Below are 57,671 nucleotides of genomic sequence, written 5' to 3' on the forward strand. Positions count from 1 at the left end.
CCCTGGGTTGTGGCGGGACCAAGATTACAAAGCCCCAACGGGGGCGGTCCTAGCGGGTTTTGGGGAGTCTTTCTTAGGGCCGCCCCGTTGGGGCTGGTGTCGGAATCTCCGTAACGAAACCCCAGGCGATGCCTGGGGCTATCTTAGAGCTGCCCCGTTGGGGCGTAGGACAGAACAAAAATCAACGTCGCATTTTCCGTGTCAATACCAACCTTTTGACAGCCCAGCGCTAGCCCACGGTTACCGCAGCGAACGGAGTTCCCCGCGTGCTTCCGTTGTGGTTCATCGCACACGAATTCGGAATTTGCTCCTATAACCGTCGCGTCTTCCAATTCTGGGCTTGTTTCATGGCAGATGGTTTTGATACCCCGTCAAGCCTGGAACCAGACTTTCGCCAGGATGAAGCGAAAGACACGCAAAGGAATGCGAACGATGGAAATTTTCGGCAAACGAATTGGCTACCGCCTCTCCGGCGGAGTCGCAACGATTCTTCTTGGGGCTTTTGCTGCCGCACAAGCGCAACAAAGTGAACTCCCTCGCGACACCGACCTGGCCGATCAAAACGTGCCAGCCTTGGATGCGCCTCGCTGGCAATCCGAGATGCCATCTCCGATTTCGATGCCCACCACCGACGACGGCGGGCCCATGAACTTCCTGGGCGCCTACGACGATTCGTCGGATCCAGGAACCATTCAGCAAACGGGTTACTCGGACGAAACGTTCGTCTCACAACCCGTTGAAATGGCCAGCCACAACGAACCGGCCGCTGGCCCCACACCGCTCTCGATGCCTGAACCCGCGACGCAATCCAGCGAACCGCAAGACGCCGGTCCCAGCATGACCATGTCTGCGATGGAGATGCCCGCTTCGATCGGAATGGGCATGCCACCGATGGATCAACCCGAAGACGCTTCAGCCGGCTCAATGCCGGAAGCCAATCTGGCGATGCCAGAGGCCGACCTGTCGATGCCGGGCGGATTTGGAATGCCCGACATGAGCGTGTCGATGACGACGCCTGAACAACCACAAGACGCTGGCCCCGCGATGAACATGCAAGGCATGTCGTTCGGCGACATGCCCGCCGATCCCCAAGCCGGTGGCAATGCCCCCAATCAGCCAATTGGCCCCCCTGCCGCTGGCGGCTTTGCAAACGAAGCTCCTTCCGACATCCCCGCCAATGACATGCGGATGCCTGAGCCCATGCAGATGCCCGATGACTCCCTGCCAAACTTGCCAGCCCCTCAATCCCAAGCGGCGGCCAACATGGAACCACCCGCTGACGCCACGTTTGGCGGGATGAACCACAACGGCCCAAGCGACATGGGATACGACCAACCCAATCAGTTCGGCCAACCTGAACCAATGAGCTCCAACGGCCTGCGTTCAGCTCCGGCTCCCACTGCCTACGGTGCCCCCGACCAATTCGCAGGTGCCGACCAACCGTACGCTGGTAGCAACCAACCTGGCACTTCCGATCAATTCGGCTCAGCCGATCAATTTGGTTCCTCCAACGCATCGGCTTATGGAGCCAACACCAACAACACAGCCCCTGGCTACAACAACCCGTCACCGGCGGCATCGACCCGCTTTGCCAGCCAACGCGAACTGCCTGGTGCTGGTTACGCGGCTCCCGGAGCCAACAATGGATATGGCGGCAACCAGTCAATCGCGGCTCAGCCCACGGCGTTTTCCATGCCTGGCGAACGACGCCTGGAAGGCATGCAAACGCCCAGCATTGTGATTCACAAAGAAGCACCACCGGAAGTCAAAGTCGGACAACCCGCCACGTTCAAACTCAACGTTCAAAATGTCGGCACGGCAGAAGCCCTCGGCGTCCGCGTCCATGACACCATACCAGCAGGCATGCGATTCAATGACGCATCGGGCAACCCAGTGATGCAAGGCGACGCCTTGACGTGGGAACTCGGTTCGTTGCCCGCGGGCGAACAACGCATCATCACGATGAACCTGACCCCCGTCGAAGAAGGCGAGTTGGGCAGCATCGCTCGTGTGACTTTCGAAGCCGCCGCCTCCGTGCGAACGCGAAGCACGCGTCCTGAACTCAAGGTGACTCAGCACGCACCCGCCAAGGTCTTGATCGGCCAACAACTCGAAATCGAACTGGAAGTTTCCAACGTCGGCTCGGGTGCGGCCACCAACGTGGTCCTTCGCGAAGATGTTCCCGAAGGCATGGACCACCCCGGCGGCCGGGAACTGGATTCTTTCCTGAGCACCCTGCGTCCCGGCGAAGTCCGACGTGAAGTCTTGCGAATGCGTGCCGTCGAGCCAGGACTCATCCGCAACACCGTGCACTTGGTGTCCGACGACGCGGAACCCACCAGCCACACTGTGGAAGTCGAAGTGGTCGCCCCTGAAATCGACATCCGCTTGACCGGTCCTGGACTACGTTTCCTGGAACGCCAAGCGACCTACGAAGTGGAGCTGATCAACCGTGGCACCGCCCCCGCTACCAACGTCGAGATCATCGCTCGCTTGGATCGCGGCTTCACGTTCGTCAGCACGGAAAACGCAGGGTACTACGATCCCAACCGCCACGCCGTCCTATGGTCAGTCGCCTCATTGCCACCTGGGAAACCAGCCAAGGTGCCGTTGACCTTGCTGCCGGTTGAAGAGGGCGAACAAGCCATTCAGCTGGAAGCCACGGCGGACCTCAACTCAAGAGCCACCAGCGAAAGCACCGTCCGAGTCGAATCACAATCGGAACTCAGCTTCAGCATTTCGGACTTGGCTGACCCCATCGAACAAGGGGCCGAAACCACCTACGAAATCCGATTGCAAAACTCGGGTTCGCGAAACGACTCGAACGTCCAAGTCCGCTTGATGGTCCCACCTGGCATGGAAGTGCTGGGCTCCGACGCGGAAGTCCGCCCTGACGGACAAGGCGGAATGGTCTTCGCACCTGAGCAAGAAATGCCGGCCGGGTCCGAACGGACCTACCGCATTCGTGTTCGCGGGGTGACTGCCGACACGCACTTGGTGAAAGCCATTGTGACCAGCGATCAGTCGCCCAAACCCGTCACCAAAGAAGAGTCCACGATGGTCTACGCGGACCACTGAGAACCAAGCGATCACAACCTGCGTCCTATCTCGGGTGGTTTCATCACCCGAGACGCCGACCTACAGTATCTGTCGGCGGGTGAGTGGCACCCGTCCCAGTGACTGTTCGTCTGCCGCGGAGGACCGCCCGTGAGTGATCGCGTTCTGATTGTCGAATCCGAGGCTGTTGCGCGCAATGAATTGGTGCGCATCCTGAACGACGATTCTCGTGAAGTGATTGCAGTTGCGTCCTGCGACCAGTCCCTCCAAGAGCTGGAAGTCGCCTCGTTCGATTTGATCATCACGGAACTTCCGCAGTGTAAATCATCCAGTTTTAACTCGCCGGAATCGAGCTCTCCGTCCAGTGACGCTGGCACCGCTGCGATTCGCTGGGTTGAAAAACTGCGTGAGGTCGCTCCCCGTGTTCCGATCATCCTGATCACGCGAGAGGGTGCTGAACCGGTCGCCGGCGAAGCACTGATGCGAGGCGCCGCCACCTACATCCCCTTGCACCTGGCAGCGGAAGGCCTGGTCGACACGGTCGAACAAGTCCTCAAGGTCAGCCGCTCGGCATCGCAAGCGACCGACATCGATCAATGCGTCTCCAGAATCAAGTTGGAACTGGTGCTTCCCAGCCACGAGCAGTTGGTTCCCGCCGTGATCGCGAGACTGGAACAGGAACTTGCACAACTGCACCTGTTCGACGAAATGACCTGGACCCAAATCGCGATGGCTCTCGATGAAGCCATCCTCAACGCGATGATCCATGGCAACTTGGAAGTCGAATCCGCGCTTCGCGAAGTTGACAATGGCGAGGCCTACCAAGAAAAGATTCGGCGACACCGCGAACTACCTCCGTTCGACGAACGTCGAACCTATGTGACGCTGACCGCCACACGCAGCCAAGCCGTGTTCGTCATCCGCGACCAAGGCCCCGGTTATGATGTCTCGGCGCTGCCTGATCCCACCGATCCCGCCAACCTGGAATCGATTGGTGGACGTGGGCTGTTACTGATCAGTGCCTTCATGGACGAAATCCATCACAATGAAGTTGGCAATGAACTGACGATGATCAAACGCAAGCGATCTGACAGTTCCGCGTCGTGATTGCCCCTCGGTTCGCTCCACAGTTCTTCTCGTACTTGCCATGACTCCGGTGCACCCCGGCGATCACTCCTCTGCAGCGTTGCTGCGCGATCAAGAAGCGATCGAGCAATCCATGTGCTTCGGTCGCTCCATCCGTTGGTCAGCCCTGCGAATCGCTGGCGTGGAAATCTCCGTCGCGATGTCGTTGCCACTGGGCCTGTTCGCCGCGATCGCCTTTGGTGTTTCCGCGCACCTGTCTGACAACGCGTCCGCTTCCAGCTGGGCGCCGGCTGCCCAGTGGATGGGCTGGCTGATCGGGTCTTGGGCTCTCGGCCTGATGGTGCAAACTGGAATCGCGGTCGGGCACCAACGAATCGCGAAAGTCCACCGCGGTGGTTGCATCGTCACGGCGGGAGGCGTCTGGACCGCTCCCACGCAACGCCCACATGGGATCTCAGTGTCCGGCGTGTTGATGATTTGGTCACTCTGCATGCTGGCACTTGGACTCGGGTCATTGTCACTGATCGGTGTTTCCTTCCTCACGATGGACGCACCGCGAAGTGGCGGTCCGATCGTCTGGCTGGACGACCCTTGGGCTGCGGCAGCCTGGCTGTGGTGCTTGCAAGGCATTTGGAATCTGCTTCCCTTGCCTCAGTCGCTCGGACGAGTCGGCTGGGCATTGGTTTTCGCATTGTTCGGTGGTGGCCCCCAACAAGACCCACGAGCATGCCTTCGTGCGATGCGTGCCTGGGTGATCGCAATGGCGTTGCTGACACTCATCGGCGGCAACGTGCTGCTGCATTCCAGCGGTGTGATCTCGCAGGCGGGTGGACTGGCCTGGCCAGCCGTGGCCGGTGTCGTTGCCCTGTCCCTTTGGCTGTTCACCTCCGCTGGATCGTCAGACTTAACCGCCATCTACGAATCGATCGTCCGGAGAGCCGAGTACACCGAGGTCGGCGAGCAAAACCCCATCGGTCGATTTCGAGGCCAGTTTGGGCCAATGGCAAGCTGGCGGCGATACCAAGTCCGCCGCCAAGACGCCGCACAGCAACAACGCCTGCGGGAAGCCATGGCAAGAGAGCACCGCGAAGCGGATGATGCGTCTCGCGTCGATGAGATTCTCCAGCGACTGCACCGGGACGGAGTCGATTCACTGGCCGACGACGAACGTGAACTCCTGCAACGAGTCAGTTTAGCGCTTAAGAATGAGCGTCGCAGTATCGAGCGAGACGTCGACGACAAAGACTAATTGCTACAGTCGGAATAAACGAACGGGGGGGACTGTCGACCACCACAAGCAAAACCGATTGATTGCCTGCCAAGTGTCATCGAAGTGGTACGGTTTTGCATGACCGCTTCCTTCACCACATCGAACACCGACATCGACCCGCTGCACGCCAGCGTGTTGGCTGGGATCTGTGTTGCCGAACGAGCTGCTGAAGAAGCGAACAACGTCAGTGCCAATCCTCACGATGCGATGGAGCGGGTCAACCAAACACTCGTCAACGACATCGAACAACTCTCGATCTCTCTTTCGGACAAGTTCGAAGAGATTCGGTTGATCCATGATCTGACCGCGAAACTGGAATTGGAAAGCGATGCAAACGCGATTTGCATCGACATGCTGAAACAACTTTCCGTCTGCGTTCCCTGGCAAACCGCAGTGGTGGAACTTTGCCCGGCGGATCCGGAATGCGTCGACGATGAACCGGAACGATTGGCCATCGGAGAACCGGTCGACACCAAGAACCTAGAAGCGATCATCGCTGCCGCGTGGCGACACACCGCCAAGACTCATGGCATTGTCCGTGACATCACGATCGTCAACCAAAGCGCCGAACCACAACTCAGCAACTGCCGGTTGATGATCTTGCCGATCCACCGCGGCAGCACTCACCTGGGACGCATGGTCGCGATCCGGACACTCGATCAACCTGAATTCAACACCGTTGACATCGACCTGGTGCGTTCTGTCCTGATGATGTTGTCGATGCACTTGGTCAACCAACGCCAGTACATCGAAATGCAATCGATGCTGGAAGGCATGGTGCGTTCTCTCGCATCCGCACTGGATGCCAAGGACGCCTACACTTGCGGGCACAGCTCCCGAGTGGCCGACCTTGCCGTTGCCCTGTCTCGTCGCCTGGGCATGTCTCAGTACGATTCGGACTCCTTGCAACTGGCCGGCATCTTGCATGACATCGGCAAGATTGGCATCGACGATTCAGTGCTGAAAAAACCGGGCGCCTTGACCGCCGAAGAATTCGACCAAATCAAACAACACCCCGTTCTGGGCTACGAGATCCTCAAGGGAATTCGCCCCTTCCGGCACATTCTCCCAGCCGTGCGCCACCACCATGAATCCTGGGACGGTCGCGGATACCCAGACGGACTGGCCGGTGACAACATTCCCCGTGCGGCACAAATCCTGGCCGTTGCGGATTCGTTTGATGCCATGGTCAGCGACCGCCCCTATCGTCGCGGCATGCCACTTAAGAAAGTCCGCAAGATCTTCGAGGAAGGTCGTGGGAAACAATGGGCATCCGATGTTGTTGACGCCCTGCTCAGCAACGAAGAACTGATGATCCGTTTTGCGGAGAACTATCAATCACCACCGGAAACTGAATCCCAAGCATGTACCTGATCGCGGTTGACGAAGCCGGCTATGGACCGAAACTCGGACCGCTGGTTGTCGCCGCGACACTCTGGGAAGGCCCCGCCGAATCGTCGACTTGGGACGACACACTCGCGGCGACATGGGAGGTCATGAAGACGCCGGTGCTGATCAACGGGCAGCGGATCCGGGTCGACGACTCCAAACGCATTTTCCAAAGTCGCACTCAGCGACGCGGCGACACTTCGCCCTTGGGCAATCTGCACCGGGTGCTCTCCTTTGCCCATCGCTCGATGAGCCGCCCTGAATCCACTTGGCAAGAACGCTTGCAGACGTTGATCCCCGATGACCTCAACGACGTGGCTGCCGTCCCGTGGCTCGCAGAAATGCTGGCACCAGGGAACTGGCTGGAAGAATTGCCCAACACCTGGCTGACGGAAGACGCCGTCTCACCAGCAGTCGCTGCCTGGTCGCTGCCCGACTGGAAGCTCACCGACGCGCAAACGAGACTGGTCACCGCAAAAGCCTTCAACGCGTTCTGCGAACCTTCGCCCATCACCGGTGCGTCCGCCAACAAGAGCGACCTCTTGGGTGAGACCAGCCTGGGCTTGGTCGCCTCTCTGATCGAGTCGCGAAAACTGGACTCCCACCGGCACGGGCAGATCTTCTTTGACCGACACGGCGGGCGACGCTATTACGCCGGCGTCATTGCGGCCACCTTTCCCGACGCCATCGTTCGCGTGGTGGATGAAACCAGTCGCTGCAGCGTCTACGATGTGGAGACCGAGAAGCATCAACTGAGAATGCACTTCACCGTCAAAGGCGATTCGTTTGTGCCCGTTGCAATGTCGTCCTTGCACGCGAAATGCCTTCGCGAAATCGCGATGGCCTTTCTGAATCACTTCTTTGAAGACCGCTGGCTCGGCCCCAATCCGTTCCAACCCACCGCGGGTTACCCTGTCGATGCCGATCGCTTCCTGAAGGACGCTGCATCGACTCTCAACACGCACTGCATTTCAAAGTCTGATTTGATTCGATGCCGCTGAGCCGCCTCGCTGCCGTGACCCTGCTCACCATTCTGAGCGGCCTCCCCTCTGCATCGTCGCAAGCACCTCCGGCCAACCCGCAACCGAGCCAGACGGAACCCAGCGACCAACGAGCAGAACTGGTTCGGCCGGACAGGATCCTGCAAGCACTGGAGTCCGCGGATTCCTCTGTTCGCTGCGACGCGGTGCTGGACCTTGGTCGCTGCCACGCCAAGCATCCGAATTTAATTCCCGGTGCAATCGAATCGCTCCGTCGATCCGCGAACGATCCGAGCTTCGATGTCGCCTTGGCTTCAGTGCAATCCGCTGGACTCGTCGGCAGCTTCCAGGCCTTCGGCGCGATCACCGATGCCTTGCGACGCCCACTCTCTGCCACGCAAGCCGGACTGATCCTTGACGCGATCGACGCTCCCACCCTTCGCCCATTCTGGAAGACCTCCGATCCATTCCGAGTTTCCGCGCCACTGGCGGAACTGCGATCGATCGCAACCCGAGAACACACGCTGGAAGCTTTGGCCGCGATCTCAATCCCGCCCGCTTCACCGGCCGTGATCAACTCGGGCCGCGAAGCATTCGTGACCGCGCGTTGCGACGCTTGCCATCGTGTCGCCGGATACGGCCGAGCCGCCGGCCCCGACCTGCGAGGGATCGGAATGTGCTATTCCAACACGGAACTGATCCGCCATATCTTGCAACCATCGATCGACCTTCACGATGTCGGCCGCTTTGATCGATTCCTGACCGTGGACGGCCGCGTGATCACGGGACACGTCGTCTCGAGCGAATCGGATCAACTCCACATTCAAACCGACCTTTCCAACCCGGATTCCGTCGTGATCCTGGACCCAAAAGAAGTGGAACAGAGAAGCCCGTCGACCGTTTCCCCCATGCCGCTCGGCCTGCTGAATTCACTGACCCCCACGCAAGTCGCAGAACTGGTCACATTCCTCCGCAGCGACGGCGGACAACTCGCGCCGCCAGACGCCTCGCACGAACACTGACTTCAGCCAGAGCCGAACAGGTTCAAGACTGCGAGCGCAAAAAAAACGGCAACCCTCCAACGAGGATTGCCGCTGAGTGCTCGACGCCTTCGTAACCACGGAAGCGGTGGCAAAAAAACGGTCGGCTCAGCCAGACTTCCGGACAGGCTCGCCGCTCATCGCTGAGTGCGAAGCGGGCGTGTCACGCAGCAGTTTCGTGTACTCGTCGACGCCTTCTTGCTCTTCCTTCAAGATGTCCTCGAGGAAGACGACCAAACTGCGCTGTGGTTCCGCCAGCTCGATTGCCTGCGTGTACATCTCCACAGCCTTGGCTTCGAAGTCCCGACTGAACTCGAGCACTTCGACCAGGTTCTTGCTCTGCTTGATCTCGTTGCGAGTGGCAACGGGAACTCCGCCGAGAGCCGAAATCTTCTCGCCGACCAACTGAGCGTGCCCGAAGGATTCCTTCGCATCGCCCAAGAACTTGCCGGCGTAAACTTCTCGCCAAACGCCTTCCAGGATGAATGAGGCTTGGGAGTACTGAGCGACCCCGGTCCATTCGTGCTTGAGAATCTCGTTGAGCTGATTGATCAGTGCTTCGCTGGCCATGGGCATTTCCTTGTGATGTTCGGTGTGGGATCCGTTGAGCCGAAGTTCATCCCGGCTTTTCAACTTCAGAGCTTCCCAAAATTCTCTCACACCGCCCACCCCGAAACGAGCATCCCCATGGCAATCCCGAACCCAACGACCAAGACACCGCCAATCCATTTCCACCAAATTGTTTCGAAAATTCCATTGCCCCATTTGAAGTGGACACTTTCATTTCAACCACTTTTCCCGTGCTCAAAAAAGAGGCAGCCTCGCGAACCCCCGCCAGGACAGGGCGTGCACAAAAAACGCGCAGCACCCAAGCAGCGACGTAAGTCCAATTGCTAGCAAAGGTTCCGCGAGCACGTTTGATCACCTCGGAGGATGGCACCACGTCCCAAACGACCCGTGCACCTCCAGCCCCTCTCGCTCACGACATGACGTCATCGCCTTACCGCCGCACTGATTCCACCGACACCCGACAAGCCTCCACTTCGCGAGCGAACGAAAAATCGGTGGTCACGTCGGTGGATCCGGCTGTCGAGAGCGACGCCCAGCCGGCCGTTTACGCCAGCGACTTGGCTCGGTCCACCGGCACGGCGACCTCCGCCACCAAGGCCCAAGCCAAATCGGTCACGCCAACGACCGGCCCCGTCAAGTTGTCGCCGTTCGATCCCGAGATGCCTTACGAGGATCGCCCGCAGATGGTCCTGAAACTGGCTGGTGAAGTCTTTGCTCAAACCGGAAGCTGGGTCGTCTTCTATCGCGAGATGATGGGCTGCGATGGAGTCGTCTGGAAGCTGTTCCCCGATCCAGCTCAACGTCGCCACTTTGAGTCCAGCCCTGAGTTCGCGGAACTGCTGGAGATCATGACCTCGATCCGCAGCCAAGACAGCTCCAAGACCAAGGAGCACGAACCCGAACGAATGATCACCGTTCGTCTGCCCCGGTCGATGCACTCCACTGCCGTCCAAGAAGCGTCCGAACTCGGCCTGAGCATCAACAGCTACTGCCTGACCAAACTGCTGCAACCGATCAACAAACGGTTCACGCCCCTGGAAGCCGGCCCCCGCCGCGGACGCCGCCCCGGCCCCCAAATCCAAGTCGAGAAAACGGCCGACGGGGAAATCTCGATGCAGCGAATTCGTGTTTCGTCCAAGTCATCAAAACCCTCCAATTCGTCACCCAAAACGAACCGCAAGTCTCGGTAGTCACCGCGATCGCACCTCGGCACCCCGGTGATCTTGACTTTCCAGTGATCTCGACTTTCCAGCGATCTTGACTCCCTGACAAACCGGCCCCCTGCCGAACCTGCTCACGCCATCTGCATCTTGCTCTAGACCATCTGCCCCAGGCACCTTCGACGTGGCACGCAACGAACAACTGATCCGCCAACACAAGCTTCTGCAACTCCTCGAAGATTCACGCTTTGGCCGAACCCTGGACGAACTGCGCGGCGACCTGATCCTGGATCTCGGGCTATCGACGCTTCACACCCGCACCGTCCGCCGTGACCTCGAGGCACTTCAGGGCGCGGGCTACGACATTCAAAACGAGGTCCTGGAACGCGGGCGAATCTATCGCCTCGGCCGCAATCACACCGCCGTCCACGAGATCGCCTTCTCGGCGACCGAACTGATCGCCCTGTCGATCGGCCGCGAACTGCTCTACCCGCTGATGGGGACCCAGTACTGGCACGGCATCGAAACGTTCTGGAACAAAGTCCAAGAAGCGATCCCGGAAGGCGTCTACGAACACTACCAGCGATACCGAAAAGTCCTCTATGTCTCCGGCACGCCCAGCAAAACCTACGAAGCCCAATCGGGAATGCTGAAGACGATCAACCGCGCGATCCTGGAACACCGGGTGGTTGAAATCAAATACAAACCCATTGGCCGCGAAGCCTCCGTGCGACAGATCGAACCCTACGGGTTGGCGGTCCACCAAAACAGCATCTACGTCGTTGCCGCAGCCCCCGAAGTCACTGATGAATCGGAACGACTCCGCAACTGGAAACTCGACCGGTTCACGCAAGCCACGGTCCTGGACGACTACTTCAAACCGGACCCCAAGATCAACCTGAACGAGTTCCTCAGCAAGAGCATCGGAATCTTCTCAGGCGACAGCAGCACGCCCGTCAAAATCCGGTTGGGCAACCGTTCCGCGTCCTACCTTCGCGAAGACCCCTGGCACCCCGAGCAGAAACTGGAACTCGTCGACCCTGACGACCCCGCGTCGGACACGATCCTCACCGTGCCCGCGTCACACCCACGCGAACTCCTGCCCAAGGTCTTGGCTCTCGGCAGTGATGCGGAGGTTTTAGAACCAGCCGAGTACCGACAAACCGTCGCCGACGTTGTTCAAAAACTCGCCCAAGCCTACAGCGACTGATTCACGCCACTCGCTCAAGACAAATGCATCCGCCCGCTGGCATCATCGCCGCAGGCAGTTTCCCGCAACGCCTGAACGAACGAAGCGAACTCAGGCCGCATTCAGTCCCAAACGATTTTGCAAGCGTCGAAGATCGGACCTTCCACGCAGGTGCGTTTGTAATCCCACTCGCCATCGTCTTGCTTGACCTTGGCCACGCATGAGAAACAAATTCCGATCCCGCACGCCATCGGCGTTTCCATCGAAACCTGGCAATCGACACCGAAACGCTCGCAGACCTCGGCGGATTTCTCCATCATGATCTCGGGTCCGCAGGTGATCACCCGCACTCGAATGTCCGGGCTCTCTTGCTGGATCGCTTCCAACCGATCCGCCAACACATCGGGAACTCGCGCGGTGCGACCTTCCGATCCATCGTCGGTGCAAGTCGTCACCTCCAATCCAGCCGCTCGGAAATCATCGACGCCGGCCAACAACGACGCTCGCCGAGCCCCGTAGATCAGCTCGACGTTCTTGGCCCACCCTCGCTCAGTCGCGTCGCGGCCCGCGGCCAACATCGGGGTCTGGCCGATTCCACCAACCGCCATGATCAATCGATCGCAGGGCCGATCGTCGAATCCATTTCCGAGTGGCCCCCAGACCGTCACCATCGTTCCGACGGGTGCCTCCGACAACGGAACCGTCAGCGATCCCTTTCGAAGGTAAATCAGATCGATCGATTCTGGCTGGCCATCCGCACCGGGGTGAACATCGTAAATCGCAAATGCGCGACCGATCAGCGGTGCATTCACCCCTGTCATGCGAATCATGACAAACTGGCCCGGCCGAAACGAGCGAGCAATTCCCGGCGCCGCCACTCGAAGCAGATACGTGTTCTCCGCGATGGCTTCATTGCGGATCAGAGGTGCATCGACACGCACCATCGCGTCGGCGTAATGGGCAGCGTGCAAGTTGGACATGTGCTCACGGGGTCAAGACTTGAAACAATTCACTCGGCCCGAGAAGTGTACCGCCACTTCGATCGTTGCTCCAGGACGCCGCCCTCAAACGGGCTTGCGGACAAACTCGACTCGCGGGGCCTTGGATCCCTGACGATCGCACCGAAAGAATTCGGCGACATAGCGGACGGGCGTCCGCTGCTCCGGAACCCGGAACCGATCGCCCTTTTGCAGCACCGGACGCGATTCCAACATTCCACCAAACTGCTCCGTCCCAGCCGCCTGACACGGGTACCAGGTTCCCGCCAACTCACCGCGCTCGGCCTTGACGTCCTTCGGTTCCAAGTAGAACTCGGGGTAGCAATGCCCTGGGATCCAAACCATCCGCGCGGGAATGCCAGCGTTCCGACACAAGGCAACAAACAGACTCGTCATGTCTTCACAATCACCGACGCCCGTCTTCAGTGCATCAGACGCTTCCCGAATCGGCCCTTCCTCGTAACGCACCTTGTCACGAACCACATCGTAAATCTGCCGCACCTGCTCCCAAGACGACTCCGGCGCGTCGGCAGACAATTCGCGGGACAACGCCCGAATCGCCGGATGGCCTGCGTCAATCATAGGACTGTTTCCCATGAACGCTCGCAGCTCACGTGGCATCCGCAATGGAACGACCAAGTCATCGGTCTCCGTTGGCGCCACGATCGGCTGTCGAACAACCTCCATTTCCAACTCAACCTGAATGCTCCCACTGGAAGTCAGCCTGGGAATCGCGACGACGACTTGCCGAGCCCCATCGAGTTCGCGAACCGCGACATTGCCGACACGACCCTCGACCGTTCGGCTGACGATGGAAACAGTCTGCTCCGGCCAATCCATGAACACGGGAAATGTCGCGAGACCCGAAGTGATTGTCACCGGCGTGTCGATGTTCACGCCCAGACGCCAGCGGGTCGTCTGAGGTTTTGTCAGATCGATTGGTGCCGCAGCAACGGACGCCTGTGACACGGCACCAGGCTGTTCTTCCGACACACCGTCCTGCCCCATGGCACGACCGATCGACAGCACCGATCCCGCCGCGGCGAACACTCCAATGCCCGAACACCCCAGTGACGACAAACAAGCACGTCGATTGATCAAATTCTTTGGTTGAGTCATGCCTCCATTCTAGCTCGCGTCAGCCCCAAACCCAACGATTTTTCTAGCTTGCTCGATCGCGAACCCGCTTGAAAACGCACGCCTGTCGCTCGAATGCGGGACAGGCAATCAAGCCATGAGTGATCGCTGGTGCGAAACAATGGAGATTCGGGTTCTTCAAGGAATCCGTCGCGGTCCCCACTGGGCTGGTCGCAACCAATCTTCAAGATGGACAAGCCGATCAGGTCCATCACAGGGGGTATGACAGCAACCATTCGCAAACGCCCCGCCAACGACGTACAATTCGGGGCAACTTTGGGCAACGGGAGGATGGATTCTAGCCAGCACCGCGGCCATCCAGCTCGGAGGTGTTGACGGCCGATTCCAGCTCCTGCAGGACTTCTGCGGGACTGACCCCTGCGTGAATGCAGACATACCGCAGGGACTTGCCAGCGCAGCTCGTGTCCAACCCCCATGCCTGGAACACTTTCGTGGTTTCAGGATGTTCGACAATCCATTCCGGGAGGCTGCTGTCTAGATCGCATTTCATGCCTTCATTCTAACCCAACTTCCCGCCATCCCCTCCCACGCCAGCGCGTGTTCATCCCAAGAGATTCAACATGATTCAGCCTCCAGGCAATTCGACGCGTCTACCGAAAACGCTCGTTCGTTCCCGAGCATTCGCGGGTCCTGTGAGCCTCCGCGCAACGTCACTCGCGATTTGCGTTTGCGCCGCACTGGTTGGTCAATTCCTATCCCCAGCCTCCCTCCGAGCAGATCCCGACGAACGGCCCAACATTGTTCTGGTCATGACCGATGACCAGGGCTACGGCGACTTCTCCTTCAACGGCAACCCTTACATCCAAACGCCTGCGATTGATCAACTGGCATCGCAAAGTGTTCAGTTGACGGACTTCCACGTCGCTCCCATGTGCACGCCTACCCGGGGACAATTGCTATCCGGCTTGGACGCCTTCCGCAATGCCGCGATCAACGTCAGCAGCGGTCGAACCCTGCTGCGACATGATTTGAAAACGATGGCCGATGTCTTCCAAGACGCTGGCTACCAAACCGGAATCTTTGGCAAGTGGCACCTCGGCGACAACCACCCATTCCGGCCCGAAGACCGAGGTTTTGACGAAGCGTTGTGGTTCCCTTCCTCGCACATCAACAGCGTCCCCGATCACTGGGACAATGACTACTTCGATGACAACTACATCCACAACGGCCAACGCGTCGCCTACTCTGGGTATTGCACCGATGTGTTCTTTGACGAAGCGATCGAGTGGGCCAAGCAATCCAACTCACAAGGCTCACCCTTCTTTGCCTTCATCCCACTGAACTCCGCCCATTGGCCTTGGTTTGTTCCCGATCAGTATCGCGATCGAGTCCGCCAGATGATCGGCAGGGACCAAGCACTCCAGCAAGAACTTCAGCAAAAGCTCGACGCCACGCCCAGCAATCTTGAAGACCTGATCAGCTTCCTCGCGATGGGACTGAACATCGATGACAACATGCGAAAGCTGAATCAGTTCCTGGATGAATCAGGACTCGCAGACAACACAATCCTGGTGTTCCTCACCGACAACGGCAGCACGTTTGGGCACCACTACTTCAACGCCGGGATGCGTGGCAAGAAGACGCAACTCTGGGAAGGCGGTCACCGTGTGCCTTGCCTGATCCGTTGGCCCAACCAACTCGCCGCTCAAAAGGTCGACGACCTGACGCACGTGCAAGACCTTCTGCCAACCCTGGCGGACTTGGCTGATTGCGACGAACACCTGCCCGGACCGCTGGATGGCATCAGTCTTGCCGATCGTCTTCGCGGCGAAACCGATTCGTTGGCCGATCGCATGCTGGTCATCAACTACAGTCGCATGCCGCAGTTCAAGGTCACCTACACCAAAGGCAATCCCGCGATCCCGCGCCGCAACGGTGCTGCCGTGATGTGGAAGAAGTGGCGACTGCTGGAAAACAAACGCTTGTACAACGTGGAAGACGACCTTTACCAAGACCACAACGTCGCGCAAGCTCACCCCGAAATTGTCGCCAAGATGCGTGCTCACTTGACGACATGGTGGGACGGTGTCAAAGACGATGTGATGAGGCCGGAACGCGTCGTGATCGGCAGCGAACAAGAAAACCCCAGCTTGCTGACCGCTTGCGAATGGCTGGACATTTTCGTTGATCAACAAGTCCAAATCCGCCGCGGCGTGCTCAAGAACGGCGTCTGGCACCTGATCGTCGACCAACCTGGAACGTATGAGTTCGCACTGCGGCGCTGGCCCAAAGAATCAGGCCTGAAACTCGACCAAGCCATTCCGATGAAGCAAGTCACTGACGGAACATTTCCCGCTGGTGTCTCGCTTCCAATCAAGTCTGGCCGGCTCAAGATCGGCGACTTCGATCAAACCAGCCCGGCGGATTCATCTGACGAATCAATCACATTCCGAACGCAACTCACCGCGGGTCCTATTGAAATGCAAACCTGGATGCTCAACAGCAAGCAACAACCGATCTGCGGTGCCTACTACGTCGACGTTCAACGCGTCGACGAGTGACGTCATCGCCGCGTCCCAGGCAATTTCCCCAGCAACCCGAGCACGAGACCGAGAACCCCAATCACTTGGGGCGCGAGCATCCACACGATGCTGATCCACGCACTCGGCTCTGCCGGCGTGTTGCTTCCGGCGTAGCGAACGGAGATGTAAATGCCGGTCAGAAAGCCGAGCACGACCGCCGCCGCAAAGAAAAACACGATCATCCAAATGATTGACAGCAACGCCACTCGAATGAACACCAGGAGGCCGCCCAGGAACGTTCGTGGTTCCTCAGCAACGACGTGGTTGTCTGCGTTTCCAGCAACAGAATAGGGATTGGGCTCGGACGGCATCAAAGGTCTTTGCAAGAAAGTGCCAAACGGTTTTTCAAAAAGTCATCCCCACTCGAACACCACGCTGAGTCCTGAGTCCTGAGTCCTGAGTCCTGAGTCCTGAGTCCTGAGTCCTGAGTCCTGAGTCCTGAGTCCTGAGTCCTGAGTCCTGAGTCCTGTGGCCTGTGGCCTGTGGCCTGTGGCCCTGAGCCACTCTTCACTCCCCCACCACCACATCCACCACACAGATCTCTCGATCTCGATCCGCACCTTGGGAAAGAACCGTGCCATCGGGTGTCACGGCGTAGCTTTGCCCGCCGTAAATCATCCCCTGCCAGGGGCCGCCGCTGATACTGCCAACCAAGTTGGTGCCCACAATGGGACACCCGATGGTCTTGGCCGCCTTGGCGATCGTGTGGCGAAGCGATGGACCATGCCCAGGCCATGCGTCAGCCTGGGCTGCCCAACCGTAGGGAACCAGCAGCAAATCAGGCTGCTGGGCAGCCATCCGCTCGACCACTTCCTCATCAAACGTGTCGGCACAAATCAGCATGCCAACCCGGCCAAACTTCGTTTCGACGACTTCAACCGTCTCGCCGCGTGTGTACGGAGGGCTCATCAGATGCGTGAGCACATTCATCTTTCGATGTTTCAGAATCAAACTGCCATCGTCGTCCAACAGCACCACGGAATCAAACAACCGTTCGCCGTCTTTCTCCGACACTCCGACGGACAGATACACACCGTGTTGCTGAGCAATCTTGGACAAAGCCTCCGTGTCTTTTCCCGGGATGGGTCCTGCCAACTCATGAGCTTTCGGGTTCACCCACCCGTACAAAGAAGTCTCTGGAAAACAGACGATCACGGCTCCCTCGCTGGACGCCTCCGCGACGGCATTCTCAATGCGTCTGAGATTTCCTTCTCGGTCACCATCGATGCAATAGATCTGGGCCATCGCAACCCGGCAAATCTTCTCGTTCGTCGCGGCATCGGTCGCATTCGCGATCGTTGGCACCACCGCAACGATCAGAAGCAGAAAAATGGCAAGCACTCGACACCAAACCGACTTCATAACAGACATCTCCCGGGATTGACTCAGGCGGGCTCCATTGCCCACCTTCAGTCTAACGGGTCAGATCGCGGAAGCGACGCATGTTGCCGCTATGGCAAAACCGGAACCCTCAATCGCCTACACCGGCGTCCTGCAATCGAGACATCACACGCTTCCATCCCAAGCTCTTCGCGAGCGTGGAAGGCGTCATCCCGTTTGGAGCAGCCTTGCTCGGATCGGCCCCATGTTTCAAGCACACATCGACGCCGTCCAACGACCCCGCCAACGCCAATTGATGCAGGAATGTGTATCCGTTGTCGTCCGCTTCGTGAACCAACTCCGGATTCTCGGTTAGCGTCTCGTCGAATGAGTCTCGCATGTTGACCGACATCGGATGCTCCGTCTCGGCCACCTTCTCGTAGTCCTGCGGCTTGACCTCCGGGTGACTGAAACGAGAAAACAAGCCCTTCTTCTTCGTTGCGGATTCACCGATGTAATCGGGGGGAACCAAATTGACCATGCCCACAGCTCCAAAATCGAAGCCCCATGCCTGGTCATGCTGCTTGCGTTCCGAATCACTCATCCGTGCACGCATCAAATCAACCGTGAACCCTCCGTACACGTCGCCTGACATCACGTACATCCAATCACACAACTGACGCCCTGGAATTCTGACTCGATCTCCTTCGCTGACGCTCTTCAAGGAAGTTGGCGCGTTGATCAAAGTCCCTTCGACCTTGCGCCCATCAAAGCTGACATCCATCAACCACATGTGTTCGCATTCCAACGCATCGGGATCCTGGGCTCGAACTTCAGGCGGATCAGTGAAGGTTGCCTTCACTGCGGCCATCTCCAGACCTGGGATGATCCGGCGACGTTCCCATGCCATCTCACGCCAAAAATAGCGAAACGTCTTGCGGGCTTTGGCCGCCGCTTCGTTCATCTCGGAATCATTTCCGGGTGATTTGAAAACAGGAGATGCTTGTGCTGACATGATCGAACCCCGACTTTGCTGATCGAAAGAAATTGGCACGTGACGACTCACAAAGGCGATTGCGCGGACCGCCCAATCGCCAACGTGAAAACTCGTCCAAGCCTCGAAGCTCTCTCACCATCCCACCACGCGGTTTGCAAATTGGCATCGATCAGTGCCAGGGCGAAGTTGCTTGGAACGCATTAGCATACCCCAGATGGAGCAGGCAGTGGCCCCTTTCGGGCACCCTACCATCCTCCATTGGCCCGAAAAGAGAATCAAACCCCCATTAAGGATGCCAGCGAAGTCGCGGCGTCCGGGCGTGACTGACCCGTTTTCTGTTCGCAAAGGGCCGCCAGATCAGTTCGCAACATTGAATCTTCGGTAGCATCCGAGCAGAAACATATGCACCGCGTAGGCCATCAAGCCGAATCCAACGACCCCCAACAAAATTCGACCGTACGTCTGGCTCGCAATGGCCGAAAGTGCATCTCCCATTCCCGCGATCTCTCCATTCCCAGTTCCCTGCCAAGCGGACTGAGCCAAGAAGTATCCGATGATTACAAAAGCGATCCCGCGTGTGATCAAACCAATGCGACCGGCGTGCAGCGCCGTTGTCCGAAATGCGTCGCCCATCTCAGCCAACTGATACTTCGTCATGAACTTGGCATGGTAACCCTTCACCGCAAAGTAGATTCCCACACCAATTGTGATGGCCCCTGCAGCCCCAAGGACGATCCGCCCTGGCATGCTATCCAGCAGGAAGGACGCTTTTGACGATTGCCCACTCGATGGGCCACCCACCCAACCCAGCGACAGCGATCCCGCATAGGAACCGAGCACCGCGTACGCAACACCACTGATCGCGTATCCGGTTCGCTTCACCAACCCTTTCGCTTCCGTGCCAGCCCCTTCGGTGTCTTGGATTGCTTGCACCCAACGCCAAGCGGTGTAACCGAGCAAACCAATCGCGACCAAACCCAACATCAATTTGCCATAGGGTTGCTCGCCAATCTCTCGAATCGCATTGCGAGCCCCGCCCACTTCACCACCGGCACCAATCGTGACACGAAAGGCGAGGAAACCAACGATGAAATACACGACGCCCTTGGCAATGTGCCCCGCACGGCCAAGGGTTTCGACCCAAGAAGGAACTTGCGGCAAACGAGCTTCTTGAAAACCACGCCAGGAGAAACGAGAGGTCGTGTTGGCAGACATGAATGAGGCCTCGATGGAACACAGTGGAAGGTGACGATGGCGTTGCAAACGCGGATTTCGGACCGGAACATGCCATGACATCCACGGTCAAATAAACTGCGTCTCATCATTCGCAAAGCTCATGCCGGTTCTCATTCAAAACGTGGCGAATGCGCGTCCCCGCTTCACGACGTCGCCATCTCAGCGATGGGTTGATCCTCTTTGATGGGTTCACAATCCTCCGTGCTTTCGTCACACGATTCTTCCCCCAGAACAACAGCCAGCGGGAACGTCGAATCGAACGCGGCGAAGATCTGGCGCATCATGATCAGCATCGGGACAGCCAACAAAACACCGGGCAATCCCCACATCACTCCCCAAAACGCAACCGCGACCAAAACCACAATCGGGCCGACTTTCAACGTTCGACCGACCACGGCGGGTGTGATGAATTGCCCTTCGATCGCGGTCACCAACCAGAACGCAAACGCGGTCATCAGCGCTCGCGTGGAGGAGTCAAACGCACTGCCTGCAGCCAACAACACCAACCCCGTCGCCCCCAAAGGTCCGACATAGGGAATGAAATTAAACAATCCCGCCAAGACGCCCCAAAGAATCGGCGTCGGCATTCCCACCGCCCACATGACCAGCGTCGCCGCGACAGCCAGCCCCAAATTGATCGCACTGATTTGTGCGAGATAGCGGCCGACATTGTCCTGTATGTCTCCAATGGTTCTCAAGACGCTCTCGCGCCGCTCCTCATCGGGCAACACGTTCAAGATTCGATTGAGAAGATCGTCCCCCGTCGAAAGCATGAAGAACGTCAACACGGCAATGGCCATGATGAACGCCAACACGCTTCCGGTCGTGTTGATCAGATACGAAGAATCAATCAACCCAGGCTGATCCACTTGAATCTTCAGTGTCTGCTCGACACCGATTTCTTCCCCGGTCTTTCGCACTGACTCTTCCGCTTCATTCACCTCATCGATCCGCTCGGTCAGAGAATCGAAGTTACCTCGAAATCGATGCAAGCTCTCGGGCGCACGGTCCATCCACGTTTGCATCGGTGAATAGAGAAGCGTTGCGATCAAGGCGATCGAAAGGAACGCAACCAGAATGACCAAACCACTGGCCAACGACTTGGGAATCCCTCGTTTGCAAAGACGCGAAACCGCGGGTCGCAACGTCAGGTACGCCAGCACAGCGATTGACAGCGGCACAAACAAAGCCGCCCCCAGATACAGCAAACCGCAGAGCAAACAAATAGCGATCACAATCAGCCACGGATCGCTTCCCCCGGAAGGCGAATGAGAGTCGACGATCGATCTCGTTCTGCCCGAATCAACCGGACGATCGATTCGTATTCGCTGCTGAAACGAGTCGCCCATGGAAGCTCAAAGGTTGTGGGGATCGAAAGGATGTGAAAGCATTGTTGCGTTTCGAAGATCACGAATCACACATCAGTCCCCAACCAGTCGCAAATCTCATTCCGATCGCGATTGCCTGCAGGAACCGACCCAACGAAAAACAGGCCCGCAGCCAAAAGAGCCGCGAGCCTCTGGGGTCAGTCGTCCGTCGTTCGCCAGTTCAGACTGGCATTCAACCGATCAGCGTTTGAAGATCCGTGTGGGTTCTTCCGCGGTGATTTTCGACGACAACGATTGGCTGGCCAATTGAGTTGTCAATCGGACCGAACCTTCTCCATCGCCTTCGGCTTTCACGGTGTAGGTCACTTCATCACCAGGCTGCATCTTCTTGATGGGAGCAAACTGGATCGACTGGCCATCTTCCTTCAACTCCGTTGGCCCATCAGCGGACACGAACTTCAACCCATCTGCCAGCTCAGCGGTCAGACGAACATTGTTGTCGATCGCATCGCCTTCGTTCCAAACCTTGATGGTGTAAATCACTTCGCTTCCGTCTTTGACAGGGTCTTCGTCGTCAACGACCGTCAGTTGAAGTGCCGGCAGACGAACGACCTTGGCACGGGCCATCGCAGTGGCGGTGGCACGCGTCGTCGCATTTTCTTCCGATTTGGCCGGGTCGACCGTGCAAACACTGGTCGCCTTCACCTTCGTGGGAATTTCGTCCAATTCTCCAGTGCGAATGGCATAGTCAATCGTGGCACTTTGGCCGGGATTCAGTTTCTCAATCGTCAGCATTTCCTCGGCCATCTTGGGCGAATTGTCTTGCTGTGATTGCTCACTGTTCTTGCCGTTCTCCGAGTTTGAACCCGACTGACTGTCCGATTTTGCAACGGTTGGCTGACCTTCGGACTGCTTCTTCGAATTGCTCTGTTGCGATTGATCGCCGGACTTCAACTGCGGCTCACTCAGATCAGCCAGGTTGGCTGCTGCAGGCCACATCAGGTTGATGCGAACGTCTTCGGCAGGAGCATTGCCTTGGTTCGTGATCGTCGCAGTGAAGTGCGCCAAGTCATTCCCATACAGACGGTTGGGACCATTGACATTTGCCACCAAGTCAGCCGAAACCACTTTGGTCTGCGTCTTTTGACTGCGTGAACTCAGCTCGCTTTCGTCTGCTTTCGCCACAGCACGGCTGCCAAATTCACCGCTCTTGGACGCATAGACGCGAGCCAAAAACTTGCGAGTGTCACCGGCTTTCAGCCCGTCGACATTGAACTTCAACTCTTTCTCACCATCGATCGTGGCCAAACCATCGCCCAACGAATCCGTGATGGTGATTGGACCGACATCGCCGCTGCCGCCGTTCTTCAGCGTGTATTCCACCTCGATGACGTTGCATCGATTGGCCTCTTTGGGCGCAAACTTGGTCAGTTCCAACTTGGGCTTGACGGCCTCGCTGGTCAAACAAATCGCAGGTTTGTAGCTGACCACTTCCAAGCAACTACGGATCTCACCTTCTTTGTCCGCAACCGCTTCGACGTCGAATTTCCTCGACTCTCCCGGCTTCAGCATTTGAATCACCATTTGATTCTTGCTGTTGTTGTTCTTCTTCTGTTTGTCTTCGGACTGCGACTTCTTCTCGTTCTGTTGCTTGCCGGATTGAGAGACGGATTCGATGGTCAGTCCTTCTGCGCTCTTCTGCGCCAACTTCACTTGATGAAGCGTGACCGCGTCAGAAATGTTCGTGACCTCGACGGTGTAGTTGAAACTCTCGCCGAGACGAACCTCCTCCGGCATCTGACTGGACACCTTCAAAAACCCATCGCCGGTCGAAAGGGACGTTTGAGCTTGGGCGGATGGAAGCAGGGAAGCGGAGCAGATGGCCGCTGCTGCGAAGAAGAGACTTCTTCGGAATGAAGTCATGACATACCTCTTGCTAATTGTGAAATCGATCGTGAATTGAAAGGCGTCGCCACCTGACGACAGCACCGACTTCACGCAACGACTATGCCAGCCACCAACTTTCTTCGATGAAGAACCGAAGAATCTGTCTGGTTCGGAGCATCGATTGGTTGATGCCTCGACTTCCACGCGAACGGAGCCATCGATTGATCGCTGAACGCGCACGTTGGACACGAATCAAACGCCCGTTTCGCCGCCGCGTTCTTCGGAGCCGAACCGATCGATCGACAATGACCCACCAGACCGATCGCGAAGCGACCAACCGTTCACAATCCCGGTGATCGGCACGCCTGCAACCGTCCGGTCTATACTGAGGTTGCCCGTGGCAGGTCTGTTCGATCCGGAACAGGTTGCCAGAAAGAGGTGGCCGGAACAGGTGGCGTTGTTCTCATGTGCCTCCGGGTCTTTTCTCACACGAAGGTGATATGCGATGTCCAGCAACCTGAGCACCCCGGCCGACCCCCTGCCTGATTCTCCCTCGAAAGCGGCGGGTGAAGACCGTGGGATTCCGGTTCGTTTGGCAACCCGCGAGATCACCGCGGCACTTGTTTGGACATTCGCTGCGGACGTGCTGATCTTCCGGCTGGCGACTTACTTGTCGATCGCAATCTTCTTGGTGCTGACGCCGATCCTCTTTCGATATGCAACCCAAAACCTGCCTCACCGACGCTCGCTGGCCATTTGCGGGGCGCTGTCCGGCTTGGTTGCTCTGAGATTGCTCTGGCAAGGTTCCCCGTTGGCAATCTTCTCGGCAACGGTCTTGGTGGTTGCCATGTCGATGGCCGCCAGCGGTGTGGTTCCTTTTGTGTTGGAGGGCTTCCTTTGGTTCGGCCGCAGTTTCGTCACGGGCATCGACCGTATCTCTCGCTACCGATTGACCAGCCAAGCGATTGATCAGGTTCGCAGCCATCATCGACTTGCTTCAGTCCTGCTTCCCGTCGCCGCCGTGTTGGCGTTCGGAGGGATTTTCGTGATGGCCAACCCTGATTTGGTTTCCTGGGTCAGCGGGCACGTTCAGTCCGCCTGGAACATCACCTTGGATTGGTTCAGCAATTTTTCCGTTTGGGAAATCCCGTTCTGCGTCTTGGCGCTGACGATCGGCGTGGGATTGATTCGCCCGCTCCGTCCGCATCTGCGATTCGGCGACCAATCGGAAAACCAGCCAGCGATCGCTTCGGCGGAATCGAGTCTCTACTTCGCCTATCGCAACACGTTGATTGCCGTCGCGACACTCTTCGCCGCTTACTTGTGCTTTGAATTCTGGACGCTTTGGCGACGGGATTTCCCAGAGGGTTTTTACTACGCCGGTTACGCTCATCAAGGCGCCGCGTGGCTGACCATCGCTTTGGGACTGGCAACGGTTTCTCTCTCGGTCATCTTCGGACGCAGCCTGCTCGCCGACCCTCGCATGCCCAAGGTTCGTTGGTGGGCGTGGATCTGGTCCGCGGAAAACCTGCTGCTCGCCTTGGCGGTGTACAACCGTTTGCTGATCTACATTGGCTACAACGGCATGACGCAACTTCGCATGGTCGGCCTGTTCGGGATCACCGCCGTCGCGATTGGATTCGCATTGGTCGTTTACAAGATCGCGACCACCAAGAATTTCTGGTGGTTGCTTCGCTCACAGATGTTGGCCTTGACCATCGTCGTGATCGCCTACAGTGTCACGCCGGTCGACTACCTCGCACACCGCTACAATGTTTCCAAAGTCAACACGGGATACCCAGCTCCCTCGGTGATGCTGGCAGTCAAACCCATCAGCGATGAAGGTTTGCTCTCCACCTTTCATTTGTTCGAACACCCCGATCCGATCATTCGAGAAGGCGTGCAAGCACGGCTGGCCATCCGCGAAGCAGAACTCGCTGCGTCGGGTTCGACTCATTGGAGTGAACTGCAAGGTGCCACGCGATTGCTCGCGTCACGGCTGGCCGATCACCCGGAACTCGCCACTCGATTCGCAAATCCCGCCCATCGCCAATCCACCCTGCAACGTTTCAAAGACTACGCGATGCAGTGGTATTGAGATTTTCAATCCTGACGGCTCAGGACAACAAGGCTCCGAGTGGATGCAACAACAAAGCGAGGCGTGTTCGCAGTCGGGCATGTCCTTGACGTGGCAACTCAACCGGCCAGCAACCATCGCCAGGTAGAACCTGGCCGACACTCGATCCGCTCGTAGGCCAGGTTCCACCTGGTTTCCACGCCGACGCTCGGGAACAAAGCGAGGCGTGTTCACGGTCGGGCATGTCATCGACATGGTAAATCGCCCCGCCAACCCCCATCGCCAGGTAGAACCTGGCCGACGCTCGATCCGCTCGTAGGCCAGGTTCCACCTGGTTTCCACGCCAATGCTTTGGCACAAAGCGAGGCGTGTTCGCAGTCGGGCATGTCCTTGACGTGGCAAATCAACCGGCCAGTCACCATCGCCAGGTGGAACCTGGCCTACACTCGATCCGCTCGTAGGCCAGGTTCCACCTGGCATCCACGCCGATGCTTTGGAACAAAGCGAGGCGTGTCCGCAGTCGGACATGTCATTGACGTGGCAACTCAACCGGCCAGCCACCATCGCCAGGTGGAACCTGGCCGACGTGATTCTTCTTGGCAATGTCACGGTTCACCCCAGTTGCTTTTGCTGGCTTGCCCGAACTCCGGATCGCTTCCGCCCCAATCCAACTCGTACAGTCCTTCTTCTACGAATCGATGAAAGCTCGAAAAAGGGTAGTCGCGCACCCGACTCACCAAATCGTGCTTGCGTGGATTCCAATGCACGTAATCCACACATCGTTCCAAATCTTGTTCATCCCGAACGGTGTGCTCCCAGAATCGAGGTTGCCAAATCCCCTTCCTTCCTTCGCGTCGTTCCGCACTCGTCACCGGCAACTCTTTCCCTCCCCGGTCGAGGTAACGCTGCGTGAAGCCGCGCTTGATCCCCTGCCATCGAGCCGAGTAGTCCGAATCCCCGCGTGGCAAAATCCAAACGCAATGCAAATGATTGGGCAACAGACAGATCGCGAACAAGTTGAATGGGTGCGACTGCCATTGCTCTTTCAACGCTTCCCGCAAACAAGTCCGCGCAAGCCTCGATTGAAACAATGGCCGACGTTGATAGGTCACCACAGTGAAGTAGAACGTCCCGCCCGGCAAATGCATCCGACGAAAAACTGACATCCCCCGAGCATACCGGACGCCTCCAAGCGAATCCAACCACCACGCCCAGTGGCCGTCAATCCAATTCCGCGCGACATCGACGTGGCAACTCAACCGGCCAATCACCATCGCCAGGTAGAACCTGGCCTACACTCGATCCGCACGTAGGCCAGGTTCCACCTGGCATCCACGCCGATGCTTTGGAACAAAGCGAGGCGTGTTCGCGGTGGAACATGCCAGTGGTGTGGTGAACAGTCCGGCCAGTCACCATCGCCAGGTGGAACCTGGCCTACACTCGATCCGCACGTAGGCCAGGTTCCACCTGGCATCCACGCCAATGCTTTGGAACAAAGCGAGGCGTGTTCGCGGTGGAACATGCCAGTGGTGTGGTGAACGATCCGGCCAGCCACCATCGCCAGGCGGGGCCTGGCCGACGGGAGAAGCAACCGTTAGAAGCCGCCGGGGCTGGTGAATTCTCGGTAGTCGTCGAATTCGCTGTGATGTTCCGCGGCGCGGTTGCTGAATCGTGTGAAGTCGCCTTCCCAGGTCAGCTCGACATCACCAACTGGACCGTTCCGTTGCTTGGCGATGATGATTTCGGCTTGTCCAGCGAACTGAGCTTTGTCCTCACCGCGGTGGTAATACTCTTCGCGGTGAACAAACATCACCACGTCGGCATCCTGCTCGATCGCACCCGACTCGCGAAGGTGAGACAACTTCGGGCGGTGATCCTTGCCGTCTTCGGCTTGCCGGTTGAGCTGTGACAAACACAGCAGCGGGACTTCCAGTTCACGAGCCATCCCTTTCAAACGACGCGCGATCTTGGCAACCTGTTCCTGCCGTGGGTCACGTGAATTATCAGGCTCGATCAGCTGCAAGTAGTCAATCACGACCAAGCCCAGACCGTCCTCTTTGCGTTTGATCCGACGGGCCGCGGCGGCGATCTCGCTGACCGTTCGACTGGGCGAATCGTCCACGAACAGAGGGGCTTGGCTGATGTCGTTGGCTTTGGAAACCAAGCGGTCACGGTCTTCGGAACTGATCGTCCCGTTTCGCAACCGGTGCCCGTTCACACGAGACAGACTGCACAGCATCCGGTCAGCCAATTCGATCGCTGACATTTCCAAGCTGACGAACAAAACCGGTTCGCGCTGCACGATTGCAACGTGCTCGGCGATGTTCATCGCGAGTGCCGTTTTCCCCATCGAAGGACGAGCGGCCAAAATGATCAGCTCACCGTGGTGCAACCCACCCGTCATTTGGTCAAAGTCGGTCAAGCCGGTTTCGGCACCGCCTTCGACGTAGTCGTCACGCATCCGGGCTTCCATGCGATCCATCGCTTGGTGCAGCACGTCGCTGATCGCCCACACGGAGTTGCCAGAACGCCCCTCCATGATCGCGAAAACCTTTTGTTCCGCTTGAGCGCACAACTCCTTGGCGGTGCCAGTCTGTTCGTAGGCATCTCGTAGGATCTCGGTGCCCGATTCGATCAAGCGACGGAACATCGCTTTCTCACGCACAATCTCACCGTAGAACGCCGCGTGCGCCGCATTGGCGACACTGCCACCAAGCTGTGCCAGATACGCCGCACCGCCGACCTTTTCAAAGTCACCGGCAGTTCGCATACGTGACACCAACAACGTGATGTCAATCTTTTCCCCCGAGTCAAACATGTCTCGAAGGTGGCGATAGATGATCTGGTTGGCTTCGTCGTAAAAGTCATCTGCCTTCAGCGACGCGATCTCGTCGCAGATGTCGGGCATCAACAGGACGGAACCGATCACGCCCATCTCGGCTTCGCGATCAAACGGCTGTTGCCGCGCAAGAATCTCGCTGGTCGTGGCTTTCTTTTCCTTCTTGCCGCGATGGGGTCCGTCAAACTTGTTGTCTGCGATCATCCGTGAAGCTGCCGTTGGGGTCGGATGGATGGTTCAAAGAAACGAATCCATTGGAAGTGATCGAAACACCGCGAATGGATGGCAATGAGTGGACTGCCAATCAGCCCACCCGCAAGCGTGATTCCACGCGAGCGATGGCGTCTTGTGCTGACATGGCACCGTCGCCAGCACCAATCGGTTTGCCACTGGACAACCAAGTCTCCACTTTCGTGATGGCGGAGATCGCGTTGGAGTGGCTGCGTCGATTGAAGTGCTTGGCAATTTCAGTGAACGCACTGCCGGTGTGTTGACGCGCCAAGTACATCGCCAGGGTGCGAGGTTCACTGACCCGTCTTGTTTGAGCTTTGCTGCGCAGCCCGTCTCCTTCAAGCCCGAAAGTCTCACAAACCGCTTTTTCGATGCTTCTCAAAGTCGGGGCCACCTGGGTGCTTCGCAACAAATCTCCACCATAACGACGAATTTCGTCGATCGTGGGTTCGCGACGGAACATTCGCTGCAACATGCCAATCAGGTTCGCGATGCCACCCGCAGCACGGGCGTCGCCGCCAATCAGTTCGCTGACTTCTTCCAACAAGGCGTTGTCACATCCCAGCACACAGCGGGTGGCGACCATCCGCTGCAACAGCTGAAATCGAGTTTGTTGATCGATCGCCGCCAGCGGACAGACCAACCCCGATGCCATCCGCCCGGCCACTTCGCCGGTCAACCCGCGGATGTCACTGGGAGGTAGGTTGGCCGAGAAGACCAGCGGTTTCCCCGCCGACGCCAAGGTTTCCACGGTGTACAAAGCTTCTCGCAACGTCGCCGTTTTGGCAGCCAAGAAGTGGACGTCGTCGATCAGCAACGCGTCCACGTCCCGGTATCGTCGGCGGAAGGCTGGCAAACCGGTCGAGCCCACCGACACGACAAAGTCATTGGTGAATTGTTCCGCGGTCAGCAACACCACGCGTCGCATGCGCCGGCGAGTTCGAAACTCATTTGCCAAAGCCGCCAACAAGTGGGACTTGCCCGTCCCCGTGGGGCCGTGCAAGAAAAGCGGCGTGGCAACAGATGGTGTCGCAACCGCCATCATCGCCGCGGAGAATGCGAATTCGTTGCAGGGACCGGTGATGAAACTTTCCAGCGTTCGGCCGCCAGTCGGTTGCGATTCGGGAAGCGGTGGAAGCTTGGATTTCGACGCGCGGGGTGTCGAGACGACGACTTCCTCGTCATCCATCTCTTCATCGTCGAACTGATCTCCCTCAGGCAACTCCGACGCCGCGATGGGATCGTGTTCCACCCGACCGCGTGAACGACCTCGTCCACCACGCGAACCACCGGATCGGTCATCGCCAGTGGCGGTGGATTGAGCAAGCAAGTTGGCCAAACTATTGGCTGATCCGCGACGGCCACCGGATGACCGTCCCGTGCTGGCACGACCAGTAGAGGCACGACCACTGGTCTGCCGCGCCGTCGAGCGGCGCCCGCCGCTGCTCTTCGTGCTCGCTTTCTCTTCCGCAGCGACCTTGGCCGCGCGAGTTCTTTTTTTGGGGGCGGGTTGCTCCGCTTCTTCCACGTCAATGCGATATCGAGATCGCTCACCACAGGCAATCATCGCCGCGGCGCGCAATTCGGTTGCGAAGCTGTTGCCCATGCGCTGCGCGGCAAACGGACCACTGGTTCGTATGACCACCACCACGGTTGGCTTGCCATCATCGGGTGACTCGCCGACCTCCAAGTCGAAGCCAACCCCATGGGTGAACCACAACCGGTATCGGTCAGCGCCGATTCGTTGATGCAGAGCCTCGGCGAACCGTTCAATGGCTTCTTGCGTCTCGATGCTACCTTGCGTCGACGACATACCGGTTGCGCAGACCTCCCTCATGGATTTTGTTAACACGGGCGACGAATCGGGCGGCCAGCGTGGCTGCGATTCTTCGAAGCGATGAGTGTCGCCGAGTGATGTGCTCCCTCACGACGTTGGGGCAGATTCTAGGTTTGCTAGCAAACAAGTCAAATAGATTGAGTGAAGTTTTGGAGCGTGGGCGCCGACACGGCGGGAGGCCACTCAGCGGGGTCGGGAAATCCCGAGCCGATCGCGATCCGAGATCATGACGGAGTCTGTTCAGTGTCGGCAAGGCGAGTTTAGTGACTGGTGGAAAAACTGTCGGTAACCTTTTCCACACAAAACCTTCTTCAAATTGTCACGTTCGTAAACACTCCTCACGACAACACTTACGACCACCAACCCTTGTTGATAAGAATTTTGACGCGAAAATCGGCGTTTCGGCACTGTCGCGGGTGGCGGCCCTGTGCCATCCGATAAACTGACGGGCATGATGAGCGAACTCCCCCTGATGAACGACCTCCCGCGAGCCGAGTTGCCCGGTTCTCAAACCGGAAATCCGGAACCATTGATCCTGGCCAGCGGGTCCCCGCGACGGGCCCAATTGCTGGCAGCGGCAGGTTACGAATTCTCGGTTCAACCGGCCTCGGATTCTGCCGAGTGTGGCATCTGTAGCCGAGAGACCGCCCCCGAAATGGTGGCCCGGTTGGCCTACCGCAAAGCCGCCGACGTCGTCGCCCGAATCGATGACGGGCTGGTCTTGGCCGCCGACACGGTCGCCTCCTGCGTGGGAAGCATTTTAGGGAAACCGCATGACCGCGATCACGCGGAAGAAATGCTGCGTTTACTCAGCGGTCGCGAGCATGATGTTTACACCGGCGTCTGCTTTTGGTCGCGTCGGGACGAGAAATTCGTCGTGGATGTGGTTCGCACTCGGTTGCGAATGGCAGAGCTGAGCAAAGAACAGCTGCACGAACACCTGGAGAGTTTGCAGTGGGAGGGCAAGGCAGGCGCTTTCGGCTATCAAGACGGGAACGACTGGTTGACGGTCATTGGCAATGATAGTGAAAGCAACGTTGTCGGATTGCCGATGGAACGACTGGCGGAATTGTTGGAAAATTTCAACCAGAACGCCGAAAAGATAACCACCCCGACGACCGATTCGATTGAATCATCCGATTCAAGCTGCTCCTGAGTGCAAGCACTTTAGGGAGCAGAGGCGGCGAAGGACGGCGTTGACGAATCGAATGTCCCATTGCCCACCCAGTACCCTCGTGCGATTGTCACCGTGTCACTGCCGTGACTGACCGCGCCCTAGCAGATGGATTTGTTTGATGATTGGATCACTCGTCCGCTCCAGCCTGACCGGTTGCATTGCCTTGCTCGCCGCCCTGTCGCTGGCTTCTTCAGCCAACGCACAGAACTGGGCTGAAAAGATGTTCACCGAGACCAAACATGACTTCCGAGTCGTCGGGCGTGGCACCAAAGCTGAATTCAAATTTGAATTTCGCAATCTGTACGAAGAAACAGTCCACGTCCAAGGCGTTCGCAGCAGCTGCGGATGCACCACGCCGACGGTGTCGGACGACACTCTGGAAACCCACGAAACCAGTTCGATCATCGCGACCCTGAACACGAGCACCTTCATCGGTCAAAAAGCAGCCACGGTGACGGTCGTGTTTGATCGACCGTATTATGCCGAAGTGCAGTTGCAGGTCAGTGGATTCATTCGCACCGATGTCACGTTTGATCCGCCCGAAGTTGACTTCGGTCAGTGCAAAAACGGCGAGGTCAAAGAGCAAGACATCACAATCACGCATCGCGGCAACTCGAATTGGCGATTGACCGACGTCCGCAGCCACTGCGATGACTTCGCCGTGAAGTTGGAACAACCAACCGTTCAATCGAACATGGTTCAGTACAAGATGCGTGTTCGGATGAAGGAAACGATGTCCGAAGGCGAAATTCGGGAACGCCTGACGTTGGTCAGCAACGACACCAAATTCCCAACCATCGAAATGTCGATCGCGGGAATGATTCGTCCCACGATCAGCGTGTCCCCCGCCGCCGTCAGCCTGGGGACCACCGAGTCGGGCCAAACGGTCAGCAAACGACTGCTGGTTCGCGGCGAAGAGCCCTTTGAAATCCAAAAGGTTCTTTGCTCGGACGATCGCTTTCAGTTTGAAATTCCCGAAGGCAAGAAGAAGCTGCACTTCTTAGAGATGAAGTTCACCGGCGGTGACAATCCTGATCGCGTCGCTCAACGAATCCAGATCGTGACCGACCTGCCGGGTGACAAGACCGCGGAGTGTGTTGCCACCGGCACAGTGAAGTAGACTTCACGTCAAAGGTCCATTCGCCGATCCTGAGACGAAGGGATCGCTTGGGCTGATCTCGGGCGAACGCCCTTCGCCCCATCGTCACGTTGCATGCTAACTTCGCCTCCCACTCTGACCGCCGACTCGCACGTTCACTTTCTGACCGGGCGATTGGCGGAAACCGCGGTCAGCGAAGAGGCCACTCGAATCGCCAACAAATTTGGTTGCCGTCACAGCGTGGGGGTGGTGCCAATCACCGTGGCCGCTCTGATCACTCCCAAGTGGCTTTCTCGGCACTGGGAGATTCCCGAGTCGGCAACGCATGTGATCCTGCCAGGTTTTCTCCAGGACAACCTGGAAGCCGCCGGCGATTTGGCCGCGCCGCTGCTGGGACTGATCCAGCAAACTTCGGCCGAAGTGATCTGCGGCCCCAAAGACTGCCGAGACCTGCACGCCTGGATGACCGGTCGCCAAGAATCCGTTGACCTGTCAGCGCACTCGATTGAAATCATCGCCGAGATCAATCACGCGCCGCGTTTGCCGGTCGCGGAAGTCGTCCAACTCGCGAATCGTTTGCAAGCTGACGGCGCGGACCGAATCGACGTGGGCTGCGATCCTTCGCGACGCTGCCAGGCAATCGGTGACTATGTCTCCGCCTTGATCGACGCTGGCCACACGATCAGCATCGACACGTTTGATCCGCGTGAGGCCGGCGACGCGATTCGAGCCGGCGCGACGTTGGTCCTGTCGGTCAGTTCGGCCAATCGAGACGCCGCGCGGGATTGGGGATGTGAAGTCGTTGCGATCCCGGATGTGCCCGACGATCTCAAAAGCTTGGATCAAACAATTGAATTTTTGATCCGTCACAGCATCCCATTTCGCGTCGACCCGATCCTCGAACCCATCGGGTCGGCCTTCACCCAGAGTCTGCTGCGTTACACAGAAGTTCGACGACGGTATCCCGAGGTCGAAATGTTGATGGGAATCGGCAACTTGACCGAACTGACCGACGTGGATTCGGCGGGAGTCAACTTTTTGCTGCTCGGAATCTGCCAGGAACTCTCGATTGGCAGTGTCCTGACGACGCAAGTGATCAATTGGGCCAGATCATCCGTCCGCGAATGCGATATTGCTCGGCGACTCGTTCACCACGCCGTCTCTCGCGGCGTTCCGCCCAAGCGGTTGTCCGAGGAATTGGTGATGCTTCGTGATCCAAAGTTGCGACCACACTCGGAAACGGCACTGCAGGCGCTCGCGGATGGTGTGAAAGACAACAATTACCGATTGATCGCGCAAGATGACAGCCTTCACATGATCAGCGCGGGGTTGCACCTGACCGGCAAAGACCCGTTCGAACTATTTGCTGAATTGATGAACCGCCCCCAAGCGGACAACGTGGACGCTGCGCATGCGTTTTACTTGGGCTACGAAATGGCCAAGGCCACGATCGCGTTGACGTTGGGCAAACAGTACGAACAAGACCAAGCGTTGCACTGGGGACATCTAACGGTCCCAGAAGACACCCACCGGATCGAGCGGACCAGCCGGCACGCCCCCCAGCCTCCCAAGAAAGACGACACCGCCAACGGCTGAGTGTCTCTGCTGGCGAAATCGTTTGCCATTTCTTTGCAGCGAGGGGGAGGGCATCTGACCAACCTAACTGTGTTCGGATTGATGTCGTCGCAAGGGACTCAATCGCTGCAGTTGATCCCCTTGGTCCCCAACCGAACACTCCGAACGTTTTAACATTTCGCGAATGCGGTCTTGCCCTTTGAAGCAATCGGGTAAAACCTAACCAGAGATTCTCGATTCGGTTCCTTTGGTTCGGTTGCCCACGTGTCAGTTCTGCGTACCACGTTGCTATGGATCTCCGCCGCGATTTTGGTCCTGATACCAATGTGTTTGGCGGCGGACTACGGCGGCATTTTGCATTGGAGTCAATACGTCGCCGCGGCCGGCATTTTGCTGGCCATGGTGTTGTCGCTGATTGGATTGACTGACACGACGGCGTCCAGCGGTTTGCGGCAGCACAAATTGTTGCTCCCACTTGGTCTGTTGGTGCTGCTGGCATGGATTCAGGCGTTGCCGTTGCCATCGGGACTGATTGGACTGCTCAGTCCGGGTTCCAACGCGGCGTATTCGACCTGGTTGGAAGGCTTGGTGCCAGCGTCCGAGCAACCGTCCGTTCATCCCGTTTCGGTTTCTCCGTTTGACACCAAACACGTCGCCTTGTTGCTGACGTTTTTGCTGCCGCTTTCCTTTGCTGCTTCGATTGTCTTTCACGCTCGCAATCGTTTGACGATGTTGCTCAGCGCGATCGCGATCACGGGAGCCTCGGTGGCCATCATTGGGTTCTATCGCAAGCTCGATCCGACGGCGGACCTGTGGTTCTTCACCTCCAAATCCAACGGTTTCGCCGGTTTCGTCAATCGCAACAACGCGGCGTTGATGCTCAACTTTGGAATGGCGGCCAGTCTCGGACTGTTGTCCTGGCGGATGATGGCGCTTCACCACATTGAACTGGACGATCCCGATTTTGAATTCAATGATTTGCTGGCACTGATTTCCGACCGGGAATCCTTGATCGGGCTGCTTTCTTCGATCACCTGTGTCGCCGGCTTGCTGCTCAATGGATCCCGAGGCGGGGTCGTTGCGGCTTTGTTTGGATTGGTCTGCGCGTTTGGCTATGTCCGCCCCCGCCGCGGTCTGATCGGACTGCCTATTTTGGCAGTTGTGATTGGCATCTCCGTCGCGATTCTAACCGTGCCGATGCAGCTGAACCTGGAAACCATCTCTCGCTTGGAACTGATCTCGGCTGACGCCGACACGCTTCAGAAAGATGGACGCCTGCTGCACTGGCAAGACGGCTGGAAAGCGGCCATGGCATACCTGCCAATGGGATCAGGAATCAGCACGTATGGCTACTCTTACCTGCCCTATCAATCGCAGAGTCCGGGATCGTGGTTTGAACACGCCGACAACTTGTGGTTGGAAATGTTCGTGGAGACCGGATTGCCCGGGGTGGTGATCGCCGTGCTGTTTTTCACCATCCTGCTGAGCTCGCTGCGTCGCTTGTCAACGTCCGCAGACCCCATCGATCAAGGCGTCCGGGTGGCGGCTTGGTATGCCATCGCCGCCGTGATGGTGTCCCAGTTCTTTGACTTTGGATTGATTGTCCCCGCCAACCTGTTCGTGGCGTTGATCCTGGCAACCGCCGTTGTTTCCCGACAGGTTGCCAGCGGTGGATTGCAAGCACCGACATTGGAAGACGAAGACGATCCTTACGAAGCGATGGCGATGGCCGACCCGGAATACGCCATGGCGATGGCCGCTGCCGAGCGGGAAGCCGAAACAGCCACCGAATCGATCGACGCCGAACAATCTGCAGCAACAAATGCGTCCACACGCGGCAACAAGATCAAACTTCAGTCGACCTCCAAATTCGGGCGTCTGACATCGTCCGTCAGCGTGGGCATCTTCGCGGTGGTGATCTTCCTGCTGTCGGTGCTCGCGATCCCCGGCTTGAAAAGCGATGCGGAGTCCGAGTCATTGGTTCGCCGCATCCAAAGTGAATATTCGGGAATGAAGTTCCGCCCGGAAGTCTTGGAACAAGTCGAATCGTTGCTGACAGAAAACCTGAACCAAAATCCGATTCCCGAGACCCGCACGTTGCTGGCAGCCACCCAGCGCGACCGCGGTCGTTTGGCAGAAACACTGGAATGGCGTCCCGTCTCGATCGAACAAGCCGGTGAGATCTACGCCAAAACGAATCTGAATGAACGCGGCCTGGAATACCCACCACCGTTGGCCGCCATGACACGTGATCGATTGAAAAGCATTTTGCACTACGAGGATGCTTGGAACACGTCAATCGCCGGAATCGCGACCTGCCCGCTCGGCCAAGCTTCCCGTGCCACCTTGGTGCAATTGCAGTCCGTGTTGGATCCACAGCCAGAAACCAGCGTCGCGGTCAAACACCTCGCTAAATTTTATTCGACTGAACCCATTCGCCTGATGCGTCTAGCCAAGCGTGCTTTCATGATTGGGGATTTCGATTCGGCCATCACCACGTTCCACGACTCCATTGCACTGCGTCCCAACCTGACCTCGCAATTGATGCCCTTGTTCCGAGTCAATCAAGACACACTGCCGCTCCAAGAAGTCATCCCCAACGAATCACGGGCGATCGAATTGGCAGCCGCGGACGTGTTGCTCTGGGACGAACCTGACAGCGAATTCCTTCGTCATGCTGCAACCTCCATCGACTGCGGACGAGCCTCGAACTTGGCCGCGCGTGCCAAGTGCCAAGCTCTGCTTTCGCGAATTCACTTCGCGTTGAATGACATCGAAAACGCGACCCAGACCGGCGAAGAAGCCATTCGGTTGATGCCCGATGAGCCCCGCTATCGCGTGCAACTGATTGAACAATTTTTGATTTCAAGCAATCGCACCGATGCACTCCGACACGCACGACTCGGACGGGAAGCGATTCCCAAGGACAAACGGTTCCAGCAGTTTGTTGATCGCATTGCCGAAGCCGAGCGGAATGAGTTGCTCGAACCCGCGCTCCCGCAGGACACCAACGCTCCCAGCATCGAATCGATCTTGAACTGACGAAGCCAACGCCCGCTCTCAAGAGGCGTCTTGGGCCAACCATTCCCAGAAACGGCGTCCGAGACTTCGTTGATCTCGGAGGGCCATCCGCCCGGTCTCACCGGCGTGCACCCGGTGACTCACCGCAGGGGAAAGCGTCACGATGGACTGAAATCTCGGCGTCAGCAATTCGTAAGGGTCCGATGACTCCGAACGGGTCTTGGCGGGTGCGACCGGCAACGGTCCATCGACGGTCGCTGCGAGTGCGGGGTGGGGGATTTGCCGACTGGCACGTGGCTGCAACTTTTCGGGATACACCTCGATGATCTCACCGCCACGCAGCAGAACCTGCATGGGCTCTGCCTTCTGAAGCGTCGATCGGTAGGCATCCAAATCGGAATCTCCCACCGAGACCAGCAGTTCCATGCGTTGACGCACACCAACGTGAACCAGTTCTTCGCCGACGCGGACATAGGCTCCCTTGAGATCCTGCATATCCGTCGTCAAAATCTCACCGTCCCGTTGGGCGACGACACGCAGTGAATCGACTTGAGCATTCAGCTCCTCCAAACTGCGGCGAAGACTCTCGGCCTTTTGTCGCGCCGCTTCCGCTAAGCCGAGCTCCCCCAATCCTTCGTGGCGTTGCCACTTGATCTCTTCGGATTCCAATTCCAACTGGGTCGCATCACGCTGGGCAACCAATTCATGATCGGCCAGCTCCAGAATGACTTGTCCAGCCATCACCGCTTCTCCTGTTTGCATCACAACGCGATCCACGAACCCATCGATGGGTGATCGCAAAATCTGGTCATCGGCAAACCGAACCACGACGGGGACGGGACGGCTCAGCGGTGATGGCAACGTGACCACAAACTGCCCCAAGAACGAGAAGGTCACACAGGTCCAAATCGCCCGCCGACGATGCGACCACTTCGAGAACGTCTCACTCGAATCGGTGTAGTTCCACACTTTCTTGGCAAATTGAAGCGACGGCAGCATGACCCACAACAGAATTGCGGCCATCGCGACCAACAACCCCACCGGACCAGCCCACATCGACACCACCACAATCAAACCGCCCATCCAGACCATTTGAAACACGACGGACGCGGCCGCGTGACAGGCCGCAAATCCGCGTCGCCAACCCGATAACTTGCAACTCGGACCATGCATCGCAAACAGCTTGGTCTGCAACCAACCTCCAAACAGCTTGCGTCCCTGTTCTCGCAGATTGGGAATGTCGGTCCAATCCGACAACACGTAGTACCCGTCCAAACGCAACAACGGGTTCGCGTTGACCAACAACGTGGCGGGGCCCGCAATGAAAAAAATCTGGGCGGCAACGTGCGCGACAAATTCTGTCGGATGCCAACACCAAACCCAATAGGCAACTGATGCAATCAAGAGTTCCAGGTAGACACCTGCCATCGCGATGGAGGCTCGTGATTGACGATTGGGCAATCGCCAGGCATTGGTGACATCCACATAGGCCAACGGTGCGAACAAGAAGAACATCACGCCCGCCTTGCCGACTTGCACACCGTGCCAACGTGCGGAAACGGCGTGCCCCAGTTCGTGAATCAGCTTCAGCACACACCACAGCGCCAGCATCCCAACCCACATCTGCGAATCAAAGATCCGCATCAATTCCGCGGTCAATTGCTTTCGATGAAACAACGCGAAGACCATCGAGACACTGATGAACGAACCTGCGATCACCACGCCGTGAATGGAAAACAACGGCCGCATCACGGGCAAGGCAGCGTTTGCAGGAGCGTTGGCGTTGATCAATGGAAACCGCAAACTGATCAACCAAGAACACACCTTGATCAGCGGTGCGATGCAGCTCGCGAGCTTGCCGATGAGCCAGGGGCTCCATCTGTTTCGCTTGGAATCTGCAGTGGGCTCCGGCGTGGACTCTCCCAATGAATCCAAGTCCACGCTGGCGTTCATCGCGTCCGCGGGCGGCACTGACGTTTCGACTTGCTGACCGGGTTCCGACGCCGGTGAGTTGCACGACGGTGGTGTGCTTGCAGGCGTTTGTTCTGCAATGGCGATTTTCTGTGCCACCAAAACCGCGATGAAGTCCGCGATATCTTCGGCCGACCAATCCAATCCGTCCTGTTCTGCTTGAGCAATGATCTCCGTGGTCGACCGTTGCCCGTCCAACAGCATGGCAACGTGATGCTCCGCTGCACCAAACTGAAAGTGTTTCCCAGTTCCCGCGTGCGCGGCTCGAACCACGGTGACTCCGGCCACTTCACAAACGTTGAATTCCAGATCGGAATCCAAACGCACCTTCGGCGCGGTCATGGATGCCGGAGGACCGGACGGTTCGACCGATGCCGGACCGGCGGTTTGCATTTCGTCGTGAGCCACTTGGTTTGGTTTCACCATCCGATCATCCACCCCAGTCGTTTCACAGGGGTGCGAATCCATTTCCAAATCCAAGGGTAAGTGGGACCAATCACGACGGCTTCCCCCCGCATCCCCACTCGCAATGCCGCGTCGCTGTTTGGCAGTTCCGCGATCGCGACAAACACATTGGAATCGTCTCGAATGGTCGCTGCTGGCCATACCGAACGCACGCGACTGTCGAACGACCGCCCGTCCAACGCGGGAAACCACAACTCCACCGGAGCGTTCATTTCGACAAATAGAATCTCCGACTCAGGCAATTCCAATTCGACTTCGACGTTGCCTTCGGGAGCGATTTCCATCAGCGTCTGACCAATTTCCAGCGGTGTCCCCAAAGAACGCGTCAGGTCACCTTGGATGACGACCCCATCAATCGGTGACACCACGTCAAGCTTGTTGAGTTTGTCCTGCAACAACTCTGCCTTTCTCAACAACGTCTTGCGACGAAGCCCGGCCAGCTGAGCGGTTGCGATTTGTCCACTCGCCAACGCGATGTCTTCATCCTTCTGAGCTTCGTCGATTTCGGCCACCATTGATTCCAGCTCAATCCGCAATGGACGACCATCCAACTGCAACAGCGTTTGCCCCGCTTGGACACGGTCACCAGGGCGAACCATGGTCGCCAATAAAGTGGCATCAATCGGCGATGCGATCAGTCGTCCGTCCATTGCTGCCACCGTGGCGGTCGCATGCGTTCGATACGACATCGGGATGCACGTGAGGATCAACGTGACCAAGAAAGCAATTCCGATCAGCCCGCGTCTTGACCACCACTTGCTGATCTTGTTCGCCAAACGTCCCCAATGATCTTTGGCTGGTCGGCTGAGAAAAACAGCGGCGAACAGTCCCATCACATCGGCGGACAACATCCGTTGAAAGGTCTTGGCGTCAAAGTCGTCTGCACTCGGAGGCCGAATCCACACGCGGCAACACGGAATGTCGACGCTGTCGCTCTTTCCTTTCGGGCTGGACTTCGTAATGGGAATCGTGTCGGGAACCAACTCGATCACCAACGTTCCATTGTCCCACCGCGAAGTGCTCTCGGTCGCCGGTGACTCGGCTTCGACCGTGGACGCCAACCACTGGGCGTCAAAGCGTTGACGAATCGAGTTGTCAGCGCCCAGCCAACCCAGTCGTCCGTCATGCAATCGATGCAGAGAGCGCGTTCCCCATCCCAATCGAATGGTGTGTTCAGGCAGAACCTCGGTCAAACGCTGAACCAGCAATTCCGCTGCGGAAACCCGGTCCTTCGTCGATGCCATCTCGGTCAACCAAGCGTGCCACATCGACTGAAACATCTTCGTTCGCGAAACGGCGGATGAATCCTGGGTCAACGCCGCGTTGGAAAACGCCCTGGCGGTCGAGTTGTCCGTTTCGAACCAATCGGCTGCTGCGGAGTGGGGTTCGGAGGTCAGATTCACCATCGTTGAACTCCCGATGCTCGACGCTTGGAAATCGATTCGGGTGTGTCATCCACGCTGGATGGTTCCAACAACCGCATCGTGCAACGGTCTCCGGGACGAAGTTCACCGGATGGATTCTGGATACGGACCCGAATTTCGATGGTCCCGCTTTCACTGTTGATCGATGGGCCGATGGTTTCGATTTTGCCGTCAACCGTTTTTCGAGCCGCACGAAAATACACCTGAGTGTCCATTCCGATCTTCATTGCCATCGCCCGATCCGCCATCACATTGAAGACGCCTTGCAGAATATCGGTGCGGACCAAACGCACGATTTCAGGGTCCGAAGGTGTGATCGTCGCTCCCAAACCAGCCTTCTTCTCTGCAATCACTCCGTCAAAGGGAGCTCGGATGCAACGTCGTTTCCATTGCAATTCCAGACGGTTGGCTTCTGCCATCCGCAACGACCTTTGTTCCGTTGCGGTCAACAGACGAGCCTTGGCGACATTGAGTTCCATTTCCGCCCGGCGGAGCTCATCGGACCCCGCCATTTCATCGCGTAGCAAACGACGCAGGTGCTCAACTCGCACGGTCTGCAAATCCAGCGAAGCTTGGGCGGCATGGATCTCACCCACCATCGACGCTTGGATCTTGGCAATTTCCATGGAGGCTCGTTCGATTTCATCATCCAGCCTCGCGATCACATCGTTGGCTTGAACGCGCTGCCCGACCTTCACTGGGATTTCGGTGATGCGGCCCAGGTCTTCGCTGCCGAGGTAGATGTCTTCGATTGCCTGTGAGAAGCCTTCGTAAGCCGAATCGCCATACAACGCGACACCTCGCGAAGAGGTGGATTCCTTTTGGGCCAAGGCAAGATTTGACGACAGGCCCCATGCAATGAAAGCAGCCAATGCGATGATCGTCCGTGATGTTCGTTTCATCATGCGTTCCTATTCCATGCTTTCCGATGTGGTCACGTCGTCTTTGGGCGCGGAGCCTTCCCATTCGATCATCCCTGATTCACTGACCAGTGATTCTCCGAACGATTCGGTGTCTCGCGGCAAATCAAAGTCAGCGATGCGAGTCAGAGGTGTCAACTGATCCAGTTCGACGGGGCCAGTTTGCAACACCTCAATCTGACTGGTGTTGCCGGGCCGAGTGGGCTGGATGCCTTCCGTCTTGAGCAACGTGCCCATTGCCTTTTGCAATTCAATCAAGGAAATGATGGAAGCGACTTGTGCTGTCACCAAAAGTTGTTCCGCTTCCGTCCGTCGTTTCTGAGTTTCGAGCAGATCCTCCAGCACCAAGGCGGTGGGTCCACCGTCACCTGCCAACACTTCCCAACGTCGGGTTGCAATTTCCTCTTCCCGGACGGCCGCTGCCAGCGTGATCGCTTTGCTGTCCCGCAATTGAAAATTCGCGTTCGCTTGAATCAGTGCGGTTTCAATTTCTCGCCGCGCCGTCAGCAGACTGAGCCGCAATTCTTCGCTGCGTTGTTGGTAGCGATACCGTGCTTCGCGAACCCGACTGCGAGCCGCACGACGCCCGTATGGCAAACTGTATTGCAACATCGCGGTCAGACCAGGACCTTCCGTGAACTGATCACCGAAGGCTTGAAAGAATCGATTGTCGCCACGGAGCCCTGACAGGTACGCATCGAACACGGCATCCAGTTGAGGCTTCAGTTCATTGCGAGTCACGTTGATGCTCAACCCTGCGGCGGCGAGCTCTTGCGTGGCGGCTTGGATGTCCGGTCGATATTCCAAACCACGAACGATCGCATCGTGCAAGTCAATGTTTTCGCTGGGAATGTCGGGGTTCGCGAGCGGGATCAGCTCGACGGATTGATTCAAAGTCGCCAGTGCGGGGCTGCCAACCAGCGTTCGCAAGCGAACCTGCAAACGGCGCAACTCAGCTTCGATTTCAATCAGTCGATCGCGATCGGTTGCCAATCGACGCTGGACCTTGATCCGTTGCAACGGCCCTGAATCCAGGTCCGCACGAGCGTCGACCAAACGGGCGATCTGTTCCCCCCGTTCAATCAGGCTCCGTTGCTGCACCAGGTGACAACGTCGTTCGTACAAACGCCAAAACGCTTGAAACGTTTCGACCAAATGGTTTTCCACTTCTGCCCGCATTTCTTGCCAAGCGATTCGGCTTTCGATGGATGCTTGGGTGACCAGCCGGGTGTTGTAGACCTGGCCGCTGGTCGCGAGCAAAGGTTGCGTGATACTGAGGCTGATTTTCGAATTGCCCTGCGGGTTGGGCTCGAAGAACAGGCTGTTGCTATCGAGCGTCCCCAGCTCTTGGGACAAATCCACCACCGCACCACGACGCGTCAACTTTCGAAAACCACCACTGGCAGTGACCGAATTTTGAATCAGTCGTTCGGGTCCGCCCGTCGTCAAGGTGCTGCCGACTGGATCGTTGATTCGGCCGTAGCCACCTTCCAGCAAAAACGTGGGGTCGAAGACCGCATCCTGTTGAACAATCTTTTCGTAAGCGATTGAAGTCCGGCGTGAAACAGCCGAGATCCGAGGGCTGGTTTCCAGCGTGTCCGTCAACACCGTGGGAAGGTCAAAGGCGACTTGTTCAGGCGACTGCAACAGCCCTGAAAACGCAACGGATTCCCACCATGGGGCGGCAACACTCGGATTGCCTTCCATCTCAAGGTGGTCGGCTTGGGCGGATGAGTCGGCAGGCAATGACATGCCGTCTTCGGCGGGGGCCGGTAGCGGATTGGGAGCCGCCACCGTTTCCGGTTCCAAGGAATCTCGCCGCGCCGCCTCGGCAACGTTGAGTGCTGCCGCGTCTAGAAACCGCTGGAACGAAGTGTCACTTGGCTCATCCGCCCCCATCCGCTGCGGCGACAGCGTGAAAGCGAGCAGACAGGCCGTTCCCGTCATCCAAGCATTCACCATCGATCGTTGCCAAGGCTGATTTGCCTTGACCAACGAATGGCGCCGATGGCACCCCGACGATCCGGCCCGCAACGGCCATCTCGTGAGCATGCTTCGAAAATGCTGAACGACGAGCTTCATTCCTTCCTTGACCAGTTTCGCTTTTGGACGCAAACACCGCCGGTCTCGGACTCCCCCCTTCCTTGCGGGAACGCCAACAGGAGCTGTTGACCGACTGAGTGACTGCGCACCTGGGAACGCCCAGGCGGGATTCACTACGTGTACAGATATCTTCGGAAGCATTGGTCGTGAGGATTGCAACGACCGTGACTGATTTTCAAGTCAAGGTTGGTTTGACCAGGCTCAATCGACAAATCCGGCAGGGTCATCGGAACCCGCAAAGTCTGCGGATCCTACCTGGACACCCGTACGTCTCATGCGGGCGTGAATTTGTGTCGTTTAGGACGATGAGGCAATTCACCATGCAAACTAACGATTCTGAAGACAAAGCGATGGGCAAACGCGATTTTCATTTCTTCCAACTGGAAGACCGTGTCTTGCTCTCCGGCGAAGGCTTGGATGCGATCGATGTCATCGCACCGGATGCCGACCTGCTGGAATCAATCAACGCGGAACTCGACGCCATCGATGCTGCGTTGGATGACATAGCGGTGGGGGATGTGACCCCCGATGGTGAAGCACGCCGGATCAAAGACGAACCCGACTTCTACGATCCGGCGGATGGTCCGATCATCATGGACCCGGCGCGTCCGATCGAAGTCATCTTCATTGACGAAGGCGTGCAAGACAGCGACACACTGATCGCAAACCTCCGAGATCAAAGTGACGACTCGCAGTGGGTCATCGTGCGTCTGTCTGATGACCACAGCGGGGTTGATCAAATCAGCGACATCTTGGCGACGCTGCAGGGCGTTGACGCCATTCACTTGGTCTCCCACGGTGACGGCGAAAGCATTCAGCTGGGGAGCGATCGACTGAGCATCGACTCCGCGCCTTCGTTTGCCGGTGACATTGCGAGCTGGGGGCATTCCCTGGACACGCAAGCTGACTTACTGATCTATGGGTGCGACCTCGCCAGCACCACCGAGGGGCAAGACCTGATCGAAATGCTGGCGTTGGTTTGCAATTGCGACGTCGCCGCCAGTGATGATGCGACCGGGCATGAAGATTTGGGCGGTGACTGGATCCTGGAGTATGCCGTCGGTGATGTGCAGACCGAAGTCGCGTTCGGTTACGCCGCTCAAGCATCGTGGAGAGGAACACTGGATATTACCAGCGATCTCGTCATGCATCACACGTTCGATAGCGACGCCAGCGACAGCAGCGGCAATGCCTACGATGGTACGCGCACCAACGGTGCGGTGATCGACACCAACGACACACCCAACTTAATCGGCGATGGAAAGCTGAGCCTGGACGGCGACAATGACTATGTCGACTTCAGTGCACACGTAGCAAACTTTCAAGGGATCACCGAAGGCACGATCTCGGCCTGGATTTATCACGACGCCAACAGCCGCGATGTCATTTTCGAAACCTCCGACAGTGGAGACAGCAACTCACGAATTGCCCTGTTTCGGGATGACGACGGATCGCTCGACTTCTTCATCCGCGAAGGCTCAACCGAACTGTTGGACGTACAGACTGCCGCCGGGATCATCCCCCAGAGCACCTGGACACATGTCGCGGTGACGGTCAATGCAGGCGGGAACAAACTGTATGTCAACGGTGTGCAGCAGGCTGTGACGTACAACGTCGGTTCGGCGGCAACCAATCGTTTCTTCGATGATGTCTCGGACTTGGACTTCGGCAGTTGGGGCGTCGACAAGTACAGCGGTTCAAGCTTCACACGCCACTTCGACGGGATGATCGACGATGGCCGGGTCTACGATCGAGCACTCAGCGCCGGTGACATCCAAGAGCTGATCGAAGTCGTGGACACGATCTCGGTCACCACCACGAACGACCTCTCCAACGGCAACACCACCAGCTTCGCAACTCTGCTTGCCAACGACGGCGGCGACGGTATTTCGCTTCGAGAAGCGATCGACGCGGCCAACAATCAAGCCGGGGCCGATACGATCCACTTCGATATTAGCGGCACCGGCGCGCATACGATCAATCTGACGTCATCACTGACGATCACTGACACAGTCTCCATCGATGCGACGACCGATGATAGTTTTGCCGCTAACGGCAACCAACCTGCGATCATTCTGGACGGCAATGACAGTTTCACAGGCGACGGCATCGTGCTGACAAGTACCGCGGATGACAGCATGATTCGCGGCTTCGTAATCCGCGACTTCAGCGGCGATGGGATCGAGATCCAGGCGGACTCAGATGGCAATACGATCGTGGGCAACTACATCGGTCGCTTCAACACGAGTGGTACAGACGCGGGAGAATCCCAGGCCAATCTAGGCCAAGGGGTTCGCATCGTCGGATCCAATAACATCATCGGCGGAACCACCGCCGCAGACCGCAACTTGATCAGTGGGAACTCGGACGGTATCGAAATCTCCAATGCCAGTGGCAACGTGATTCAGGGCAACTATATCGGCACCGACATTACGGGTACCCTCGATCTCGGCAATTTATACGACGGGATCTGGATGGTTTCGTCAGCCAACGACAACCAGATTCTGGACAATCTAATTTCCGGCAACGGTGCCCGTGGAATTAACATCGGCGATACCGGTACCAACACGGGAAACGTGATTCAAGGCAACCTGATCGGTACGCAAGCCGACGGAGTCTCGACGCTTGGCAACACAGCTAACGGAATCTTGCTGGGCGATGGCGGGTCTGCGGATAACACAACGATCGGCGGCGCGACCGACGGACAAGGCAACACCATCGCATTCAACGGTGACGATGGCATCGCGGTCTACGACGGCACGTCAGTGTCCATCCTCGGCAACTCGATTTTCAGCAACACTGGCCAAGCGGTTGATCTGGGGACCAGTGGCGTTGCAGCCAACGATGTTGGCGATTCCGATTCGGGTGCAAACGATTTGCAAAACTATGCCGTGCTGAGTTCAGCCGGGACCGACGGCAGCGGACAAGTTGCCGTATCGGGATCGCTGAACACGACCTCCAACACCACCGCAAGAATCGAATTCTTCGTCACGGACGTCGCTGCCGCAGGGAACGGAGAAGGCAAGACCTACTTGGGCTACACGACCGTCGTCACCGGTGGCGATGGGAACGCCTACTTTGTTGAATCCTTCGATGCGACTCTAGCGGCCGGTCAGTACATCACGTCGACCACAACGGTGATCCATGTCGGTGGCACGTACGGATCGACCTCCGAGTTTTCCGCCAACGTGCAAGCCACCAGTGCGCTGATTGTCGAGACGGACGGCGATGTGCTCGATGGTGACACCTCCAGCATTGCGGCACTGTATGCGGACAAAGGTACCGACGGATTCATTTCGCTTCGAGAAGCGATCATTGCGTCGAACAACACCGCGGGTGCTGACACCATTTTCTTGGGTGACAACAACTACGCGTTGATTCAATCAGGAGCCAGTGAGAACCTCGCTGCAACAGGTGACCTGGATATCACCAGCACCATCTCGATTGTTGGAGTCAACGCAGCTGAAACAACGATTAGTGGCGTCGGACTCGGTGACCGTATCTTCGATATCAAGAGCGGAGGTTCGCTGACTTTGAACCAGCTTGCCGTGGCAGACGCAGCGATCACAAGCGTAAGCGGTGCTGGCGTTAACAACGCGGGGATCCTGAATGCTTCAGACGTCGTTTTCCGCGATAACTCAGTGGACAGCAGTTTCGGCGGAGCCATCTTCAATGCTGGGACCGCATTCCTAAACCAGGTTTCGATCTACGACAATCGTGCAACCAGCGGCGCTGGCATCTTCCAGAGCAGTGGGACGCTCACCATGTCCAATGTGGACATGAGTGGAAACTCGGCCGACTCCCACGGTGGAGCCATCTACACATCAGGCGGATCGACCAATATCCGGCACTCGACCATCGTCGACAATACCTCCGGTGATGTTGCTGGAGGCATCTACGCTGGGGCATCCACAACGATCCAAAGCTCGATCCTTGCGGACAACACAGGAACCAGCGCTGATGCCTACAACACCGTCGTCAGCAACGGTTACAACATCATCGAGCAGTACCAAAACTTCACCGCACACGGAACCGACATCACGGGCGCCTACGACGCCAGCGATCGCTCGATCGACACGACGACGGGACTCGCCTACCACACGTTGAGTGCGGGAGATGTGGGGGTTGATGGTGGTGGCGGTGCCGCCCCGTTCACGGATGTTCTGGGAAACCAACGTGACTCAAACGCCGATATCGGCGCCTACGAATACGTTTCCGTGCCCCAATTGTTGGCACACTACCAGTTCGACTCGGGAGCTGACGCGACGGACAGCAGCGGAAATGGGTACGACGGCACGTTGGAAGGCGACGCCTCCGTCGATATCACGACGAACACGAATCAAATCGGCAACGGCAAACTGACTTTGGACGGGTCCGGCGACTACGTGGACCTGTCGGCGAACGTCGGTAGTTTTTCAGCGCTGAGCGAAGGCACCATCGCTGCCTGGGTCAAACTTTCGACGACCGATTTCTCAACAATCTTCGACATCAGTGACCAAGGGACCGAAAACTTCGCCTCGCTTTGGGTTGAAAATGGAAATCTAGTTTGGGCGATCAGTACGAACGGCTCATCAGTGATGCGTGCGACCTCGACTGCCACCATCAATGACGACACCTGGCATCACGTGGCGGTCACGACCGACGCAAGTGGCACCAGCCTGTATATCGACGGCGTGGAACTGACCGGCGGCGCCGTGACGTATTCGCAGGGCGACGCAACCACGACGGCGTTCTTCGACGACTTAGAAGGCGCGACATCAGTGAAGCTCGGTGCGTACGACATCGGTTCCGTCGGCGGCGAATTCACCGGCTTGATCGATGACGTGCAGATCTATAACTACGCAATCAACGATTCGGAAATGTCCGAACTGCACGCCTATCGATCCGAGACTCCCACCGATCTGTCTGCCACGTTCACGAACGGTGGGGGGCTGAGCATCAATGACGATGGTGGTGACGACGTCTATCTGTTGGCCGAAAATGGAATCGGCTCGGTTGATCTGACTCAGATCAGTTTTGAAGCCCAGTTCAGCACCAACACGACCGACGATGACACCACGCTGATCTCATACGCCGGGGGGGCCTCCACCAATGAGTTCTTGGTCTACATCAACACAAACGGTGGAGCGGGGCGAGCGATTGTGCAGGTGGGAGGCAGCAGTTTCGTCTCCACCGCGATCGACTACAACACTCTCCGCGACGGAGAAATTCACACATGGTCGGTGACATGGGACAGTTCCGGAGGCGCGGTGAAAATCTACGCCGATGGGGTTCTGGTTGACTCGGGCACCGGGATCAATGCGACTTCGTCCATCACTAGCGGCGGAACGTTGCTGTTGGGGCAGGAGCAGGATGCGGTCGAAGGCGGCTTCAACAACGCCCAGGCCTTCAAGGGCAAACTGTACGATGTTCGACTGTTCAATGATGTTCGCACCGAACACGAAATCGCGGCCAGCCGCCGAAGTGGACTGCCGTATGACGAAGCTAACATGATAGCGAACTGGAAGTTCGACCAACTTTCTTCTGACGGCGTCGTAGTGGATTCGGTCAGCGGCAATAACCTCACCGTCAAACACACCACCGAATCTGGCTTTCTAGCTAGCGAAGTTTCGTTGACTTTCTCGGTCGATGAAAATGCACTGGATGGAACGGTTCTCGGCCAGGTTTCTGGAGTGGACGCCGAACGTGAAGCACAGATCACGTCGCTGTTGGCCACCGACCCGAACCTGACTTACAGCGCCGAGACTGGCAAGTTCTATCAGTTCGTTTCAACTGCAAGCACGTGGGATCAAGCTCAAGACGCTGCAACCTCGTCTTTGCTGAATACAGTCTCAGGCGAATTGGTAACGATTCATACGGCGACTGAGCAGGCGATGATCGCTGAAATCGCCGCCAGTAACAATGTCTCGCTCTGGATCGGTGCGTCTGATTCTGACACCGAAGGTGATTGGCGTTGGTACGACGGTACGAACGCGGACGAGCAGTTCTGGAGTGGAGTTGACTCGGGCAGCGACGTCAACAATAGCTACACCAATTGGAATCTAGGGGAACCCAACGATTCTGGCGGCGCGGAGGACGTAGCATACCTATGGTTTGGGGATGGCAGCTGGAACGATTCCGATTCGACCCAGTCGCTTGGCAGGCATGTGGTCCAATGGGATGCCGACGACGTCCTGGACGCGACCGATGCGCTGACCTATTCCATTCATTCGCCGACGGTTGCCGGAGCATTCGCGATCGACGCCAGCACCGGCACGATCACAGTCGCCGATGGATCGTTGTTGGACTACGAAACCAACGCGATACACTCCATGACCGTCCGCGTCACCGACGGCGACTCGAACGCCTATGACGAAGTCTTCACCGTCGAACTTAACGATCTTGTCGAATCCAACAACGCCCCGACCGATCTGTCCAGCGGAATTGAACTGAACACCGATGGCGGCAATGACAGTTATCTCTATCTAACCGATGGTCGCCCCGTGCTTGGCGACTTGACCCAACTGACCGTGGAATCGACCTTCCAAATCGACTCGGTTCCGAACGGCTACATTCCGATCATTGATTATCAAGAGGGTGGAATTGAGACGGAGTTCGGAGTCGCGATCAACCCCGATGGCTCCCTGCATATCGTGGTCAATAATCAAACCCCCGCAACAACCACAGGAACCTACACCCAGCTCCTTGACGGTGAACAACATCACATCGCGGTCTCGTGGGACAACACCAACGGGGATGTTCATTTCTACATTGATGGACAGTATGCGGAATCGCTCGCCGGCGTTGAAACCGGTCATCAGCTCTACAACGGATCGACGACGCAGTTGCTCCTTGGGCAAGATGCCGATGACGCCGGAGACGTTTACTCCGCGAACGTCTTCAGCGGCACTTTGCATGATGTTCGAGTTTGGAACGAAGTCCGCAGCGCATCCGAAATCGAACTGAACTATCAAGCCAAATTCGACAGTGGCAACTTGCCCAGCAACCTGGTCGCCAACTGGCAGATGGATGGTTTCAACGGATCCAGCGAAGTCGTTGATGTTGTCGGCGGAAACAACTTGAGCGTCGGCCACGGAGTCGGCGCCGGCTTCACCGCCAGCACGCCAGTGGAAGACTTACATATCGCCGAGAACGCGACGGACGGAACCACCGTTGGTTACGTCGTGCCAACCGATCCTGATGTCATCAACGATGTGGTCAACGATGGACAGTTCCTGGAGGCTGGTGTTCCGGCGACTTTCCAACCCTACGAATCCCCGGCAACGATGGGTGCTTGGCAGGTGGTGCAGAACAGCGTCGACCTGCTCGGTGACAGCTATGAAAGAACTCCGCTGGGAGGGCAGGGGATTGACCTGAACGGTGTCGGTCCCGGAGCGATCGAGCAGACGCTAACGACAGAGATCGGTCGTGAATATCAAGTCACATTCGCGTTCTCCGGAAATTGGGGCAGCGATGATAACACGAAGGATTTACGCGTCAGTGCAGGCGGCATATCGACAGACTTCTCGGTCACCGAACCGGACGGTTGGTCGGAAACCAACATGCTATGGGGTCATCGGACCTTTACATTTGTTGCTGAATCGACTTCAACGACCCTGCAAATGATGTCAATGGATGCCGTCAGCATCGATTTTGCCACCAACAACTCGGGTCCTGTGATCGGCGATGTGCAAGTCATCGAAATCCCAGCAGCGATATCGACGATCCGAAACAACGACTCGACGTTGACTTACGATGCAGCGACGGACAAGTTCTACCGCTACGTCGATGCGGATACCGACTGGAATTCGGCGTTGGCCTTGGCCACCGGTTCATCGCTGAACGGAATCGACGGACAGTTGGTCACCATTCGTTCGCAGTACGAACAAGAACTGATCTACAAGATTGCGACCGACAACAATGACTACATCTGGTTGGGTGCTTCCGACACGCTGGTCGAGGGTGAATACCGCTGGTACGACGGCACCGAGGCGGCCGACTTGTTCTGGCAGGGTAACCACTCAACGGGTAGTGCGATCGACAATGCCTACAACAACTGGAGTGCAACGGAGCCCAACAATGTCTCCGTCCATGACTATGCCTTTCTTTGGAATGTGGATGGAACCTGGGGCGATACATCTGGTAAACCGGGAACTCCCGATGTCGTGGTCGAATGGGACGCGTCCGAAGTCCTCAGCAACTTCACATTCACGCTAACCGATGACGCAGGTGGACGTTTTGCGATCGACGCTTCAACTGGCGAAGTCACCGTCGCGAATGGTTTGCAACTCGACTACGAAGCGAACACCTCCCACAACATCGAAGTTCAAGTATCCGACGCTGCCGGAAATAGCTACGCCGAAACGATGACCATCGCCGTCGATGATCTCGATGACAACGTGGCACCCGTGATCAGTTCGCCTGGCGGAACGCTGCCGTACAATGAAAACAGCGGCCCCTACCTGATCGGCGCTGCGAGCACGATCACCGACGCCGACAACACCGACTTCGACGGCGGGCAACTTCACCTGCAATTGACCGCCAATGGCCTGACCGAGGATGTCCTGGACATCCGCAACCAGGGAACCGCAGCGGGGCAAGTTGGCATCAGCGGAACCGATGTGACTTACGGCGGAGTCGTTGTGGGGACTTACACGGGTCCCGTCACAGGCAGCACCGCGTTGGTCGTGACGTTCAATAGCAACGCCACACAAACCATCCTCAACGCGGTACAAGACAACCTGACGTACGAAAACACGTCCGAGAACCCGTCGACGTCGGTACGAACGATCGAGGAATACATCACCGATGGCGATGGCGGAACGAGCAACACCATATCCGGCGGCATCCAACCGACCCAGGTCAACGACGCGCCGGTGATGGCCCCCTGGGCACCCGTCTACAACACGGCCGAAGGCAATGGCTCCTTTATCGCAACGGTCTCAGCGGTCTTGCAATCCAGCGTCTCGGACGTTGACACGGGCGCGGTGGAAGGTTTGGCGATCTATTCGGACACCGGCAGCGGTGGAGTGCTGGAGTACAGCATCAACGGCGGAAGCTGGACCGCGATCCCGTCCGTGGACTTGAACAACGCCCTCCTTTTGAAAGCAAGCGACCAAATTCGATTCACGCCCGACACCGAAAACGGCGGCTCAATGTCACTGAGCTACTACGCTTGGGACCAAACCAGCGGTACGGCAGGGGCCACGGCAGATGTCTCGTCACGCGGAGGGACGACAGCATTCAGCACGGCGGCGGACACCGTCACGATCAACGTGTCAGATGTCAACGACGAGCAAGTCATCTCGACCAACGACGGCGCGACGTTCTTTGAAGGATCATCTTTCAATATCATCACATCCGCGATGCTGGAAACCACGGATGTCGACAACACGACCGGCGAACTCACCTACTCGGTGACGGGATCACCCAATCACGGCCAGCTGTCCATGGACGGCTCGGCTGCCACCTCGTTCACGCAAGCCGACATCAACGCGGGCCGGGTCACCTACGACCACTACGGCAGTGAAGACTTTTCGGACAGTTTTTCATTCAGTGTCGATGATGGCGTTGGCACGGCATCGACGGGGACGTTCAACATCACGCTGACCCCAGTCAATGACAACGTTGTTGCGATCACCAGCGATGGTGGTGGAGCAACCGCCAGCATCGACGTGAATGAAACCGAGTCCTTCGTGACCCAGGTCACCGCCAGCGATGGCGACTTACCCGGTGACACGATGACGTATTCGATCATCGGCGGAACCGACCAAGGCGATTTCACGATCGATGCCTCCGGCAACTTGACGTTTGTTAGCTCGCCCGACTACGAAAACGCGGACGACAGCGATCTGGACAACGTTTACGAAGTCACGGTCCAAGTCAGCGACGGCCTCTACACAGACAGCCAGACAATCAAGGTCACCGTTCAGGATGTGCAAAGCACCCTCCTGAATGTCACCACGACCTCGGACGTCGACGACACTGGGTTGGGTGCGAGCTACAGCATTGAAGAGTTGTACGCGGTTGGTGGCGGCACCGATGGCGAAATTTCGCTTCGTGAAGCGATCACGGCAGCCAACAACACGCTCGGCCAAGACACCATCAACTTTGCGATTCTCAACACCGATTCGGGGTACACCGGTACGGCGGGAACCGACGCGTACTGGCAAATCTCGCTCACCGCCGCTCTGCCGACGATCACCGAATCCGTCATTTTGGACGGGACCTCACAAACCGTCTTTGGCGGGGACGTCAATCCAGGCACGCTTGGTGAGGTGACCGCGGCAGGCACAAACGGGCAAGCACTCAGCGATGTCGAGCGGCCTGAGATCGCCATCATCGGTGCTTCCGGATTCGACGGTCTGGTTGTGGGCGCCGACAACGTGACGGTGCAAGGGTTCTCGATGTACGGTTTCTCTTCCGATTCCGCCATCCACATCCAAGACGCCGTCCTAGATACCGCGATCAACTCGAACGTCTTCGGGGTGGCTCCTACCGGAATCGTCGATCCCGGTGCCGCACTGAACAGCTTCAACCATGTGAAATCGTTGGGCGCGGACAACGGCACGCTGTCCAACAATATCTTTGCGTATTCCGAAGCAACGGGATTCCATGCCAGCAATGCGTCCGACAATTGGTCCGTCACTGGCAACCAGTTCATCAACAGTGGCTACAACTACAGCAACGGTGACGCGATCGCGATGAATGGGTCGACCGGCGGTACGATCGATGGGAACTACATCAGTGGCAGTTCGACGCAAGCGATCATTCTGTCAGGATCCAGTAGCGGCATCACGATCAGTGACAACACGATCGTTGGTAACGGTGTCGGACCGATCATCGGCTCGCATGTGCAATACGATGCGATTGCGATGCGAAGTGGCACCAACAATGTCACTCTGATCCAGAACATCATCGCTGACAATTACGGCGCGGGAATCGTGGTCAACGACGGTGCCTTTGGCATTGAGATCACGGAGAATTCGATCGACGGCAACGGAACCATTTTGTCTCGCCAAGGTGCTGCTGCCAGTGACAGCGTCGGCATCGATTTGCAGGGTTCTGGCGAGGACGTCAACTTTGGCACGGCTCCCTACTACACGGTTAATGATGCCGGTGACGCCGACACCGGTGGCAACTCCCTGCAAAACTTCCCCGTCATTTCTTCAGCGGTCAGCGACGGATCGCAAATCACGATCGCAGGAACCTTCAACGGCATCGCCAATACGACGTTCACGTTGGAATTCTTCGATTCCGCAGAATACGCCAACGGCCACGGCCAGGGACGCACATTCCTGGGTTCCATGGAAGTCACCACGGACAGCTCGGGAAACGCAACGTTTAGCACTACCCTGACGGCATTCGTTTCGGCCAGCGACTTCGTCACGGCGACAGCAACCAACCAAATCACCGAAGAAACGTCTGAGTTCGCGGCTCAGTTCGCGATCGACGGTCCCGTGTACGCCGCCGACAACAACGGTCACTTCGTGTTTGACGGTGACGACATGATCACCATCGAAAACACCGTCAACTTGACGATGTCCGCGACGATGACGATGGAAGCCTGGGTCAAACCAGAAGATTCACTTCTCGCAAGGATGATCCTGAATAAAGAGGGCGAGTACGAAATTGGAATCGGTGACAACGGGAACCTGTGGTGGGCCTTCACCAACACCGATCCAGGCTGGGCGTGGCACGACACTGGCGTCACCGTATCAACGACCGAGTGGTCTCACATCGCCGTTTCCTACGACAACGGCACCGTCAACAGTTACATCAATGGTGAGCTGGTCGAAAGCTATGCCGGCAGCGGTTCAATCGGGGATGCACACCCGACGAAGAACGACTTGCTGATCGGCGGACGCATGAACAATCCAGCCGACCAATACTTCTTGGGTGGAATCGACGACGTAAGAGTTTGGAACGTCGCTCGAACTCAGGCGGAGATCCAATCGAACTTGACGGCCGAATTGGCCGGTACCGAAGCAGGGCTGGTTGGATACTACAAGTTCGACAGCTCAGATGAAGTGGTGGTTGATCATTCAACCTTCGGACACAACAGTGAAGTCGGCATCGACGGGCAGAAGCCAACCTGGACCGGCATCACCCTGACCGAAGATGCCACCTACACGGTGGACGCGTCCGGCGGAGTCCTGGCCAACGACATCGACCTGGATGGCGACTCCTTGACCGTCACTGAGATCAATGGCGAAAACGCTGACATCGGCAACAACATCACGCTGCCATCAGGAGCAACGATTCAGCTGGAAGCCGACGGCAGCTTCAGCTACGTCCCCGGAACGACCTATCAACACCTGAACGACGGTGAAACCGCCACCGAAACGTTCACGTACACCGTCAGCGATGGAAACGGCAACACCGACACCGCCTCGGCTACGATCACCATCGTCGGCGGCAACGACGCGCCAATCGCATCGGCAATCGAGGGCACAACGCTCGACTATACCGAGGACGATGGATACGTCGCGATCACGGACACATTGACACTCAGCGACGTCGACAATGCGAACCTTCAATCCGCCACCGTTACCATTGCGTCGGGGTTGGACAACGGTGAAGACACACTGTCTTTTGTCGACCAAAACGGCATCGTCGGTTCCTATGACGCAGGTACCGGAGTCCTGACACTGACGGGCACCGCCTCGGTTGCCGAATACCAAACCGCCTTGCGATCCATTCAGTTCGGCAACTCGGACGCCAACCCGGACACGACCACACGTACCGTTGAATTCACGGTCAACGATGGAAATGCAAATTCGAACGTTGGCTCGCGAGACATCGCAATCGAATCGATCAATGACGATCCCTACAACAGCGGATCATTGCCATCCAACGTCGTTGTCTTGGAAGATTCCGCAACAGCGATCGTCTTCACTGGTTTTGACCTGCGTGACGTCGACGGCAGCGGCGGACAAACGTTGACGATCAAACTGTCCACCGCGACGGGCGGGTTGTTGTTTGCATCGGACGGTGGTGGCGTCACGGTCACAGGAAACAACAGTGACTCAATGACTTTGTCGGGTACTCGTGGCGACCTGAATGCGTTCATGACCACCAGCGGTCTCATTCAGTATCTGCACGGGACCCCCAACACCGAAGGAACTGGCACCGACACGATCACCGTCATCGCCAATGACAACGGCAACACCGGCACCGGCGGGGGCACCGATCAAACGTTCGGCACGGTCCAAGTCGACATCACCAACGTGAACGATGCCCCCGGCGGAACCGACAACACGATCACGATTGACGAAGACGCTGCGTACACGTTCACGCTGGCTGACTTTGGTTACAGCGACATCGAGGGCGACTTGTTCGAATTCGTGCATATCGACACGCTGCCCGCCGACGGAACGATTCGATACAACGGAACCGCCTTTTCCGCAGGGAACTATGTCCACTACTCTGATATCAGCAGCGGCATGCTGACCTTCGAGCCAGTTGCGGATGAAAACGGCAGCGGTTACGCCAGCTTCACCTTCCGCGTCCAAGACGACGGCGGCACTGCGAACTCGGGAAGTGACATCGATCCGGTCGCCAACACGCTCACGTTCGACGTGACCCCAGTCAATGATGCCGCTAGTGTTCTGGCCGAAAACATCACCAGCAACGGCGACTTCACGACCGACCTAAGCGATTGGACCGTCACCGGAAATACGGACTGGGACAACAACCAAGTTCGATTTGGTCAGGTCGGAGGAGCGAACGGGACGATTTCGCAAACCATCACAACCGTGATCGGT

At 57.4% G+C, this 57,671-nt stretch carries 34 protein-coding genes (1 of these 34 running past the window's edge); 17 read left to right on the forward strand and 17 right to left on the reverse strand.

Features of this window, described 5'->3' with window-relative positions:
- Positions 1 to 399 precede the first annotated feature (399 nt).
- The 6 genes from RISK_RS25795 to RISK_RS25820 all read left to right on the forward strand — a co-directional run bounded on the left by RISK_RS25795 (position 400) and on the right by RISK_RS25820 (position 8,804).
- Positions 400 to 3,078, forward strand: coding sequence for a COG1361 S-layer family protein (locus RISK_RS25795; protein WP_047817258.1), 2,679 nt, complete (start codon positions 400 to 402; stop codon positions 3,076 to 3,078).
- Between the two features lie 129 nt (positions 3,079 to 3,207).
- Complete coding sequence (locus tag RISK_RS25800; protein ID WP_047817222.1) at positions 3,208 to 4,164, forward strand: ATP-binding response regulator; 957 nt, start codon at positions 3,208 to 3,210, stop codon at positions 4,162 to 4,164.
- A gap of 40 nt (positions 4,165 to 4,204) precedes the next feature.
- The gene (locus RISK_RS25805) at positions 4,205 to 5,392 is read left to right on the forward strand and encodes an AAA family ATPase (protein ID WP_047817223.1); all 1,188 of its coding nucleotides are present in this window, start codon (positions 4,205 to 4,207) and stop codon (positions 5,390 to 5,392) included.
- A gap of 99 nt (positions 5,393 to 5,491) precedes the next feature.
- Positions 5,492 to 6,787, forward strand: a complete 1,296-nt coding sequence (locus RISK_RS25810; RefSeq protein WP_047817224.1) for an HD-GYP domain-containing protein — start codon at positions 5,492 to 5,494, stop codon at positions 6,785 to 6,787.
- Complete coding sequence (locus tag RISK_RS25815) at positions 6,778 to 7,803, forward strand: ribonuclease H family protein (protein ID WP_047817225.1); 1,026 nt, start codon at positions 6,778 to 6,780, stop codon at positions 7,801 to 7,803. The genes RISK_RS25810 and RISK_RS25815 overlap by 10 nt, the downstream gene beginning before the upstream one ends.
- The gene (locus RISK_RS25820; RefSeq protein ID WP_047817226.1) at positions 7,794 to 8,804 is read left to right on the forward strand and encodes a c-type cytochrome; all 1,011 of its coding nucleotides are present in this window, start codon (positions 7,794 to 7,796) and stop codon (positions 8,802 to 8,804) included. Before RISK_RS25815 ends, RISK_RS25820 begins: the two co-directional genes overlap by 10 nt.
- A 126-nt stretch (positions 8,805 to 8,930) precedes the next feature.
- On the opposite strand, the gene RISK_RS25825 is transcribed toward RISK_RS25820, so the two are convergent.
- Positions 8,931 to 9,392: a ferritin-like domain-containing protein gene (locus RISK_RS25825; protein WP_047817259.1), complete on the reverse strand. Its 462-nt coding sequence runs from the start codon at positions 9,390 to 9,392 to the stop codon at positions 8,931 to 8,933.
- Positions 9,393 to 9,808: 416 nt separating this feature from the next.
- Here RISK_RS25825 and RISK_RS25830 point away from each other — a divergent pair, with 416 nt between their 5' ends.
- Positions 9,809 to 10,582 (forward strand): hypothetical protein, encoded by a 774-nt coding sequence (locus RISK_RS25830; RefSeq protein ID WP_047817260.1) that lies wholly within the window; start codon positions 9,809 to 9,811, stop codon positions 10,580 to 10,582.
- A gap of 154 nt (positions 10,583 to 10,736) precedes the next feature.
- Complete coding sequence (locus tag RISK_RS25835; protein WP_047817227.1) at positions 10,737 to 11,762, forward strand: helix-turn-helix transcriptional regulator; 1,026 nt, start codon at positions 10,737 to 10,739, stop codon at positions 11,760 to 11,762.
- 101 nt (positions 11,763 to 11,863) lie between these two features.
- Here the strand turns inward: RISK_RS25835 and RISK_RS25840 are convergent, their stop codons facing one another.
- The 3 genes from RISK_RS25840 to RISK_RS25855 all read right to left on the reverse strand — a co-directional run bounded on the left by RISK_RS25840 (position 11,864) and on the right by RISK_RS25855 (position 14,387).
- Entirely contained in the window at positions 11,864 to 12,721 is an 858-nt protein-coding gene (locus tag RISK_RS25840) for a dihydroorotate dehydrogenase electron transfer subunit (protein WP_047817228.1), read from the reverse strand.
- An 84-nt stretch (positions 12,722 to 12,805) separates the two neighbouring features.
- A complete protein-coding gene (locus RISK_RS25845) occupies positions 12,806 to 13,858 on the reverse strand; it encodes a transglutaminase-like domain-containing protein (protein ID WP_047817229.1) in 1,053 nt (350 codons plus the stop codon).
- A 316-nt stretch (positions 13,859 to 14,174) separates the two neighbouring features.
- Positions 14,175 to 14,387, reverse strand: coding sequence for a DUF542 domain-containing protein (locus RISK_RS25855; RefSeq protein ID WP_047817231.1), 213 nt, complete (start codon positions 14,385 to 14,387; stop codon positions 14,175 to 14,177).
- Positions 14,388 to 14,529: 142 nt separating this feature from the next.
- On the opposite strand from RISK_RS25855, the gene RISK_RS25860 reads away from it, so the two are divergent.
- Positions 14,530 to 16,398 (forward strand): arylsulfatase, encoded by a 1,869-nt coding sequence (locus RISK_RS25860; RefSeq protein ID WP_053061312.1) that lies wholly within the window; start codon positions 14,530 to 14,532, stop codon positions 16,396 to 16,398.
- A 2-nt stretch (positions 16,399 to 16,400) separates the two neighbouring features.
- Here RISK_RS25860 and RISK_RS25865 read toward each other — a convergent pair whose 3' ends face one another.
- The 6 genes from RISK_RS25865 to RISK_RS25895 form a co-directional block, all read right to left on the reverse strand.
- The gene (locus tag RISK_RS25865; protein ID WP_047817232.1) at positions 16,401 to 16,730 is read right to left on the reverse strand and encodes a hypothetical protein; all 330 of its coding nucleotides are present in this window, start codon (positions 16,728 to 16,730) and stop codon (positions 16,401 to 16,403) included.
- A 196-nt stretch (positions 16,731 to 16,926) separates the two neighbouring features.
- Positions 16,927 to 17,760 (reverse strand): carbon-nitrogen hydrolase family protein, encoded by an 834-nt coding sequence (locus RISK_RS25870; RefSeq protein WP_236696715.1) that lies wholly within the window; start codon positions 17,758 to 17,760, stop codon positions 16,927 to 16,929.
- A gap of 130 nt (positions 17,761 to 17,890) precedes the next feature.
- A complete protein-coding gene (locus RISK_RS25875; protein ID WP_236696716.1) occupies positions 17,891 to 18,754 on the reverse strand; it encodes a DUF2314 domain-containing protein in 864 nt (287 codons plus the stop codon).
- Between the two features lie 339 nt (positions 18,755 to 19,093).
- Complete coding sequence (locus RISK_RS25880) at positions 19,094 to 19,951, reverse strand: DUF1206 domain-containing protein (RefSeq protein ID WP_047817233.1); 858 nt, start codon at positions 19,949 to 19,951, stop codon at positions 19,094 to 19,096.
- Between the two features lie 164 nt (positions 19,952 to 20,115).
- Positions 20,116 to 21,321 carry an AI-2E family transporter gene (locus RISK_RS25885; RefSeq protein WP_236696717.1) on the reverse strand — a complete coding sequence of 402 codons (1,206 nt, stop codon included), beginning with the start codon at positions 21,319 to 21,321 and terminating at the stop codon, positions 20,116 to 20,118.
- Positions 21,322 to 21,540: 219 nt separating this feature from the next.
- Complete coding sequence (locus tag RISK_RS25895; RefSeq protein WP_047817235.1) at positions 21,541 to 23,223, reverse strand: COG1361 family protein; 1,683 nt, start codon at positions 23,221 to 23,223, stop codon at positions 21,541 to 21,543.
- Positions 23,224 to 23,692: 469 nt separating this feature from the next.
- On the opposite strand from RISK_RS25895, the gene RISK_RS25905 reads away from it, so the two are divergent.
- The gene (locus tag RISK_RS25905) at positions 23,693 to 25,285 is read left to right on the forward strand and encodes a DUF4153 domain-containing protein (RefSeq protein ID WP_047817237.1); all 1,593 of its coding nucleotides are present in this window, start codon (positions 23,693 to 23,695) and stop codon (positions 25,283 to 25,285) included.
- A gap of 363 nt (positions 25,286 to 25,648) precedes the next feature.
- The gene (locus RISK_RS33720; protein WP_150122706.1) at positions 25,649 to 25,966 is read left to right on the forward strand and encodes a DUF1589 domain-containing protein; all 318 of its coding nucleotides are present in this window, start codon (positions 25,649 to 25,651) and stop codon (positions 25,964 to 25,966) included.
- On the opposite strand, the gene RISK_RS25915 is transcribed toward RISK_RS33720, so the two are convergent.
- A complete protein-coding gene (locus RISK_RS25915; protein ID WP_047817265.1) occupies positions 25,870 to 26,430 on the reverse strand; it encodes an REP-associated tyrosine transposase in 561 nt (186 codons plus the stop codon). The two genes, RISK_RS33720 and RISK_RS25915, sit on opposite strands and share 97 nt — an antisense overlap.
- A gap of 121 nt (positions 26,431 to 26,551) precedes the next feature.
- Between RISK_RS25915 and RISK_RS30415 the strand changes: the two genes are divergently transcribed.
- Entirely contained in the window at positions 26,552 to 26,719 is a 168-nt protein-coding gene (locus RISK_RS30415; protein WP_083435180.1) for a DUF1589 domain-containing protein, read from the forward strand.
- A gap of 139 nt (positions 26,720 to 26,858) precedes the next feature.
- Here the strand turns inward: RISK_RS30415 and dnaB are convergent, their stop codons facing one another.
- Together dnaB and RISK_RS25925 are read right to left on the reverse strand one after the other, a co-directional pair.
- A complete protein-coding gene (gene dnaB / locus RISK_RS25920) occupies positions 26,859 to 28,307 on the reverse strand; it encodes a replicative DNA helicase (RefSeq protein WP_047817239.1) in 1,449 nt (482 codons plus the stop codon).
- A 100-nt stretch (positions 28,308 to 28,407) separates the two neighbouring features.
- Positions 28,408 to 30,147 carry a DnaA/Hda family protein gene (locus RISK_RS25925; RefSeq protein WP_047817266.1) on the reverse strand — a complete coding sequence of 580 codons (1,740 nt, stop codon included), beginning with the start codon at positions 30,145 to 30,147 and terminating at the stop codon, positions 28,408 to 28,410.
- Between the two features lie 496 nt (positions 30,148 to 30,643).
- On the opposite strand from RISK_RS25925, the gene RISK_RS25930 reads away from it, so the two are divergent.
- From RISK_RS25930 to RISK_RS25945, 4 genes are all read left to right on the forward strand, one after another.
- The gene (locus tag RISK_RS25930; protein ID WP_047817267.1) at positions 30,644 to 31,327 is read left to right on the forward strand and encodes a Maf family protein; all 684 of its coding nucleotides are present in this window, start codon (positions 30,644 to 30,646) and stop codon (positions 31,325 to 31,327) included.
- 241 nt (positions 31,328 to 31,568) lie between these two features.
- Positions 31,569 to 32,468, forward strand: a complete 900-nt coding sequence (locus tag RISK_RS25935; protein WP_047817268.1) for a DUF1573 domain-containing protein — start codon at positions 31,569 to 31,571, stop codon at positions 32,466 to 32,468.
- A 93-nt stretch (positions 32,469 to 32,561) separates the two neighbouring features.
- On the forward strand, positions 32,562 to 34,043 hold the full coding sequence (locus tag RISK_RS25940) for a DUF4346 domain-containing protein (protein WP_047817240.1): 1,482 nt from the start codon (positions 32,562 to 32,564) through the stop codon (positions 34,041 to 34,043).
- Between the two features lie 303 nt (positions 34,044 to 34,346).
- Positions 34,347 to 37,064 (forward strand): O-antigen ligase family protein, encoded by a 2,718-nt coding sequence (locus RISK_RS25945; RefSeq protein ID WP_047817241.1) that lies wholly within the window; start codon positions 34,347 to 34,349, stop codon positions 37,062 to 37,064.
- An 18-nt stretch (positions 37,065 to 37,082) separates the two neighbouring features.
- On the opposite strand, the gene RISK_RS25950 is transcribed toward RISK_RS25945, so the two are convergent.
- From RISK_RS25950 to RISK_RS25965, 4 genes are read right to left on the reverse strand one after another with little or no spacing between them, the layout of a single operon-like run.
- Positions 37,083 to 39,407, reverse strand: a complete 2,325-nt coding sequence (locus RISK_RS25950) for a site-2 protease family protein (RefSeq protein WP_390173968.1) — start codon at positions 39,405 to 39,407, stop codon at positions 37,083 to 37,085.
- A gap of 26 nt (positions 39,408 to 39,433) precedes the next feature.
- Positions 39,434 to 40,885: an efflux RND transporter periplasmic adaptor subunit gene (locus tag RISK_RS25955; RefSeq protein ID WP_047817242.1), complete on the reverse strand. Its 1,452-nt coding sequence runs from the start codon at positions 40,883 to 40,885 to the stop codon at positions 39,434 to 39,436.
- A complete protein-coding gene (locus RISK_RS25960) occupies positions 40,879 to 41,808 on the reverse strand; it encodes an efflux RND transporter periplasmic adaptor subunit (protein WP_047817243.1) in 930 nt (309 codons plus the stop codon). Before RISK_RS25960 ends, RISK_RS25955 begins: the two co-directional genes overlap by 7 nt.
- Before the next feature lie 6 nt (positions 41,809 to 41,814).
- Positions 41,815 to 43,905 (reverse strand): TolC family protein, encoded by a 2,091-nt coding sequence (locus RISK_RS25965; protein WP_047817270.1) that lies wholly within the window; start codon positions 43,903 to 43,905, stop codon positions 41,815 to 41,817.
- Positions 43,906 to 44,246: 341 nt separating this feature from the next.
- Between RISK_RS25965 and RISK_RS25970 the strand changes: the two genes are divergently transcribed.
- Positions 44,247 to 57,671 carry the 5' portion of a LamG-like jellyroll fold domain-containing protein gene (locus RISK_RS25970; protein ID WP_047817244.1) on the forward strand. 14,595 nt of this gene lie beyond the right edge of the window, so the window shows 13,425 of its 28,020 coding nt (coding positions 1-13,425); it begins with the start codon at positions 44,247 to 44,249; its stop codon lies off the right edge, out of view.

Origin of the sequence: Rhodopirellula islandica, from assembly GCF_001027925.1 — a bacterium.
In the GTDB taxonomy this organism is placed as follows: Bacteria; Planctomycetota; Planctomycetia; order Pirellulales; family Pirellulaceae; genus Rhodopirellula; species Rhodopirellula islandica.

What these genes read in the sequence shown, in the direction of transcription:
- RISK_RS25880 (WP_047817233.1), bottom strand. Translation starts at nt 19,951, where the DNA reads ATGTCTGCCAACACGACCTCTCGTTTCTCCTGGCGTGGTTTTCAAGAA.
- RISK_RS25960 (WP_047817243.1), bottom strand. Translation starts at nt 41,808, where the DNA reads ATGATGAAACGAACATCACGGACGATCATCGCATTGGCTGCTTTCATT.
- RISK_RS25795 (WP_047817258.1), top strand. Translation starts at nt 400, where the DNA reads ATGAAGCGAAAGACACGCAAAGGAATGCGAACGATGGAAATTTTCGGC.
- RISK_RS25955 (WP_047817242.1), bottom strand. Translation starts at nt 40,885, where the DNA reads ATGGTGAATCTGACCTCCGAACCCCACTCCGCAGCAGCCGATTGGTTC.
- RISK_RS25820 (WP_047817226.1), top strand. Translation starts at nt 7,794, where the DNA reads ATGCCGCTGAGCCGCCTCGCTGCCGTGACCCTGCTCACCATTCTGAGC.
- RISK_RS25865 (WP_047817232.1), bottom strand. Translation starts at nt 16,730, where the DNA reads ATGCCGTCCGAGCCCAATCCCTATTCTGTTGCTGGAAACGCAGACAAC.
- RISK_RS25935 (WP_047817268.1), top strand. Translation starts at nt 31,569, where the DNA reads ATGTTCACCGAGACCAAACATGACTTCCGAGTCGTCGGGCGTGGCACC.
- RISK_RS25905 (WP_047817237.1), top strand. Translation starts at nt 23,693, where the DNA reads ATGTCCAGCAACCTGAGCACCCCGGCCGACCCCCTGCCTGATTCTCCC.
- RISK_RS25965 (WP_047817270.1), bottom strand. Translation starts at nt 43,905, where the DNA reads ATGAAGCTCGTCGTTCAGCATTTTCGAAGCATGCTCACGAGATGGCCG.
- RISK_RS25895 (WP_047817235.1), bottom strand. Translation starts at nt 23,223, where the DNA reads ATGACTTCATTCCGAAGAAGTCTCTTCTTCGCAGCAGCGGCCATCTGC.
- RISK_RS25915 (WP_047817265.1), bottom strand. Translation starts at nt 26,430, where the DNA reads ATGTCAGTTTTTCGTCGGATGCATTTGCCGGGCGGGACGTTCTACTTC.
- RISK_RS25825 (WP_047817259.1), bottom strand. Translation starts at nt 9,392, where the DNA reads ATGGCCAGCGAAGCACTGATCAATCAGCTCAACGAGATTCTCAAGCAC.
- RISK_RS25940 (WP_047817240.1), top strand. Translation starts at nt 32,562, where the DNA reads ATGCTAACTTCGCCTCCCACTCTGACCGCCGACTCGCACGTTCACTTT.
- RISK_RS25925 (WP_047817266.1), bottom strand. Translation starts at nt 30,147, where the DNA reads ATGTCGTCGACGCAAGGTAGCATCGAGACGCAAGAAGCCATTGAACGG.
- RISK_RS25885 (WP_236696717.1), bottom strand. Translation starts at nt 21,321, where the DNA reads ATGGGCGACTCGTTTCAGCAGCGAATACGAATCGATCGTCCGGTTGAT.
- RISK_RS25810 (WP_047817224.1), top strand. Translation starts at nt 5,492, where the DNA reads ATGACCGCTTCCTTCACCACATCGAACACCGACATCGACCCGCTGCAC.
- RISK_RS25950 (WP_390173968.1), bottom strand. Translation starts at nt 39,407, where the DNA reads ATGCAAACCGCCGGTCCGGCATCGGTCGAACCGTCCGGTCCTCCGGCA.
- dnaB (WP_047817239.1), bottom strand. Translation starts at nt 28,307, where the DNA reads ATGATCGCAGACAACAAGTTTGACGGACCCCATCGCGGCAAGAAGGAA.
- RISK_RS25830 (WP_047817260.1), top strand. Translation starts at nt 9,809, where the DNA reads ATGACGTCATCGCCTTACCGCCGCACTGATTCCACCGACACCCGACAA.
- RISK_RS25840 (WP_047817228.1), bottom strand. Translation starts at nt 12,721, where the DNA reads ATGTCCAACTTGCACGCTGCCCATTACGCCGACGCGATGGTGCGTGTC.
- RISK_RS25845 (WP_047817229.1), bottom strand. Translation starts at nt 13,858, where the DNA reads ATGACTCAACCAAAGAATTTGATCAATCGACGTGCTTGTTTGTCGTCA.
- RISK_RS33720 (WP_150122706.1), top strand. Translation starts at nt 25,649, where the DNA reads ATGTCCTTGACGTGGCAAATCAACCGGCCAGTCACCATCGCCAGGTGG.
- RISK_RS25930 (WP_047817267.1), top strand. Translation starts at nt 30,644, where the DNA reads ATGAACGACCTCCCGCGAGCCGAGTTGCCCGGTTCTCAAACCGGAAAT.
- RISK_RS25945 (WP_047817241.1), top strand. Translation starts at nt 34,347, where the DNA reads ATGTGTTTGGCGGCGGACTACGGCGGCATTTTGCATTGGAGTCAATAC.
- RISK_RS25855 (WP_047817231.1), bottom strand. Translation starts at nt 14,387, where the DNA reads ATGAAATGCGATCTAGACAGCAGCCTCCCGGAATGGATTGTCGAACAT.
- RISK_RS25875 (WP_236696716.1), bottom strand. Translation starts at nt 18,754, where the DNA reads ATGTCAGCACAAGCATCTCCTGTTTTCAAATCACCCGGAAATGATTCC.
- RISK_RS25815 (WP_047817225.1), top strand. Translation starts at nt 6,778, where the DNA reads ATGTACCTGATCGCGGTTGACGAAGCCGGCTATGGACCGAAACTCGGA.
- RISK_RS25805 (WP_047817223.1), top strand. Translation starts at nt 4,205, where the DNA reads ATGACTCCGGTGCACCCCGGCGATCACTCCTCTGCAGCGTTGCTGCGC.